Annotated in this window: 48 protein-coding genes and 1 tRNA gene (1 of these 49 cut by a window edge); 32 read left to right on the forward strand and 17 right to left on the reverse strand. The window is 60.9% G+C overall.

All coding sequences use genetic code 11. The features are described from left to right. Positions 1-87 carry the 5' portion of a glycoside hydrolase family 97 protein gene (locus CRI93_RS05895; protein ID WP_217992506.1) on the reverse strand. 1,953 nt of this gene lie to the left of the window's left edge, so the window shows 87 of its 2,040 coding nt (coding positions 1-87); it begins with the start codon at positions 85-87; the stop codon falls past the left edge of the window. Between the two features lie 341 nt (positions 88-428). On the opposite strand from CRI93_RS05895, the gene ric reads away from it, so the two are divergent. Next, a complete protein-coding gene (ric, locus tag CRI93_RS05900; RefSeq protein ID WP_098061699.1) occupies positions 429-1,145 on the forward strand; it encodes an iron-sulfur cluster repair di-iron protein in 717 nt (238 codons plus the stop codon). 35 nt (positions 1,146-1,180) lie between these two features. On the opposite strand, the gene CRI93_RS05905 is transcribed toward ric, so the two are convergent. Then, positions 1,181-1,615, reverse strand: a complete 435-nt coding sequence (locus CRI93_RS05905; protein ID WP_176521728.1) for an RrF2 family transcriptional regulator — start codon at positions 1,613-1,615, stop codon at positions 1,181-1,183. A 264-nt stretch (positions 1,616-1,879) separates the two neighbouring features. On the opposite strand from CRI93_RS05905, the gene CRI93_RS05910 reads away from it, so the two are divergent. Beyond that, the gene (locus CRI93_RS05910; RefSeq protein ID WP_217992507.1) at positions 1,880-2,380 is read left to right on the forward strand and encodes an HPP family protein; all 501 of its coding nucleotides are present in this window, start codon (positions 1,880-1,882) and stop codon (positions 2,378-2,380) included. Positions 2,381-2,440: 60 nt separating this feature from the next. On the opposite strand, the gene CRI93_RS05915 is transcribed toward CRI93_RS05910, so the two are convergent. The 6 genes from CRI93_RS05915 to CRI93_RS05940 form a co-directional block, all read right to left on the reverse strand. Further along, the gene (locus tag CRI93_RS05915) at positions 2,441-3,604 is read right to left on the reverse strand and encodes a hypothetical protein (RefSeq protein WP_141491585.1); all 1,164 of its coding nucleotides are present in this window, start codon (positions 3,602-3,604) and stop codon (positions 2,441-2,443) included. 6 nt (positions 3,605-3,610) lie between these two features. Next, positions 3,611-4,051 (reverse strand): hypothetical protein, encoded by a 441-nt coding sequence (locus tag CRI93_RS05920; RefSeq protein ID WP_098061702.1) that lies wholly within the window; start codon positions 4,049-4,051, stop codon positions 3,611-3,613. Positions 4,052-4,117: 66 nt separating this feature from the next. Next, complete coding sequence (gene fdxA / locus CRI93_RS05925) at positions 4,118-4,462, reverse strand: ferredoxin FdxA (protein WP_098061703.1); 345 nt, start codon at positions 4,460-4,462, stop codon at positions 4,118-4,120. 61 nt (positions 4,463-4,523) lie between these two features. Further along, complete coding sequence (locus tag CRI93_RS05930; RefSeq protein ID WP_098061704.1) at positions 4,524-4,928, reverse strand: group III truncated hemoglobin; 405 nt, start codon at positions 4,926-4,928, stop codon at positions 4,524-4,526. A gap of 36 nt (positions 4,929-4,964) precedes the next feature. Beyond that, complete coding sequence (locus CRI93_RS05935; protein WP_098061705.1) at positions 4,965-5,276, reverse strand: metal-sulfur cluster assembly factor; 312 nt, start codon at positions 5,274-5,276, stop codon at positions 4,965-4,967. A 113-nt stretch (positions 5,277-5,389) separates the two neighbouring features. Continuing rightward, positions 5,390-5,578: a DUF2249 domain-containing protein gene (locus CRI93_RS05940; RefSeq protein WP_098061706.1), complete on the reverse strand. Its 189-nt coding sequence runs from the start codon at positions 5,576-5,578 to the stop codon at positions 5,390-5,392. Positions 5,579-5,795: 217 nt separating this feature from the next. On the opposite strand from CRI93_RS05940, the gene CRI93_RS05945 reads away from it, so the two are divergent. Then, complete coding sequence (locus CRI93_RS05945) at positions 5,796-6,128, forward strand: hypothetical protein (protein ID WP_098061707.1); 333 nt, start codon at positions 5,796-5,798, stop codon at positions 6,126-6,128. A 129-nt stretch (positions 6,129-6,257) separates the two neighbouring features. On the opposite strand, the gene dpdE is transcribed toward CRI93_RS05945, so the two are convergent. The 3 genes from dpdE to queC all read right to left on the reverse strand — a co-directional run bounded on the left by dpdE (position 6,258) and on the right by queC (position 11,819). Further along, positions 6,258-9,668, reverse strand: coding sequence for a protein DpdE (gene dpdE / locus CRI93_RS05950; RefSeq protein WP_098061708.1), 3,411 nt, complete (start codon positions 9,666-9,668; stop codon positions 6,258-6,260). Positions 9,669-10,273: 605 nt separating this feature from the next. Continuing rightward, on the reverse strand, positions 10,274-11,044 hold the full coding sequence (locus CRI93_RS05955) for a 7-carboxy-7-deazaguanine synthase QueE (protein WP_141491586.1): 771 nt from the start codon (positions 11,042-11,044) through the stop codon (positions 10,274-10,276). Positions 11,045-11,123: 79 nt separating this feature from the next. After that, a complete protein-coding gene (gene queC / locus CRI93_RS05960) occupies positions 11,124-11,819 on the reverse strand; it encodes a 7-cyano-7-deazaguanine synthase QueC (protein WP_098061710.1) in 696 nt (231 codons plus the stop codon). Between the two features lie 204 nt (positions 11,820-12,023). On the opposite strand from queC, the gene CRI93_RS05965 reads away from it, so the two are divergent. The 5 genes from CRI93_RS05965 (at position 12,024) to CRI93_RS05985 (ending at position 16,552) form a co-directional block, all read left to right on the forward strand. Further along, a tRNA-Ser gene (locus CRI93_RS05965) sits at positions 12,024-12,112 on the forward strand. A gap of 372 nt (positions 12,113-12,484) precedes the next feature. Then, positions 12,485-13,825 (forward strand): TolC family protein, encoded by a 1,341-nt coding sequence (locus CRI93_RS05970; protein WP_176521729.1) that lies wholly within the window; start codon positions 12,485-12,487, stop codon positions 13,823-13,825. Positions 13,826-13,867: 42 nt separating this feature from the next. Further along, a complete protein-coding gene (locus CRI93_RS05975) occupies positions 13,868-15,190 on the forward strand; it encodes an efflux RND transporter periplasmic adaptor subunit (RefSeq protein WP_098061712.1) in 1,323 nt (440 codons plus the stop codon). Between the two features lie 48 nt (positions 15,191-15,238). After that, the gene (locus CRI93_RS05980) at positions 15,239-16,003 is read left to right on the forward strand and encodes an ABC transporter ATP-binding protein (RefSeq protein ID WP_098061713.1); all 765 of its coding nucleotides are present in this window, start codon (positions 15,239-15,241) and stop codon (positions 16,001-16,003) included. A 45-nt stretch (positions 16,004-16,048) separates the two neighbouring features. Next, entirely contained in the window at positions 16,049-16,552 is a 504-nt protein-coding gene (locus tag CRI93_RS05985; RefSeq protein ID WP_098061714.1) for a hypothetical protein, read from the forward strand. A gap of 11 nt (positions 16,553-16,563) precedes the next feature. Here the strand turns inward: CRI93_RS05985 and CRI93_RS05990 are convergent, their stop codons facing one another. Beyond that, positions 16,564-18,999, reverse strand: a complete 2,436-nt coding sequence (locus CRI93_RS05990; RefSeq protein WP_245850354.1) for a TonB-dependent receptor — start codon at positions 18,997-18,999, stop codon at positions 16,564-16,566. 326 nt (positions 19,000-19,325) lie between these two features. On the opposite strand from CRI93_RS05990, the gene CRI93_RS05995 reads away from it, so the two are divergent. Continuing rightward, the gene (locus CRI93_RS05995) at positions 19,326-21,359 is read left to right on the forward strand and encodes a S9 family peptidase (protein WP_176521730.1); all 2,034 of its coding nucleotides are present in this window, start codon (positions 19,326-19,328) and stop codon (positions 21,357-21,359) included. A 536-nt stretch (positions 21,360-21,895) separates the two neighbouring features. On the opposite strand, the gene CRI93_RS06000 is transcribed toward CRI93_RS05995, so the two are convergent. Then, positions 21,896-22,528, reverse strand: coding sequence for a hypothetical protein (locus CRI93_RS06000; RefSeq protein WP_141491587.1), 633 nt, complete (start codon positions 22,526-22,528; stop codon positions 21,896-21,898). A gap of 729 nt (positions 22,529-23,257) precedes the next feature. Here CRI93_RS06000 and CRI93_RS06005 point away from each other — a divergent pair. The 4 genes from CRI93_RS06005 (at position 23,258) to CRI93_RS06020 (ending at position 29,709) form a co-directional block, all read left to right on the forward strand. Further along, a complete protein-coding gene (locus CRI93_RS06005; protein ID WP_141491588.1) occupies positions 23,258-24,349 on the forward strand; it encodes an NHL repeat-containing protein in 1,092 nt (363 codons plus the stop codon). Between the two features lie 516 nt (positions 24,350-24,865). Then, positions 24,866-27,409: an excinuclease ABC subunit UvrB gene (uvrB, locus tag CRI93_RS06010; protein WP_176521736.1), complete on the forward strand. Its 2,544-nt coding sequence runs from the start codon at positions 24,866-24,868 to the stop codon at positions 27,407-27,409. Between the two features lie 273 nt (positions 27,410-27,682). Next, on the forward strand, positions 27,683-27,952 hold the full coding sequence (gene tnpA / locus CRI93_RS15675; protein ID WP_098061719.1) for an IS200/IS605 family transposase: 270 nt from the start codon (positions 27,683-27,685) through the stop codon (positions 27,950-27,952). Between the two features lie 557 nt (positions 27,953-28,509). Continuing rightward, complete coding sequence (locus tag CRI93_RS06020; RefSeq protein ID WP_098061720.1) at positions 28,510-29,709, forward strand: MFS transporter; 1,200 nt, start codon at positions 28,510-28,512, stop codon at positions 29,707-29,709. Between the two features lie 17 nt (positions 29,710-29,726). On the opposite strand, the gene lhgO is transcribed toward CRI93_RS06020, so the two are convergent. Further along, positions 29,727-30,965, reverse strand: coding sequence for an L-2-hydroxyglutarate oxidase (gene lhgO / locus CRI93_RS06025; protein WP_098061721.1), 1,239 nt, complete (start codon positions 30,963-30,965; stop codon positions 29,727-29,729). Positions 30,966-31,124: 159 nt separating this feature from the next. Between lhgO and CRI93_RS06030 the strand changes: the two genes are divergently transcribed. The 11 genes from CRI93_RS06030 (at position 31,125) to CRI93_RS06080 (ending at position 45,162) form a co-directional block, all read left to right on the forward strand. Then, positions 31,125-32,852 carry a S8 family peptidase gene (locus CRI93_RS06030; protein WP_098061722.1) on the forward strand — a complete coding sequence of 576 codons (1,728 nt, stop codon included), beginning with the start codon at positions 31,125-31,127 and terminating at the stop codon, positions 32,850-32,852. A gap of 111 nt (positions 32,853-32,963) precedes the next feature. Continuing rightward, complete coding sequence (locus CRI93_RS06035; protein WP_098061723.1) at positions 32,964-33,296, forward strand: ArsR/SmtB family transcription factor; 333 nt, start codon at positions 32,964-32,966, stop codon at positions 33,294-33,296. Positions 33,297-33,308: 12 nt separating this feature from the next. Further along, positions 33,309-33,524, forward strand: a complete 216-nt coding sequence (locus CRI93_RS06040; RefSeq protein WP_098061724.1) for a hypothetical protein — start codon at positions 33,309-33,311, stop codon at positions 33,522-33,524. A 3-nt stretch (positions 33,525-33,527) separates the two neighbouring features. Next, a complete protein-coding gene (locus tag CRI93_RS06045; RefSeq protein WP_098061725.1) occupies positions 33,528-36,275 on the forward strand; it encodes a sensor histidine kinase in 2,748 nt (915 codons plus the stop codon). 13 nt (positions 36,276-36,288) lie between these two features. After that, on the forward strand, positions 36,289-36,657 hold the full coding sequence (locus CRI93_RS06050; RefSeq protein WP_098061726.1) for a response regulator transcription factor: 369 nt from the start codon (positions 36,289-36,291) through the stop codon (positions 36,655-36,657). 173 nt (positions 36,658-36,830) lie between these two features. After that, complete coding sequence (locus CRI93_RS06055; RefSeq protein WP_098061727.1) at positions 36,831-37,826, forward strand: histidine kinase; 996 nt, start codon at positions 36,831-36,833, stop codon at positions 37,824-37,826. A gap of 233 nt (positions 37,827-38,059) precedes the next feature. After that, positions 38,060-40,066 (forward strand): acetate--CoA ligase, encoded by a 2,007-nt coding sequence (acs, locus tag CRI93_RS06060; RefSeq protein ID WP_098061728.1) that lies wholly within the window; start codon positions 38,060-38,062, stop codon positions 40,064-40,066. 341 nt (positions 40,067-40,407) lie between these two features. Next, entirely contained in the window at positions 40,408-41,634 is a 1,227-nt protein-coding gene (locus CRI93_RS06065) for a hypothetical protein (RefSeq protein WP_141491590.1), read from the forward strand. A gap of 98 nt (positions 41,635-41,732) precedes the next feature. Beyond that, on the forward strand, positions 41,733-42,035 hold the full coding sequence (locus CRI93_RS06070; protein ID WP_098061730.1) for a DUF4212 domain-containing protein: 303 nt from the start codon (positions 41,733-41,735) through the stop codon (positions 42,033-42,035). A 49-nt stretch (positions 42,036-42,084) separates the two neighbouring features. Continuing rightward, positions 42,085-43,821, forward strand: a complete 1,737-nt coding sequence (locus tag CRI93_RS06075) for a sodium:solute symporter family protein (RefSeq protein ID WP_098061731.1) — start codon at positions 42,085-42,087, stop codon at positions 43,819-43,821. A gap of 105 nt (positions 43,822-43,926) precedes the next feature. Next, entirely contained in the window at positions 43,927-45,162 is a 1,236-nt protein-coding gene (locus CRI93_RS06080; RefSeq protein ID WP_098061732.1) for a serine hydrolase, read from the forward strand. Here CRI93_RS06080 and CRI93_RS06085 read toward each other — a convergent pair. The 3 genes from CRI93_RS06085 to CRI93_RS06095 all read right to left on the reverse strand — a co-directional run bounded on the left by CRI93_RS06085 (position 45,149) and on the right by CRI93_RS06095 (position 49,398). After that, positions 45,149-47,182 carry a penicillin acylase family protein gene (locus CRI93_RS06085; RefSeq protein WP_098061733.1) on the reverse strand — a complete coding sequence of 678 codons (2,034 nt, stop codon included), beginning with the start codon at positions 47,180-47,182 and terminating at the stop codon, positions 45,149-45,151. The genes CRI93_RS06080 and CRI93_RS06085 overlap by 14 nt on opposite strands. Positions 47,183-47,204: 22 nt before the next feature. Then, positions 47,205-48,917, reverse strand: a complete 1,713-nt coding sequence (locus tag CRI93_RS06090) for a DNA polymerase/3'-5' exonuclease PolX (RefSeq protein WP_098061734.1) — start codon at positions 48,915-48,917, stop codon at positions 47,205-47,207. A 100-nt stretch (positions 48,918-49,017) separates the two neighbouring features. Next, complete coding sequence (locus CRI93_RS06095; protein WP_098061735.1) at positions 49,018-49,398, reverse strand: hypothetical protein; 381 nt, start codon at positions 49,396-49,398, stop codon at positions 49,018-49,020. A gap of 230 nt (positions 49,399-49,628) precedes the next feature. Between CRI93_RS06095 and CRI93_RS06100 the strand changes: the two genes are divergently transcribed. The 8 genes from CRI93_RS06100 (at position 49,629) to CRI93_RS06135 (ending at position 57,008) form a co-directional block, all read left to right on the forward strand. Continuing rightward, on the forward strand, positions 49,629-51,284 hold the full coding sequence (locus CRI93_RS06100) for a S41 family peptidase (protein WP_098061736.1): 1,656 nt from the start codon (positions 49,629-49,631) through the stop codon (positions 51,282-51,284). A gap of 489 nt (positions 51,285-51,773) precedes the next feature. Continuing rightward, a complete protein-coding gene (locus CRI93_RS06105; protein WP_098061777.1) occupies positions 51,774-52,499 on the forward strand; it encodes a MotA/TolQ/ExbB proton channel family protein in 726 nt (241 codons plus the stop codon). A gap of 177 nt (positions 52,500-52,676) precedes the next feature. After that, on the forward strand, positions 52,677-52,955 hold the full coding sequence (locus CRI93_RS06110) for a hypothetical protein (protein WP_098061737.1): 279 nt from the start codon (positions 52,677-52,679) through the stop codon (positions 52,953-52,955). Between the two features lie 78 nt (positions 52,956-53,033). Beyond that, complete coding sequence (locus tag CRI93_RS06115; RefSeq protein ID WP_098061738.1) at positions 53,034-53,630, forward strand: ExbD/TolR family protein; 597 nt, start codon at positions 53,034-53,036, stop codon at positions 53,628-53,630. 120 nt (positions 53,631-53,750) lie between these two features. Continuing rightward, positions 53,751-54,206 carry an ExbD/TolR family protein gene (locus CRI93_RS06120; protein ID WP_098061739.1) on the forward strand — a complete coding sequence of 152 codons (456 nt, stop codon included), beginning with the start codon at positions 53,751-53,753 and terminating at the stop codon, positions 54,204-54,206. A 160-nt stretch (positions 54,207-54,366) separates the two neighbouring features. Continuing rightward, a complete protein-coding gene (locus CRI93_RS06125; protein ID WP_098061740.1) occupies positions 54,367-55,389 on the forward strand; it encodes an isocitrate/isopropylmalate dehydrogenase family protein in 1,023 nt (340 codons plus the stop codon). Between the two features lie 52 nt (positions 55,390-55,441). Continuing rightward, positions 55,442-55,867, forward strand: a complete 426-nt coding sequence (locus CRI93_RS06130; protein WP_098061741.1) for a DUF4293 family protein — start codon at positions 55,442-55,444, stop codon at positions 55,865-55,867. A gap of 211 nt (positions 55,868-56,078) precedes the next feature. Then, a complete protein-coding gene (locus CRI93_RS06135; protein ID WP_098061742.1) occupies positions 56,079-57,008 on the forward strand; it encodes a DMT family transporter in 930 nt (309 codons plus the stop codon). Positions 57,009-57,671: the final 663 nt, after the last annotated feature.

Here is a 57,671-nt window from a genome sequence, read left to right on the forward strand (position 1 = left end):
CTGCACGGTGTTAATAGCACTGGGGGATGCGACAGCCGGACGCTCCGAAGCAGGGGCATCGTCAGCAGGTTGGGCAGCAGCAGGCATGGCGCACAGTAGTACCGTGGAAGCGAACAGCAGGGCGCACAGTAGCGGGCGAGGCAGCATAGATAACAGTTCGATAGCAAACAGAAGCGAGCAATCTGCCCAGTAGCAGACCACCCTCCGAAATGCAACGCACGCGGAAGGGGTTTCGCAAAATAAAGACGGTGCAGATGGGGGCGGTCGCCTGAAAGACATGAGTCAGCAGGTAGATGGTATCATACCCAAGATCATGTGAATCTGTCTCTATTTAAAACTTATGACTATTAAATACTGAACTGTAGAATCCAACAGGATGTATGGAGGAATGAAGTTGCCCATTGCATCCCCCTGACACTCTATTTGACATGGATACGATATCTCCAGACACGCTGGTGGCCGACCTGGTATCGGCGCAGCCGCGCTACGCACGCATCTTCGAAGAGTTGGGCATTGACTATTGCTGTGGGGGCGAGCGTCCACTGCGCAAGGCCTGCGCCGAGCAGGGATTGGAGCCGAAGACGGTGGTGCGGATGCTCAGTGCGCATTCTGCTGCCCAGAGCGCGCCTGATGCGGATGCCGCGCCAAAAACGGACTGGACGCGCGCTTCGCTTAGTGATCTGATTACGCACATTGAAAAGACGCATCACGCGTACCTGCGAGGTGAGCTGCCGCGCCTGGATGAGCTTCTCACCAAAGTGACACATGTGCACGGCGCCGACCTGCCATGGCTGCGCCGCGCCAAACAGGTGTTCGATACGATGGCATCGGATCTATACGCGCACATGGAGAAGGAGGAAACCGTGGTGTTTCCGTTCATCCGGCGGTTGGAGGACGGTGAGGCTACGGCTCCACCAGTTGGAATGGATTCCGATCCGATGGCGCTCATGGAGCATGAGCACGACGAGGCGGGCAATGCCCTCAAGGAATTGCAGGCGCTCTCGAACGACTTTTCAATGCCCCGTGGAGCATGCGGCACGCTCCGCGCTACGATTAACGGGCTACAGCTTTTGCAGAAAGATATGTTTCAGCATGTACACAAGGAAAACAACATCCTTTTTCGTCGTGCACGGGTGTTGCAGTAGAGTGGGCGCTTGCCCAAAATACAAGGCATCGCAACCTATGTGACGGTAAGGCGCACATTATAATCCTGGATGCGCGTGGCCATTGCGGCAAGCGATGTGTTGCGGAATAGCGTAGCCAGCTGGTCACGCTGATCGACCCACTGGTCGTGGAGCGGGCACGGGTCGGCATTGCCACAGCCGGGCAGGCCCAGTACGCATTCGGTGAACAGTGCCTCGTCGTCAATTGCCACCACAATTTCGTAGAGATTGATAGCGGCGGGGTCACGGGTAAGAGCTACGCCGCCGCTGGGGCCGCGATGCGAGGTGAGGAGTCCGGATTTGTTAAGCTGCTGAAAGATTTTGGTGAGGTACGGAAACGAAATATCCAGCGCGTCGCTGATCGTGCCAATCGAGACGTATCCGTCTTCATCAAGCGAGGCCAGGTACAAGGTGGCTCGCATTCCGTATTCGCAACTCTTGGAAAGCAGCATGTATCGTAGACGGGTTAGTAGATCGGCCGAGTGCTATTTCGGACAAGCAGGAGCGAAAATAACGAGGGCTGCCTACGTGCGTTCCTGCAATTGGGCAGTGGCCAGCGCGACCTCGGGGTACGTGGCGGCCGCTAAGATGCGCTGCGATGATGTGCTATGTCGGCTGGAAAGGTATTTTGCACAGACTCCACACACGTGGAGCCGTCGTTCCCGTACGTCGTACAGAAACAGGCCGCATTTCGCTCTCTCTACTATTTCGCCCCCTTGAAGAGTCAAACTCGCCGTATTCTTCGCATCAGTCTGGATGCCGCTATGCACGTGGCCTTGCTGGGCAGCATCGTGTGGATGACCGGACATCCGTTTATCTTTCCAAGCCTGGGTCCTACGGCGTTCGCGTTGGCCCTTCATCCGCACGAGCATACGGCATGGCCAGTCATTGGCGGGCATTTCTGGGGCATTGTATCGGGGCTTACGGTGTACACGTGTGTCGCTTCGGGGCTGGCAGTCACGGGCGAATATGCGCCGTTTTCGGAGGCTGGGCTGTGGCTGGCGCTGAGCGGGTCCCTCTCGGTTGCGTTGACCGCGATTGCTATGTTAGCCACTCGGAGCGCGCATGCCCCGGCCTGTGCTACAACGTTGATCATCTCGCTCGGACTCCTTCCAACGCTCACCGAAGGCGCAATTATTTTGATGTCGGTGACACTGCTCTACGGGGTACACACCGCGTTCTTTGCCTGGTTTGAGCGGACGCGGTTCGTTACTTAAGCAGGATGCCGAGCTATCGCCTCGGTGCGTAGCAGTCTCTGATAGGCAGATGACGGTGCTTCATCGCGGTGCCAATGAGCGCCCGCCGTCCAGGTCGAGTGATTCTTTTGGCGGGGCGTCGGGAGGCGAGGGGGGAGCTTGGATGATGCTGTATGCAGTTGCTCCCAGAAAAAGCAGGATAGCGGCAGCGTTGCTCCATCCGCCAATCAGGCGCAGTGTGGCATAGGGCCACAGATCGCCGACTATACGCGCTACCAGAGAAAGGTGCAGCAGTGCTACAGGGCCGTAGAAGAGCGGTCGATACGGAATGTCGATATCCAGCACCGAAGGAAAGATCACGGGGGCATGCGCAAAGATCATGCTGAACACGAAGCCGACAAACACGGTGTGGAGCATGGCATCATAAAGAAGGCCAGCGGTCGGCCATCCGTAGGTCAGCATCAGCCCGCCGCCCACAAGGAGCCATCCGTATCCCATCAGCAAACACACGGCCATAAATCGGGGCAGCCCCGCATGTGTGACGGTGTGACGTGCTATGTCGTACGCGATCAGCCATCCGCCGAGTGCGACGAGTCCTGCACCGAGGATACGAGCGCCCGTATCCAGTGAAACCAGTGAACAGGCCAGCCCGAGGCCCAGCACAACGATGCAGGTCATGAATCCGTACCGCACGTAGGACGCATGCTGCATCATGCGGCTCAGCTCCAGGCGCTCGCCGGCAATGGTGAGCACTAAAAACCCCAACCACCAGGGCGTCAGATACGGGATGGGCCACCCGGTCAGCCAGAGCCCATTGCCCACAGCCCAGGCAACCGCCCCGGCAGCCATGACAACGGCAAAAGGAGCCGCCTGGATAGACAGCACAACGCCAAAGATTATGACAAGCCCAGCGCTGCCAAGAGTAATGAGAAGTGGTCCGCCGGGAGGGGCAATCCCCAATAACGCTGCGAATGCCCCCAGGCCAACCAGTGCAGGCACGGCGTACGTCCACCTGCGGTTTAGTGCAACAGCGCGCTCCAGGCTGATGAGGGTGCCGAGAAAGCCGCACACCATGAGCGGACCGTGAACGCTCGGATTAGGCGCAATTGCCGCAAGGCCGTTCCACCCAAGGCGCAGCAGACCGGTCCATAGGCCGGCCATCAGCACCATGCCTCCCAGTGCAATGAGAGCTATGCGCATGCGGCGAGACGCGACTGCCCCGGAGGGGAAAAGTTGGTTTGGCATGTCGGATCAGGAGATGTACGCGCCAAGAAGCCATCCGGCCGTCCCTAAGGCGCTCAGTTTTATCGCCTCAAGAGCAATGTAGCCCAGATGAAACCAGGTGTTGGCTTCGTCAATGGTGCCCTCAACGATAGCTGCAGCTTGAGAAAGAAGCTCGGGGAGGAGCCACACCGTTTGAAGCAGCAGAATGACTCCAATGCCTCCCAGCACCCAGCGCAATGCGCCCTCAGGCCAAGCAACTATGCAGAGTGCACCGGCCAGAGCCGCCAGCCCAAGTTCGGTCCAGTTGAGCGCCGCAAACACGTGGCGGCCCACATCAAGGCCGATTTCGCGGGTTACGCTTGGAGCGGTAAACTTGACAGGGGCTTCCAGGAGTGAAATCCCCGCTACCAGTCCCAGCCATACAAAACAGATTGCTTGTAAGAGGCGAAGTGCAAATGTCTCATCCATGATACGTAGAAAATCAATTGGGAGAGTCCGTGGAATCCAGGCAGTACATGCCGTAGCCAGATGAGGCTACACATCCCACGTTAGGATGTCTTCTTCGGATTTCTCTCGTGTCTCCCATTCCGCGGCATCGTCGGCAGGCTCGTGCTTGGTCACGATATTGTAGCCCATCTCGCGCCACTGATTGGCCAGGTACTCATTCCATTGCAGGTAGTGCGCCCATTCTTGCGGCACCTCATCGTCCGGGTAGATTGCCTCGGTCGGACACACCGGCACGCAGGCGTTGCAGTCGATGCATTCATCCGGCTGAATCGCCAAAAAATTGGGGCCTTCGTAGAAGCAATCGACCGGACACACCTCCACGCAGTCGGTGTATTTGCAGTTGATACAGGGTTCAGTAACAACGTAAGCCATAAAAATACAGGGGGATGTGAAGCGATGTGGCAAGCGGCAGCGTAGATCGCAGAGGTACATGTTAACCAAAGCGCTCGGCTACGTCTTCATCGCGGAGCACACCCAGCTTCGATTGAAAGATCGTGGCAATGTGGCGGGCGCGGCTTTTCATCTGTTCGGCATTGGGCCCGGCAAACCGTTCATCTATGATGGATTCAAAGCGGTCGAGCCATCGCGTAAAGTGGTCGGCGTTTAGGCCGTTGAGGGCGGCATGCGCATGAAATGGACGTCCGCGGTAGGTACCGGTTTGAAAGACGACTGAACACCAAAAATCCACCAGTTTAGGCACATGCGCCTGCATATCGACATCGTCAAAGAACGCGCCAATGGACGGATCTTCGGCAATATCGTGGTAGAATGCCTGCACGACCGTGCGTACGTCTTCGCGGGTGGTTAAGTCGGAGTGGGATTCCGAGGCGTTTTCCATGGCACAGCGGGTATCTTAGCGAGAAACGGTAGTGTGTCAGGCATGCGGAGCGCGGAAGCGGTCGGGGCGCACATCGGGGTGCATCATTGCAGGCGACCACGCCGGATTCCACACAATGTCTACATGCACCCGATCGATGCCCCCGATAGGCGTGAGTACCTCGCGCATGGACTTCTTGATGTGGTGGCTAAGTGGGCACGCTGGTGTCGTCATCGACATGGTCACTGTCACATCGCCATCGTCGTAATCGAGACCGTAGATCAACCCCAGATCAACAATGTTGATGCCGAGTTCGGGATCGTTCACCCGGCGCAGCAGATCTGCAATTTGGGCATGTAGAGTAGCCATCGCATCTTGCAATTATGTTTGAGCACCGTAGCAGAGCATGCGCTAACTGATCGTTAAGATTCGACCTTCTCAATCTTGACCCGCCACTCCGTAGGGCCCTCTTCGAGATACGTCTACTCGAACTGGCCCGCGCGCTCGCCCTGAAACTCGTACTTAAGCGGACGCGGATTGTGGTCGTTGATCAGGATGAAGTGCTCGCCGGGCTCCAGCTCGTCGAATGTGCGAAAGATCGTAGGATGCTTCTCGCGGGGCGGAATCGGGCGTACATCCAGCGTGCGTGCGTCGTCGGTTGGGGGCGGCATAGAGCAATTGGCTTGGATACGAGAGGTTGATGCGCCTCTCTTTACCTAAAGCCTCTCCCAACGATTCTTTATTTAAGACACGAAATGCTTAATTAGTGTTTTATTTAAAACCTGATTGTATTAATTCGGCCACGGTCCATCTACAAGCACGCAGACCCAAGTTGCGGAGTACGGCATGCGCACGCTGGCACCAGATGCGAGACTTCGATATACACGTATGGTTCGAGGCCGACACCGCCTCGTTCGCTCCCGTCACCCCCGCCGGAGGCGTCCGCGCTGGGGGCGCAACAGGGCTACGCATCATGAAACGGGATGCCACTTTGGATTTGATGGCACCACCGAGCCGCTGTTCGATGAGGACGCACGCTCGATCACTACCTCGGTGAACGTGACAGCGGCGCTTGGTGTGGTGTGCGGCGTAGACGTGTGGGGACAGGTGCTCGCCCATCGGCTCGTGTTTCGCAATGCGGTCGGAACGCGACGCAGTACCGGACTGAGCGATCTGCTCCTTGAAGTGGAACAGAGTCTGCATCCCCAGCCGCTGTGGTGAGCGGGATCCGGCGGCGGTTCAATGCAGCGTGTTCTACATTTGTGCAAGTGGAAGGACCAACGTGCGGGAGATCCCTCGACGGCACTCGGGATGACAGAATGTGAGGAGTGAGTGCCAAATGGAGTTGGCTCATTCTGCTTCCTCCTCAATCGGGATGGGCTGCCCGGAGAGCACGATTGCACCTACGCTGTCAAGCCGCACGGCGGGCGCGTCAATGCTGGCGTGCAGCAGGTCGGCGTGCTCAGGCGTGAGGGTGTGGTTGGCGTCAAGGCGGGTGTGAGCCTGGCGCTGATGGGTATGCAGCGACTCGGCGTCAAGCAGCGCGTTGCGAGCCGCATCGCGGGCGTCGTTGCAGCGCGTGGCCCAGCGTTTGGGCGGCACAAAATCGTCGAGTACGGGCAGGCGGTCGCCTTTAATGTTCGTATCGGCCCCGCCGTCTTGCTGACGCTCGGGCTCGGCTTCGAGCAGGCTGCGCACGCCTTCGTTGTCGACCACCTGGCCGCGCGCATCGGTGCATACGGTGATGAACTGCGGCGGAAAGACGCCATCGGCGCGGCGTTGCAGGGCGGCCTGGGCGGCGGTATCGTCGGCTTCGGCGAACGAGTCGGTGTCGGCTTCCACCACAAACTCGAAGCGGAAGTAGAGCGCATCCTCCTGGTCCAGCAGGTTCCACTGGCGGCTGGTGCGCCAGATGGCGTAGGCACGGCCCCGGTCATCCCACTCGAAGTAATTGACGAGCGCGTCCAGGAACGGATGCCCAATCCGAAACAGGTTGGCGGATCGGTCGGGGCGCTGCTGGCTGGCCACGGCCACCGAGCGGTGGTACGTGGTGGGCTTGTCGGACTTCGGGAGGAAGCGGTTCAGGATGGTGTCGAAGGGAATCAACGTTTTGCCGTTGAAGTCGGGCTGGTAGCGCATCATGTCGTCGGGGTAGCCGCGCTTGGAGCGGTGGAAGCGCAGCGCCTTGGTGATCCACGGGTCCATGTCGCGGTAGAGGGCGCGGCTGTCGGATTCGAGGTCGTGCAGCGTCTCCAGGTAGGCCGACGCGCCTGCGTGCAGCGCTTCAGGCTGCTCGAACAGCGCCTGGTGCTGCTGCGCCGTGCGGGTGGACTCGGCCTGCGTACGGAGCGCCTCGATGCGATCCGCCAGCGCGTCGGTGCCGTGGGTAAGCAGCGCCTGGAGCACCTCGGGGCGGGCAGACTCGGCCCAGGACTGCACGGGAGCGAGCGAGGCGTCGAACACGCCGAATCCGTCGCGCAGCAGGTGGTACCACGCCTCAAAGAGCGAGCCGTCGACGTCGGGTCCGAGGTAGACGTGCGTGTGCAGCGGACGCCCATCGCGCCCGATGCGGTCGAGCCGTCCGATGCGCTGCTCGATGGCGACCGGATCCCACGGCAGGTCGTAGTGCACAAGGTGGTCGGCATGCTGCAGATCGGCACGGTCCAGCGCCGACGGGTCGCACACGAGGATACGGCAGGCGTCCTCTTCCACGAGCCGATCGATCGCATCGGCGGCCAGGTCGGGCTCGGTGGTGGTGTGATGCAGCGCAACGGCAGCGTGGCCAAACTGCTCGGTCAGCACCTCGTGCAGATGCGTGGCGACCGACGGATACTTCGTGTACACCACGAACGTCTCGGGCAGCTCATCGTCGGGGTCGATCTTTTGATCGAGAAAGGCCCGGAGCCAGTCGGCATGCGACAGGTCCATCGCGTCGACCTCGGCGCGGGCGGCTGTTTCGATCTGCTTCAAGAGGTCGTCCTCGCTGTCGAAGCGTGGCACGCTGGATAGCCGATCCATCTCGGCGGCGGTCAGGTCGTTCGAGAGGCGTGCAGCGGCTGTGCCTTCGCGCCGGTAGGCCGCCACATCGGCAACAAGGGGCAGGTGGCTGCTGGCGGTTTCTGCCAGGATACGCAGTACCGATGCGTAATCGTTGGCCTCAGCATCGTTGCTGGCGGCATCAGCGGCCTGGGTGCGCCAGGTGGCGAGCAGCTCGTGCACGTTTTCCTCGCGCAGATCCATGCCGAACTCGGCGTAGCCCGGTGCGCTGCGTGGCGTGTCGACTGAATCCACGTCGGCGCGCTGCACATGCAGCATGCGCGGGTGCCAGCGGTACGTGTCGGTCAGGCGGATACGTAGGGCGTTGGCGGCGTCGGAGCGTGCGTCCTCATCACCGTTGGCGGCGGCCTCTTGGAGGGCATTCATGGCACGCCGAAGGTCGGCCTCGGATTCGGGAACGGCCTCGCGGAGGTCCGAAAGAATGGCGGTGTAGACATCGGCCTGGGCTTCCCCCTGAACAATCTGTTCCTGAAGCATTTGCAGGGCAGATCCGATGGCCTGGCGCTGTTCGTGCTTCTGATGCAGAGATTCGCGGTCGCCACGAGGGTAGGCGTCGCCGTCGAGCAGGTGCAGGGGCGGATGCAGGTCCGCAGGATCGGTGATGGCGGGAGCGTCGGCGAGCAGGAGCAGGCGTGGGGCCTGATGCGTGCGGGTGGCCATGGCCTCGAACGCGTCGTGGTCGGCATCGAGGCGGTGCGCCTTGTCGACAATGAGGAGGTCGGCCTCGGGGGCGTTCGAGAGGGCGTGCAGCGCGATGAGCGTGACGGTGCCGGGGAGTGCGTCGGTATCGAACTGGTCGCTAAGCGTACGCTTCCACCGGGCGTGCCGGTCGCGCGGGGCGGCGATGCATACGGTGGCGTCGTCGGCGTCGATGAGCGTCTGTCGTACAAGGATGCCCGTCTGTACAACCGCGCCGAGCCCCGGCTCGTAGGTGAGCAGGTAGCGCGGGGTGGGATCTTCGAGGATACGCTGCGCCACATCCACCTGATGCGCGTACAGATTGATGCTGGCCGAGAGGAGTCCGGAGGCGTTGTGTGCGGCGCTGCGCTGGCGCAGGAGGGCGCGCACGAAGGGTTCGCGCTGGTTGCGGAAGAAGACGGTTTCGTGGCCCTTCTGCTTGAGCGTTTCGGTGGGATCGGCGACGGGGCGCGACCACCGCACGAAGAGATGCTCTTTGCCGGGATCTTTGACTTCCTGGTCGGGCAGCTCGATCATGTGGTCGCCATCGCCGAGGCGGCGCACGCGGCCCATGTGCCAGCGCTCGGCCTCGGGATCGAAGACGTAGCAGCGCGTCTGATTGGCCAGGCGCACCACGCGCAGGTCATGGGCGGGAACGGAGCGCGTTTCGCGGTGGGCAATGGTGTCGAAGTATTCGACAGTAGCGGTGCCGTTGTCGAGCGCCACGCACTTGCCAATGCCGAGTCCGTTGCCCGCAATCACGAAGTCGTGCGGGCTGATGTCGGCATCGGGGAGCGGCTCGGCACCGGGCGGATGCTCGGGATCGCCCAGGTGTTGCGCCAGGGCCTGGAGTTGCGGGTAGTCGGGCAGCGATTCGCCGGCGGCCCACTGCTCTACGGTTGGTGGCAGCGTACCAGTGAGGCGGGCGAGGTCCTCCCACGAGTAGCCCAACTGTTCGCGGCGCGCGGTGAGCCACCAGTGAAGCAGGAGCACCATCTGTTGATCGTCGGTTGCCGGGGTTGCCATAGGGCGGGTGTAAAGCGCGTGGGAGAGAGCATGAGGGCTTCCGTGAACAGAAGACCACGGCACGTAACGAGGCGCACGGGCGCAGGTGCCGACGCGGCGTTCGATTCGGCTGTGAAGTGTGGGGGAGAGAGGATGGAGCGGTGGAGGATAGAGGATGGAGAGATAACGGACCAGCGGTTATCCTCATACCAAATCTGGTGGCAGGATTGCGGTGAAGACATACGCAGTTGTAGCTCACACATGTCATCTCGTCGCGGGGCTCTGCCCCGTGACGTGGCCATTCAGGGGCTCCGCCCCGTTCTTTACGTTGGAAGTAGATGGTTTTCGTTCACCCGTTCACCCCTCAATAGCGATTCAACGCTACGTGCTGGAGGAAATATGCCCGTAGCCGGAGAACCTGCACCGAATGCTATCGGTGCTGGGAGCGCCGCCTGGCGCGGACGTCTCCGGCGGGACGGGCGTAGGCGAGCGGGGTACCTTGTGCCGAATGCTTTCGATACCGTTGACCCCAGGACAGATTTTTATCAGGAGAGTTGTCACTCAACGTCTGTTCACTACCCATCCTTCGATACGACCGTACACCAACGAAGCGTGCGGAGCTGGGATCACTCCACGTCGAGCACTTTGTGGGTCTGGGTGCTGACGCTCCATTCCGGGTGTTGGGCGGCCAGGGCGACGGCCTCTTTCTGCGCCTCCTGGAGGCGCGGGCCATCTTCGGGCTGCACGTAGAGGCACCGCCGCGTTTCGCCCGCGATGGTGTGCCGGGTGCCGCGCCGCGCGAACCGCTCGTAATGGGCGGGGCGGTAGTCGGGCACAACCAGCTTCAGTTCGTCGAAGCGCTCCAGGGTGAGGTGTTCTTCAGGCAGTTTCGGGCTGCACGTGATCCAGTCCGGCGCCGAGATCTCGTCGTTTTCTGGACCTGCAAACGCCTCTGCCAGCGCGACGGTGCCGTTCGTTTCGATGGCCACAGTGTATCCGGCGGCGTGCATCGCCTCAATGAGAGCAGCGTCGGCCTGCAAGAACGGCTCGCCGCCGGTCAGCACACAGAAGTCGATGGGGCCCCCGAGGTCGCGCATCTGCTGGGTGAGTTCGACAGCGGTGTAGGAGGTGCTGCCTTCTTTGGTGAAGTCCGTGTCGCACCAACGGGGGCAGTCGGCGCCGGTGCGCTGGGCATCGCGCTCACGATCGGCCTCGTACCCGCTCCACATGTTGCATCCGACCAGCCGCACAAACACCGCCGGACGCCCGGCCCAGAAGCCTTCGCCCTGCACTGTGGGAAAGACGTTCTTGACGCGGTAGGTGGACTCGGTTTCAGGAGAAGAAACGCGTGTGGCGTCGGGCAAGGCGACGGGACGAGTATCTGCGAGGGTATCCATATTTCTATTCTCCATCCTCCATCTTCTATTTCGCTAACTTTCTCTCCGAAACGCATCGCCTTAGCATTCGGCAGACCCGCTACACCCAGCCCTTTTCTTTTGCCTCCTCGTACCCCTTGGCGCGCAGTTTAGAGGCGGGGTTGTCGAGCTGGCCGTAGCCCCACTCGTTGAGCTGGCTGCGGTCGCCGTTGTAATCGGTGTGGCTCATGACGCGCACGGTTTCCAGCACATCACAGCCCGCCACGGTGCCAAGGTCGGCGGCCAGTTTCCAGGTTTCGGCCTTCGTGCGGTCCATCAGCGGCGTGTAGATCTGCAGGTCCGCGTCCATCGCCAGCGAGAGGCTGGTCTGCATCGCACTGATGAAGGTGCGACGGCAGTCGGGGTAGCCGGAGTAGTCGGTCTGGCACATCCCGCCCACAAGCTGCGTGATGCCCCGGTTGTACGCATAGCTGGCAGCGGTGCTCAGGAAAAGCGCATTGCGCCCCGGCACAAAGCTGGCGGGCAGGTCCTCGTTCCGAGCGTGCGGCGCGTTCATGTCCTTTCCGTGCTCTGTGAGCGCGGAGCCTTCCAGTGCGCCAGTCAGGTCGATGCAGTCGTACGGCACGCCCGCCTTGTCAGCAATCTTCCGGGCCTGCTCGACCTCCACGGCGTGTTTTTGTCCGTAGGTGAAGCCCAGCGCCTGCACCTGATCAAAGCGCTGGAGCGCCCAGAACAGGCAGGTGGTCGAGTCCTGACCTCCGGAGAACAGAACGAGGGCGGCGGAATCGGTAGGCATAGCGGGTAGAGGCGGGTTGATGCATAAGCAGAGATGCGTATGCCGGGCGCTGGGTGTGGGTTCGGGCGGTGCGTCACGCTCATGAAAACTCGCCCAACGATTGGGCTGGATCTTGCCTTAGGGCGGCGTGTTTGGTAAAATAGATGCATATTATACTTCGCATGTGCACCGTTCGTCGCAGTTACGGATTGCACGTTTCTACACGGAGGGGTGGCAGAGCCTGGTTGAATGCACTGGTCTTGAAAACCAGCAGGCCCTCGCGGGTCTCGGGGGTTCGAATCCCTCCCCCTCCGCTTCTTTTTGCATATCTTGATTTCCATATCCTGCTTCGTCCAGCGGATTGGCTCAGCAGAGAGTTCCAATCCTATGCTCCTCTGGTATTGTCTCGATAATGAGGCAGGTGTCGCTTTTCCTCTGCAGGGTTGGTCGCGTTCTCCTGAGCACACTCAACGCGAACTTGGTGCAGCCCAGGCGTCCGCTCATAACCTGGGCTGTAACATTGCAGCGCGCCGGGTCGTAGAGCGGGTGCATGAGGGCAAGTCGCGCTGCGTGTTGCAAGAACGCGCCGCAATAGCGCGCTGCGCAATACCGAAGTCCTCTGTTGTTTGCTCTTGTTCATCCTAATTGCCGACTCTATGCGCCGGTTGCTGCTCCCTTTCTGTATCTTGATCCTGCTTGTACACCTTACGCCCGTAGGGGCGCAGGCACAATCAGACGAAACCATCACGTTCGACGAAGCCGTCACCATTGCGCTCGACCAGAACACCGATCTGCAGCGCGCCATCAACGATGTGCAGCGCCAAGACGCCACGATCCGGCAGCGGCAGTTCGACTTTGGGCCGAACCTGAACCTCTCCACCAGCACCACGCGCCAGTTCGGGCGCAGCTTTAGCCAGGAAGAGGGGGCGATTGTGAACCAGACCACGGATATCTTCCGGGTCAACGCCAACTCCAGCATTACGGTGTTCGACGGGTTCAACAACATCGCATCGCTGCGGGAGGCCAACCGGCAGGGCGAGGCCAGCGAGCTGAATCTGGAGCGCACGCGCCAAGATGTCGTGTTTACCGTGATGGAGCAGTACATCGCGCTGTCGCAGAGCAAGCAAGAGGTTGAGGTGCGCCGGGGTGAGGTCGAGTTTCAGGAGCAGCAGCTGGAGCAGATCCAGGAGTTTGTAGATGCGGGGGCACGGCCCACCTCCGACCTGTTCCAGGCCGAGGCCGATCTGGCGCAGGCCGAGCAGCAGCTCTTGCAGGCCCAGCGCGAGGTGGAGGTCAACAACACGCGTCTCATCCAAACGCTGCAGCTTGATCCGTTTGGGACCTACACCTTTGAGGCGCCCGACGTTGATCCGGCAGCGCTTGAGATGCGCGAGTACGCGATCTCGGAGATGCTCGACAACGCCTTCGACCGTCGTGTGGATCTGCGGGCGCAAGAGGCCAACGTGCGGGCCTCGGAAGCGGGCGTTCGCATCGCACAGTCCAACTACTGGCCGTCGCTCTCGGTGAACATGGGCTACGGCTCCAACTGGTCGAGCACGGTAGGTGCCCTGCCGGGCAACACCGATCCCTCGTTCTTCGATGTGCTCGACTCGCGCCGGGGCGGCAACATTGGGTTCTCGCTGTCTTTCCCGATCTTTGACCGCTTGCAGCGCCGCACGCAAACCGCCCAGGCCCGTGCTAATGTGCGCGAAGCCGAGTACGCCCTGCAAGATCGGCGCCAGACGGTGGCTTTGCAGGTGCGCCAGGCCATTCTCGACTACCGCAACGCCCAGAAGCAGTTGGAGGCCGCCGAGTCGCGGTTGGAGTCGGCCCGCCGTCTGCGCAACGCAGCGCAAGAGCGCTATAACCTGGGCAGTGCCTCTATCGTCGAGCTGTCGCAGGCCACGCGCGACTTTACCGATGCGGCCAGCGCCAAAGTACAGGCCGAGTTCGACGTCGCCTTCCAGCAAAAGCGGATTGCCTACCAGATGGGCACGCTTAGCCCCGATGCCCCGCTCGCTGAGTAGCGCCACACCCTCTTTTCTTTTCCTTAACATCTGTTCTATACAATGCGTCGCACATTATACATTGCTGGCGGAGTCCTCATCGTGCTTATCATTCTTGGCACCGCAGGGCGGTTTATGGGCTGGTTTGGAGCCGAAGGCGAAGGCGTAGCGGTCCAAGCGGAAGCCGCAGAAGCCCGCACCATTACGCAAGTGGTTACGGCCTTCGGGCGTGCCCAGCCCGAGGTGGAGGTCACCATCAGCCCTGACGTGTCGGGCGAGATTGTGGAACTGAACGTGCGCGAGGGCGCCGACGTGCAGGAGGGCGACGTGCTCTTGCGCCTCCGCCCCGATACCTATGAGGCCCAGTTGGAGCGCACTCGGGCCGAACTGAACCGGGCCCAGGCTACCCTGTCTGAGCGCGAGGCTGACTCCTTGCAAACACGCCTGGAGTTTGAACGCCAGCAGCGCCTTTTTGAGCGCGAGGTTATTCCCGAAAGCGAATACCAGGCTGCCGAATCCGCCTATAAACAGGCTGTAGCCCGGCTGCAGGCGGCGCGCTTTCAGGTGCAGAGCGCCATGGCCAGCCTCCGAGACGCGCGCGAACAGCTCCAGAAAACGACCATCTACGCGCCCATGAGCGGCACCGTGAGCAAGCTGGATGTAGAGCTTGGCGAGCGCGTGGTAGGAACGTCGCAGATGGCCGGAACCGAGATGATGCGCATTGCGCGGCTGGAGCAGATGGAGATGGAGGTCGACATCAACGAGAACGACGTGGTGAACGTGAGTCTGGGCGATACCGCACGCGTTGAGGTGGATGCGTACCCCGATCGCTCCTTCCGGGGCACCGTCACCGAAATTGCGAACTCCGCTCGCGTAAGCGGCGAGGGCACGCAGGAGCAGGTCACCAACTTCCCGGTCAAGATTCGGCTGCTCGACGCGCACAACGAAAATGCAGGCACCGTGATGACCGGACCCGAGGGCGGCATTGCCAGTGCCGAAGACGGCACGCCCACCGAACCGGCCCCCGTCATCCGTCCGGGCATGAGCGGCGCTGTCGACATCTCTACGCATACGGTGTCCGATGCGGTGTCAGTGCCCATTCAGGCCGTCACGGTGCGTAACCTGAACGAGGAGAGCGATGCCGATCGCCGCAGCGAGGAGGCTATGCGCCGCGTCGTGTTTATTGCCGATGGCGACACCGCTCGCGTACGCCAGGTGGACACCGGCATTGCCGACGATGCCTTCATCGAGGTGCGCGCGGGGCTGGAGCCGGGCGAGCGTGTGGTTACCGGGCCGTACAGTGCGGTCAGTCGCGAGCTTGAAGGGGGCACGGCCATCACGATCGAGGAGCGTCCCGGACCCGGCGTACGCACGGCCTCGCGATAGCTGCAGCCGGTCGCCTCCCCCTGTACTTCTAACGTTTGGATTCCGCATATGACCGCTTCTGTAGACCCTACTACCGCCCCGGCTTCCGCATCTACGGCCACCGGACCGCTCATCCAGATTGCGGGCCTCAAGAAGCGCTACGTAATGGGTAGCGAGGAGGTATGGGCGCTCGACGGCATTGACCTGACGATTGAAGAGGGCGAGTACGTAGCCATCATGGGGCCGTCGGGATCGGGGAAATCCACCTTCATGAACATGCTCGGCTGCCTCGACACCCCTACCAGTGGCACGTACCTGCTGAATGACAGCGACGTAAGCACGTACTCTGACGATGAACTGGCCGAGATCCGCAACCGCGAAATCGGCTTTATCTTCCAGACCTTCAACCTGCTGCCGCGCGTCGACTGCTTGCGTAACGTGGAGCTGCCGCTCATCTACGCCGGCATGAAGCAGTCCGAGCGCCGCGAACGGGCTGCCGAGGCACTTCGCAAAGTAGGCCTGGGCGACCGTATGGACCATAAGCCGAACGAACTCTCGGGCGGGCAGCGCCAGCGCGTGGCTACGGCCCGTGCGCTCGTGAACACCCCGTCCATCATCCTCGCCGACGAGCCCACCGGCAACCTCGACACCGAAACGGGCAACGAGATCATGCGTCTCTTTGAGCAGCTTCACCGCCAGGGCAACACGCTCCTGGTTGTCACGCACGAGGAAGACATCGCCCAGCACGCGCGCCGCATTCTGCGCCTCCGCGATGGCAAGCTGGAGCACGACACGCTTGTAGAGCATCCCACACTTGAGCACGAAACGCTGTAGCAGCCCCACAGCTGTTTTATTTGGGATACACCAAAGCATCCCTTTATGACCGATATTCTGATGTGGGCCTCCATAGCCATGGTTTTGTTTGTAGGCCTGTCTGCCGGAGGCGACGCCCGTGCCCGCTCCGCCGATTCGTTGCAAGTTGCGGTGCACGCAGCCTCGGATCAGGCCGTGGACGGGTGGACGATGCTCGTTCCCGATGCCCTGCCTGCGGGCAGCCCCAACGACACGCTCTGGATCAGCCCCGAAACCGTGGCCCTGACCCCGGCAGCGTGGAAGCGCCTTACGTTCCGCATGGAAAACCAGCGCCCTGTCCTGACCGTGGTGCCCGGTCCCAACGAGCAAGGCGCGCTGCGCACGCTCCTGCGCGATGCGCCGGGTGCGCACCTGGTCGTGCGGCTGAACGGTGGCGTGCAGTACGCCACGCCCGTGCTTTCTATTGAAGGCACCACGCGCAGCCTCAAACTCATGGACCTTGCGCCCGAAGAAGCCGCCCAACTGGCGCGTGAATGGCAGCAGGCACACCAGTCAGCAGCACGTCCGTAGTCGGTAGCGGCTTAGTAGCGGCCGCCGCCGCGCTCGGGACCGTCATTGTCGCCCGAGCCAAAGGTGTACTGAAAGCTTAGCGTGACCTCTCGGCGTCCCCACTCGAAGTTCGACTGCTGGTAGATGTCGTTGTCGCGGTACCAGATGCCCACGTTTGTGTTGTTAAACAGGTCATCCACGCGCAGCGTAAGGCTGCCGTTGCCCGAGAAGAGCGACTGCTGCAGTGCCACCTCGGTGCTCGAAAATGCGTCGATGCGGCCCTCGGGTGGAATGTCGCGCGCCGGACGGTAGAACTGGTTGAGTTCGGCCTGCAGCCCATCGCGCAGTTCGGTGCGCAGATTAGCGCGGCCCGAGAACAAGATCGCATCCTGGCTGCGGTCGGTCGTTAAGTTTGAACCGTCGGTTACGGCGCGGTACACGTTGCTGCTCAGCGTGCCCTCCACACCGGCGTAGTTGAACGTAGCCACAAACTCGGCGCCGTACGAGGTGCTCGATGACAGGTTTTCAGCCCGCCGCACAATGACAGTACGTCCGCTGTCGGTTGTCTCCTCGCGGGTTACGTCCTCGATCTCGTTTACGGTGTGGCGCACGTATGGCGTGGCCGTAAGCGATCCAAAGCCCCACCGTTGCGTGCCCGTCAGCTCAAACGAGTGGATGTATTCGGGGTCGAGGCCGGGGTTGCCCTCGTTGCGGAACGTGGGATTCTCGTTATCGTCGAGCGGATTGATGTCCCACAGGTTGGGACGGTCGACCCGTTTGCTGTACGAAATACGCGCTTGCCGCCGTTCATTCGGGCTGTACGACAGGAAGACACTCGGGTAGAAGCTCACGTACGACTGATCGGTGCGCTCATTCTGGCTGCTGAGGTTAAAGTCGGTGTTCACGGTTTCGGCGCGTAGGCCCGTCTCCAGCTCAAAGTCGCCAAAGCCCCGGCGCAAAATGCCGTACCCGGCATGGATGATCTCGTCGAAGACGAAGGTCGTCTCGGTGCCGTCGTACGTCTGGTCGCTGTCGAGGCGGCGCAGCGTGCCCTGATAGCCGGTTTCCATCTCCATCTCAAGCGCACCCAGCGGACGCGTATAATCGACTTCGAGCGTGCCCTCTTGCTCGTCTTCGTTAACGACATCGAGTTCCTGGCCGCGCGGCGTGTCGAGGCGATTGCCGTTTTCAATATCGTAGATGGTGTACGTGCCATCCTCGGTCTCGAAGTCGCGGTCGTAACGGATCTGACTGCGCAGCGTATGGTCGTCGGTAAAGTTGTGGTTGAACGTCAGGCGTCCGTTGACGCTCTCATCAGAGGAGCTGTTGTCGAGTACACGGACGTAGCGATCGGTGCGGTCATCTGACGTGAAGCTACCTGTGTACTCGCCGTAGCGGCTCTCCCCATCTTCGATGTCGCGGCGCAGGCTGAGCGTGGTTTCCAGATCGAGCGAGGTGGCCTCGGTAAAGCGATAGCCCATCTGCGTGTTGAGCGACTGCGAGCGGTCGAGTTCGCGCTCGGTTCCCACCTGGTCAATCCAGCGGTTGGGGGCGTCGTCGTTGAGCTGCTCCACGAGGCGAGAGTCGGTATCCTCCTCGCGGTCGCGGCGGATGGAGTAGTTGGCCAGGAAGTTGAAGCCGCCGCCCTGGTAGCCTACGTTGCCCGATGCATTGCCGCCATAGTCGTTGTTCACATCGCGTCCGCCGCTAAGCAGCGCCCCGCCGTTCCAGCCGGTATTCAGGTTGCGGTCGAGCACAATGTTGATGATGCCCGCCATGCCCTCGGGCTCGTAGCGCGCTGATGGATTCGGGATGACCTCCACGCGCTGCACGGCATCGGCAGGAATGCTCTGCAGGTAGCCCACGAGGCTTTCGCCCTCCAGCGACGCCGGCTCGCCGTTAATCTGGAGCGTTACGCTCTCGTTGCCGCGCAGGCTGATGCTGCCGTCAATGTCGATTTGAATGGAGGGCAGCGTGCCCAGCACGGTGCGCGCCGATCCGCCTGCGCTTACCGCCCGGTCGGCGGTGTTGTAGGTGGTCCGGTCGGTCTCGATCTCGGCTGCCGGACGCTGCGCCGTAACTTCGACCTCGCCGACCTGCCTGGTTTCAGGGTTCAGGCCAATCGTGCCTACATCATTGGGCGGGGTCTGCGCCGTTACCTCTTCGAGGCGCCGATTGTCGTATCCCACAAAACTAATGCGTAGCGTATAGGGCCCGGTATCGGGCGTTTCGATAGTGAACGCGCCCTCCGCATCGGTGGCCGCGCCGGTAACCATGGTCGAGTCGGAGGCGGTTTCCTGCCACACTGCGACAGTAGCTCCTGCCAGGGGCGTATCCGTTTCGGCATCCAGGATGCGCCCGGTAAGAGCAGGCGACTGCGCTTGCGCCGCTGCAGGCATACGTAGCCCTGCAAGCAGGATTAGGCAGGCGGCTCCTGCAAGAAGTAAGGAGTGCGTGTAGCGTAGCATACAAGGGGGAGGCGTCGGTTCGATAATAACAAATCGGTGATGGCGAAGCGGGATGCATGCGTGCGTGTACATGCATTGTGCTGCATAAAAGGTGGCCTGAATATAATAAGATGCACATACGTGTCACGGATGCACCATGCCTAACGGGATAGTAACAGTCCGCCGTGTAACGACGACCGCCTGCAGTGTGGAACGGGGGCTTACACGAGCGATAGGATTCCTTATGCGGTCCGTTCGTAAGCGCTTTGCAAGCGTAAGCGACCCCGCAACATGTGCTATGATACGCCACCCTCTATTCACGAATCGAAACGCCCATGATACCGACAATGACACGACATGCATCCCGCCTGCTGCTGATGCTGGTGGCGGTGGGGCTGTGGAGCCTCCCGATGCCGAGTGCAGCTCAGGGGCTTACGCCCATGCAAGAAGCGATGCTGCAATCGGTAAGCAACACGACCGTGGATGCGGAAGGCGACTTCATCGCCTTCACGCGTACCCAGCCGGTAGACCCGCGTGAAGAGAATGCCTCCCCGGCAAGTCACCTGTTTGCGCTTGATACCGACACCGGCGAGGAGGAAGCGCTCTACACCGAGGGCTCGGTCGGCAACATTACGTTTCGGCCCGAGCACGGCACGCTCACCTTCTTGACTGCTCGCGACGGCGATAACGGCCGCGCGCTCTACGAAATGGATCCAGAGACAGGCGAGATGACCCAGCTCTACGCCTTCGACCGCTCTATGATTTCGTACGCATGGGCGCCCGATGGCGACCGCATCGTGTTCTCCTCGCCTGAAGAACTCGACATCTCCGAAGCGGAGCTGCCTTACGAACCGAATCTGTACGAAGAGAACCGTCCGAACCGCCTGGCCTACACGGTCGACGTGACGGCGGAGGCCGAGGCCCAGCGGCTCAACGTAGAAGGCACGGTCTATCTGATGAACTGGAGCCCGAGCGGCGACCGCCTTGCGATAACCGTAGCGCCCTCGCCCGAGGTGGATGACTTCTACATGGCGCAGAGTGTCGTGATTGTTGATGCCGGGTCGGGCAACGTAACGGCTGACATTGACAACGAAGGTAAAATCGGACAGATCGAGTGGAGTCCGAGCGGCGATCGCCTGGCCCTGCGCGCGGGGCACGACCTGCACGATCCGACCGACGGACGCATTATGGTTGTGGGCGCAGCAGACAGTGCCACGCCCGAAAATATCTTCCCCGAGTTTGAGGGTAAGTTTGAGCAGATTGCGTGGACGGGCGACGACACCATTCACTTTCTGGCCAGTGAGAGCGTCGAAACCTCGTTTGGCACCATCGCGCCCAACGGCACCAACTTTACGCGCCGCGTGGAGCTGGGCGGTCCCATCATGACGAGCTTTGCGCCCACGGCCAATGGCGAAGTGGCCTTCACCGCGCACACGCCGTCGCATCCCCCCGAAGTGTACTGGCTCGGTACCGATGCCGACACGCCCGAGCGCATGACGACCTCGAACCCCGAGCTTGCCGACATCGAGATGGGCGAGCAGCGCGTGGTCAGCTACACCGCTGCCGACGGCCAGTTCACTATTGACGGCTTGCTCATTCTGCCCGTTGACTACGAGGCGGGCACGCAGGTACCGGTCATTACCGTGGTGCATGGCGGACCCGAAGCGCACTACAGTAACGGCTGGCTCACGCGCTACTCCGATCCCGGACAGATGGGCGCGGCGCAGGGCTTTGCGGTGTTCTACCCGAACTACCGTGGCAGCACGGGGCGCGGCATCGACTTTACGTACAGCAGTCAGGGCGACCTGGCCGGACGCGAGTTTGACGACATCGTAGACGGTGTCGACTTCCTGATCGACGAAGGCATTGCTGATCCCGACCGCGTGGGCGTGACCGGCGGCTCGTACGGCGGCTACGCTACGGCGTGGATGAGCACGTACTACACCGAGCGCTTTGCTGCTGGCGTGATGAACGTGGGCATCAGCAACAACATCTCGAAATGGGGCACGAGCGACATTCCCGAAGAGCTGTTCCTGGTGCATGCCCGCAGCCGCATCTGGAATAGCTGGATGGATATGCTGAAGCGCAGCCCGGTCTATCATGCGGGGCAGGCCAACACGCCGCTGCTCATTGCCCACGGCGAGGAAGACACGCGCGTACATCCGGCGCAGTCGATGGAGCTGTACCGTCACATCAAAGTGCGCCGCCCCGACGTGCCGCTGCGCATGGTGACGTACCCGAACGAGGGCCACGGCTACGGGCGCTCCACCGCGCAGCTCGACTACACCCTGCGCATGATGCGCTGGTTTGATACCTACCTGAACGGCAGTGCCACCACGCCGCTTCCAGAGGGTGCTGTGTCGGTTGAGGACGCAGAGTAAGCCGCTCAACCGCGGGCAAATGAGCATTCGCTTTTTGGTAGCAGTTCAATGCTAAGCGATAGAAGGAATGGGCCTGTAGCCGGAGAGCCTGCACCGAATGCTATCGGTGCTGGGAGCGCCCCCGGCGCGGACGTCTCCGGCGGAGGCGAACGGGGGACCGTTCGCCTCAGGAAAGGTTTTTATCAGGGGAGCCATCACTTAGCGTCTACCCACTATCGCTCTTTGATTCTCAGCCCCACCGCGTGCCTCCGTGCATGCGGTGGGGCTTTTGTAGTTGGGGGCTCATTTTTGCACGGAAGGCGCAGTGTCGGTCGAGGACGCGGAGTAAGCCGCTCAATTGCAGTCAAAGGAGCTTTAACCCTTTGGGTGACAGCCCCACCGTGTGCGCTCTGCATGCGGTGGGGTTTTGTGGTTGGGGATGCGAAGGGGTTTTTATCCACTCTGAGCACTGGATCGCAACTGATTGAGTAAGCTCCTTGTACATCTCGGATGTTACAGAGCCAACAGGAAACCACAAACCTGCTCTCTCGGCGACATCAATCCTGCACATCCAGATAGCGCCGCGTCGTTTCAGACTTTACCCATGTGCCGTTATGCTTCGTCCAGTACTGCACCTCACGTGTGGTCACCGGGATACGCGCCTCGGCAACGTCATCCAGTCCGAATCCATGCCGCTCATACCCCTCAATGAACTGGGTGTTGGTCTGGGGCTCCAGCGCATAGACTGTAACCAAAACCATCATCTCGGTTGCGCTTACCCGGTTGACATCTTCGATCGTGAGCAGCTCCGGGCGCGGCACATGCTCGCGGCGCGCACCGAACCAGCGGACCATTGGGTGAGGGCCTGAGCGCTGTTCAAACGTGTGTACGTGTTTGATGCGTTCAAAAACGGCAACGAGTCGCTCGGACCCGGTCTCACGCCAGACGGATGCAGGGCTTTCGTACTGGACCAGCGTGTAGCGCTCGCGCGGTGTGCTAAACGCCGCCACGAAGTTCTGCGCATCGACGTAGGAAGTTACCTCGTCTGGAATCTCTGTGCTCGACTGGGTTTCTCCCTGTGCAAAAGCCGCGTTCAAGATGGGTGTTATGAAAAGTCCGAGCGCTACGACTACGAATATAGCGTTCCATGCGCGGCTTTGCATCTTCTCGCTTGAGTGGAAGTGTCTCATGGGTTTGTGGTTTTGTTAGCTATTGATCGTTTGCGCTATATACAGGCGAAGCGCATCGGTCTTTCATAAGAATGTAAAAAAAAGTGACGGTCATGACTATTGATTGAAATTTACTGGATTGGAAATTACAGTATTGATCAAAGTTCAACATTCCAACAGGTTGTTAAAGCATCTATCTATGCGTTATCTGATTGCTATAGTTACTTGTGCCCTTTTGCCAATACTTACACCTGATTCAGCAGAGGCCCAATGCTATGATTGTGATTCTTTTGGTTGTTACTCAACTTCCCAAGGAGCAACGGGATGCGAAGAGTATGACAGTGGACTGTGCTGGGTAGAGACAGGTGACTGTGGGAGCGGAGGCAGTGCCCCTCCGATAATTCGAGTTGATGTAAATCCACATAACACCAGTTACGAAATCAAGAACATCTTAGTGAGAAGTTTTCATTTCGCAGCCTTGCTGCCATTGACGAAGAATCGTCCGCTGCAGTCCCAATCTGAGTGTGGGCAGCGCGTTGTCAAACACGAAGAAAATACTGTCCCGCGAAATGCGTCGAACGTATTAACATCTTCCGTATTGATGCCAGAAGGTAGACAGTAGTCAGGTCGGTATGCAAGCAACAATGAGCAAGAGAGTACGGCTTAGGGTCCCCCGAACCGATGAGGTATCTATCGTATCTGCTACTCTTATTTCTGGTGGCGCGTAGTGCTGTGCTCGGGTCTGTAAATGTGTCGTTTTCTAACTCCCCTGAGGAGTGGACAGCCACGCTTGATCTACGTATCGGTGAAAGGAATGATGGCGCCGATGCTTTGCTAACTACAGTCAGCGATCTGGCTGTTGGCGAAAACGGAACTATTTATGTCGTTCAACCACGCGAGTCACGTGTCCGGGTTTTTGATGCCGAGGGGGAACTTCAAGACACATGGGGAAGATCAGGTGAGGGACCGGGGGAGTTTCGAAACGCGAAAGATATCGGCTGGACTGAAGAAGCAGTGTGGGTAACAGATGTGCAACGCGTTCATCTTTTCGGTCTGGACGGAACGCCAACCCAGACGATCACTCTTCTGGCTGACATTCAGAAGGATGGACCAGGGCGGCTTGTCTCGCGTGCCCTTTTGCCTGGAAATGCCGTTCTTGCACAGAGGTTGCTGCCCAGTCGTGTCATTGCGGAGGGAGCGTACACAACGAGTGGTCTTTTTCGTATACTGCCTGCGACTGAACAAGCAGAGAAAATCGCCGATCTCTCTGTCGAAAACCGTGTGCTGGAATTAAGCAATGGGGGGCGCCTTTATGGAGAACAGCCGCTGAGCGACCACGCACTCTGGACGCTATCGCAAGATAGGGAGGACCTCATCATCATTGAGCGTGCAGTTTCCGAATTGGCAGATGAGCAAGACATCACGATTCGTCTTTACGCGTTTTCGCAGAATAGACAGCGCACACTCACGCTCCCGTATGACCCTCGTCCAGTAAGTGACAATCTCGTCAATCAACTCATTGACGAGTATATGGAGAAGCTTGCAGATGTACCGATCGAGAATGTTGAGCGCCAGCTTCGTGATCAGCTCTATCTGCCTGAACATCAGCCCCCCGTCTATGATGTAGTTGCGGGCCCACAAGATACGATCTGGCTTCGTCGCGGAATCGGGCAGGGTGAGCCTGCTCAGTGGCTGATTATCAACCACGACGGCGACCACATAGCGAGCATAACGCTTCCGGGTGCTGTGAAGCCATTGCATATCACTGACACGATGCTCTGGGCTGCAGCCACGGACGATCAGGGCGTCTCATATGTAGAGCGGTACCGAATTGAGCGATAGAAATACGTCTTCCGATGTAGCGCGCTGCAAATGTAGCAAACCCGTCGGGCACCGGCAGGGCGTGAATCTCTGCGCCGGTGTATTCGGTTTGTACAGGCTGTAGCTGCTTGCACTCTATTGCTGTATTGCCGTATGCCCACGCCCAACGACGACGCGCCCTCGCATCCCTCCCTGCCCGACCTCCCGCCGGATGCCCCCTCGGCGCCGCTTCAAGATGTCAACAACCAGTTCGACCTCGTCTCTGAGTTCACCCCGATGGGCGACCAGCCCCAGGCAATCGACGAACTCAACGACGGCCTGAAGCGGGGCGATCGTCATCAGACGCTGCTTGGCGGCACGGGTACGGGGAAAAGCCTTGGGTATGACGATCCTGTGTACGTGACTCTGCACGACAGTGGAGAACGCGTGCCCCGTGTTGAATCCATTGGGGCCTTCGTAGATGCTCAGATCGAAAAGCGTGGCGTTACGCACTATCATGCCCCCTCCAAGACCGAGGAGGTGGTGCTGCCGGAAGACGTGTGTTCAACGCTCGCATTCGATCCTGATACTGGGGAGGTTGCCCATCACCCTGTGCGAGCAGCCATTCGTCACGAAGCACCCGACACTATGTATTGCGTAACCACATCGTGTGGGCGCACCGCGACCATGACTGGCGACCATAACTTGTGGGTGCTGCGCAATGGCGAGTTACAGCTTATTGAGACTGCGGAGGCGCGCGCCACCGATCTGCTTCCAATACCGGAGCGCCTTCCCACAGGGATCCAAGGATCGCGCATGGGTGTGGGACGGAGCAAAGCCGAGAACCCTGTCGGTCGAACCCCCTCTGTCTATATTTCGCTTCGCTCCATCAGTCGCCCTACGGGCTCGTGTCGACATCTCCCCCTTGGCCAAGGGGGAGAGCCTCCAAGGAAAGAACAAGTTGCCGATAGCAAAACTGGCGCACCTGCAGTAACTGCAGAAGCATATCGAACAGCGGTCGATTCTGCGCGTGGCGATGGTGCTCCGTATCCCTCAAATATTGTTCGCTGGACCCCCATCGCCTCTGTCGAAGCCGTAGATTATGACCATCCGTACGTGTATGATCTGAGCGTCCCGGGGCCTGAGACCTTTTTGGCAGGCCAGGGAGGTATGTTCGTACACAACACTTTCACCATCGCAAACGTCATCGAGGAGGCGAACCGTCCGACGCTCGTGATGAGCCACAACAAGACACTCGCGGCGCAGCTCTATGGCGAGCTCAAGCAGTTCTTCCCCAACAACGCCGTCGAGTACTTTATCTCGTACTACGACTACTATCAGCCCGAGTCGTACATCGTCCCCAGCGACACGTATATCGAGAAAGACGTGGCCATCAACGACCGCATTGAGCGGCTGCGGCTGCGGGCCACGAGCGAACTGATTTCGGGACGCAGCGATGTGATCGTGGTCGCGAGCGTGTCGTGCATCTACGGACTCGGCTCGCCCGATGAGTTCCGCAAGGAGATCATCCAGCTGGCGCCGGGCATGGAGGTGGAGCGCGACGTGCTGCTGCGCCGCTTTGTGGATCTCTTCTACAGCCGTAACGACATCGAATTTCAGCCGGGCACCTTCCGCGTCCGCGGCGATGTGGTGGATATCTTCCCCGCCTACTTCGAGGACCGCGCCTTCCGCATCGAGTTCTGGGGGGATGAGATTGATCGTATCAGTCTGATTGATCCGACCGACGGGACCGAGGTCAATACGCTGGACGAGCATCTGACCTTGTATCCTGCGCAGATTTTTGTGACGCCCGAAGACCGTCTCGCATCCGCCATTGATAGCATTAAGGAGGAGCTGCGCTGGCGGTTGGCGGTGCTGCGCGAAGAGGGCAAGATGGTGGAGGCGCAGCGCCTGGAGCAGCGCACCATGTTCGACCTGGAGATGATGCAGGAGGTGGGCTACTGCTCCGGCATCGAGAACTACAGCCGCCACCTCACCGACAGGAAGCCGGGCGAGCGTCCGTACTGCCTGCTCGACTACTTCCCCGACGATTTCTTGCTGGTGATGGACGAGAGCCACGTCACGATTCCGCAGGTGCGTGCCATGTACAATGGCGACCGCGCCCGCAAGCTGAAGCTGGTGGAGCACGGCTTTCGGCTGCCCTCGGCGCTGGATAACCGTCCGCTCACGTTCGAGGAGTTTGAGGAGATGCACGATCAAGTCATCTACATGAGCGCCACGCCGAGCGACTACGAACTGGAGCAGAGTGGCGGCGCGTTTGTGGATCAGGTGGTGCGCCCCACGGGCATCCCCGACCCCGAAATCGACATTCGTCCGACGGATACGCAGATCGACGACCTGCTCGAAGAGATTCGCAAGCGCAGCGAGAAGAACGAGCGCGTGCTGGTGACGACCCTCACGAAGCGCATGACCGAGGACCTGGCCGACTACCTCGACAGCAACGGCGTGCGTGTGCGATGGATGCACTCAGACCTCGATGCGCTGGAACGGGTCGACATCATTCGGGGGCTGCGCCTGGGCGAGTACGATGTGCTTGTGGGCGTGAACCTCTTGCGCGAGGGGCTTGACCTGCCCGAAGTTAGCCTCGTGGCCATTCTGGATGCGGATAAGGAGGGCTTTCTGCGCAGCGAAACCTCGCTGATTCAGACGGCCGGGCGCGCAGCGCGCAACGTGGACGGCCAGGTGATTCTCTACGCCGATGAGATCACCGGTTCGATGCAGCGCATGATTGACGAAACCGAGCGCCGCCGCGAGATCCAGCTCGCCTATAACGAAGAGCACGACATCACGCCCGAGCCCATCAAGAAGTCGGTCGACGAGATCCACCGCGGTACGGCCATCGCCGATGAGAAGAATCGCGACGACCGCGAGCCCTCGAATCGCAAGCACTACGGCAGTCCCGAACAGCTTACAAGCACGGTCTCGGACCCGGTCGTGAAGTACCTGACCGACGATCAGAAGGAGGACCTCATTGAGCAGATGAAGACCGAGATGGAAGAGGCCGCTGAGAATCTCGACTTCGAGCGTGCTGCTGAACTCCGCGATAGCATTCAGGAACTGGAGGCGCAGTTGGAGGAGTGACTCTCTCTGCCGGGGACGTGCGCTGCGCTTCCAGTCCCGCTCGGGTCTATCCCTCTCGTCGCATAGCAGCACAGGCATGTCCCTTCGGGCACTGCTGCCCTGCTAACTTAGCCCAGATACTGCCCGGGACGTCCGCTCCGCTCCCAGTCCCGGGCTACAAGTCGCTAAACGCGTACAGAACGTCCCGTGCAAGATAAAAGGACGACACGTTATATTTGAGGAGGACGGCATGTCTGTAAGACACCAAAGTTGTATCTTAACAGACGCTATTCCATGCCTTACACGCGGCTTCGGTACCACTTGATTACGGCCACTCACGGGCGCTTGCCCATCATCACGCCAAACGTAGAAGCCGTGCTATATCCTGCGCTGGAAGAGGCTGCTCTAAACGCAAAGGGGCGCGTTTTACAACTTGGAGGCGTAGCAGACCACGTACACATCGTTGTTGCGCTTCAGCCTACCATGGCAGTGTCCGACTTTATGCGTGTCGTGAAGACACATAGCAGTCGAAGAGTACGCGTAGAGCAGGAGAAATCGTTTTGATGGCAGGCTGGATATGCCGCGTTTACCGCGAGTCCACACCAGATGCAGGCGTTGATCCGATACGTTGCCTGCCAGAAGCAGCATCATGCCATGGATACGATTCGTGCCGAGTACGAACTGTAACTCGCCGCTGTACGTACCGGAGACGTCCTTCCGACCGCTGTCGGAATACCAGCCCCGATAGCGTTCGGTGCACGTTCTCCGGCTACTGGAAACCCTGCTGAACTGAAGCCCCAGTAGCATGGACGCGAACGTCCCATGCGGTTTGTTCCCTCCACCGGAGACGTCCGCCGCGCTTCCAGTCTCCGGCTACTGTGCCCCACCCGAGAGCCCCTGGTAGCGCGGGACGGGAACGTCCCGCGCGGTTTGCTGCATGCGTCGCATCCCGTAAACTGAAACACCGCCGTAACACCAACGCTGCATCTACACGCGGGGGCAGCCGTTGGGGGAGGTGGCCAATTTGTCTCACAAGATGCCCGCTGCTCGTGGCTTCCTCCTCGTCCTCCGCATCCCTGTTTGGCGTTCACCCCGGTGTTATTGCACTGGGCGTCGCGCGCATGGCGGATGCGCTGGGCAACTCGTTTCTCATCATTGTGCTGCCGCTGTACGTGGCCAGCGAGTCAGTGAGCGGAGGCGCATTGGGGCTGCCGTCGTCGGTCATTTCAGGCGTCGTACTGGCGCTCTTCGGCATCGTAAGTAGCCTCACACAGCCGCTGGCAGGGCACTTCTCAGATCGCCTCGGACGCCGCCGCGCCTTCGTGCTCATTGGGCTGGGCATCTTCTGCGTTGCCAACTTCTCATTTTCGCTGGTGTCGTCGTATCCAATGCTCTTCCTGATTCGGGCGGTGCAGGGCTTTGCGGCAGCGTTTACGATTACCGCGAGTGTGGCGCTGGTCAGTGAGTTGAGCGTGGGTGGCGGACGCGGGCAGAACATGGGCATCTACAACTCCTTTCGGCTGGTGGGATTCGGAGGCGGGCCGCTCCTGGCCGGGGTTGTTCTGGAGCACGGGCCGTATACCCTACCGGGCGGGATTGCGCTCGACGGATTCACGGCCTGCTTTTACATTGCGGCGGGGGCTGCGCTTGTGAGCACGCTGATGGTGGTGGCCATGGTCGACGATCCCGAGACCACCAAACCCACCAACCGCTCTTTTGCGATTCCCGTACGCGGACACGAGCAGGCGCTCGACCCGGTGTTTTCGCTTGGCCTGGCCACCTTCATGATGACCAGTTGCATCGCCCTCATGTCCTCGATTGAGCCCGAGGTCAACACCCGCCTGGATCAGGGACCTGTGCTCTTTGCGATTCAGTTCGCCACATTTATCGGCGCGCTGGCGGTGGTGCAGCCGCTCGTAGGCCGTGCCAGCGATACGTACGGGCGCCGCACGTTTATCCTGATCGGACTGGCGGCGCTGGCCCCAACCACGCTCGCGCAGGGCCTGGTCACGACCCCTGCGCAGATGATTGGCGCACGGCTTCTGCAAGGCATCAGCGGGGCGCTCATCTTTGCCCCGGCCCTGGCGCTGGCGGGCGACCTCGCCAACGAAGGCGAGGCTGCATCTACGCTTTCGGTGCTCACCGTCGCGTTTGGACTCGGCATCTCGTTCGGACAGATTACCGCGGGCATCCTCGTGCAATACGGGTTCGTGATGCCTTTCGCCGTCGGCGCGCTTCTCGCACTCATGGGGGTAGTACTTGTCTACACACAGGTGCACGACCCCGCGTCAACAGCCGATGTGGTACCGCACGCACCCTGATGCCCCCCTGCTACGGGCTACTGTACATCCACCGGCTGTTGCTGCAGTCCCACTCGTTCGATGCGCGGTGTAAGGTACGTATCCATGATGTGGGTGCCGATCTGAAGCGACGCTGTGGCCGCGGGCGAGGCCGCATTGATGACGTTCACCACGCGGTCGGTAGCGCGGATCAAGAAGTCATCGACCAGCGTGCCGTCGCGGCGCACCGCCTGAGCGCGTACACCTGAAGGGGAGGGCACGAGGTCGTCGGACGTTACCTCGGGGATGAGGTGCTGCGCAGCCCGCACGTACGTTTCTTTGCTAAGTGACTGCACCATCTCGTAGAGTCCCTTGCGCCAGTGTTTGGCGCTGAGCTTTACGAAGCCCGGATACGTGAGCGTCTCCCACAGCTCGGGCCAGTTGACATCCGTGAAGGTGTAGCCCTCGCGGGCAAATGCTAGCACCGCGCTCGGGCCGCACTCCACGTGGCCCTCAATCATCCGCGTAAAGTGCACCCCCAAGAACGGAAAGTCGGGGTTGGGCACCGGGTAGATCAGGTTGTTGCAGAGATGCTGGCGCTCGGGCACGAGCTCGTAGTACTCGCCCCGAAACGGCACAATCTGGGCCTGCGGGTCCTGCCCACTCATCTGCGCAATCTTGTCGGCATAGAGTCCGGCACAGTTCACGACGAGCCGTCCCCGCACCGATCCGGCGGTGGTGTGACAGACCACACCGTCCGCGGTCACGTCGAGCGCCTGCACCGCTGCGCCGGTGTAGACGTCATAGCCATGCTCCTGCACCACGTGCGCCATCGCCTGCGCCATGCCAATGTAATCCACGATGCCCGAACTGGGCACATGCAGCGCCGCCACGCCCCGCGTGTGGGGCTCCAACTCACGCAGCCGCTCTGGCCCGATGCGCGTGCACGCAATCTGGTTCTTGCGCCCTTTCTCGCGGATACGCTCCAGTTCGGGCACCTCCGCGTCGGTGGCAGCCACAATCACCTTCCCGCAGACATCGTAATCCACGCCGTACTGCTCACAGAAATCTACAAGCTGCTTGCGGCCCTTACGGCAGTTTTCGGCTTTCAGCGACCCCGGCGTGTAGAAGATGCCCGAGTGGATGACGCCCGAGTTGCGCCCGGTCTGGTGCGAGGCTACAGCATCCTCCTTCTCCACAATGGCGCACCGCACACCCGGATGCGTCTGGTGGAGCTGGTAGGCCGTGGCCAACCCGACGATCCCGCCGCCAATGATCACAACGTCGTACGTATCCATAGAAACTGGGAGTTCGAGAGCAGTGTGTTGCAACGGATGAGAAACGCTTCGTCCATCTGCTTCCACGCCTGATGAAAGGGCGTGTTCGAGCTTGAACCACCCTGTTGCATCGCGGGTAGCATCACTGTTCGACCGTCTGTACTTCTATATCTCCTGCCCATGCTAACCCGCTTCTGGCGCGCTGCCGCCGTGCTTCTGCTCGTCGTTGTGCTTGGGGGATGCGCAAGCACCGCCCCGTCCGAGCCCGATGCCGCAACTTCCGAACCCGCCGCCGATATCGCTCCCCCACCTCGCTTAGCGGTGCCCGTGCCCACGCCCGACACCTTCGCCGTTACGCCCGAGCGTCCGCCCTATGCCTGGTTTCATATGGATGCCGAAGCCAACGGCCATCCCGGACTCAGCACCCATCGCGTGCACACCACGCTCCTGGCCAACCGGGCGCCGCAGCAAACGGTCACCGTTGCCATCATCGACTCGGGCGTTGACATGGAGCACGACGAACTGGCGCCCCAGCGATGGGAAAATGAGGACGAAACGCCTGAGAACGATGTGGATGACGATGCCAACAAATACGTAGACGATGCCTACGGATGGAGCTTTCTGGGCAACCCCAGCGGCGAGAACGTGAATCACGACACCTACGAGGTGACGCGGCTGTACCGCACCTATCGCACCTGGGTGGCAAGCACCGACACCACGCGGCTCTCCCCTGCCGGGCGCGACTCGCTCGACTACTTCTACACGCTGCGCAACGATTTTGAGGAGGAGCGCGACGAGGCCAAGCAGCAACTCTCAAACGTGCGCAACGCCCACAACACCGTGCAGAACGTGCTGCGCTTCCTGCGCAACGAACTCAACGTCGACGAGGTCACCCCTGCCGATGTCGCGCGCCTGGAAAAGCGCGAGGATCCGCGTCTCCAGCAGGCCTACGACATCCTGACGTTCTTCTACGATCAGGACCTGACGCCGAGCGATATCGAACAGTTTTACGACCAGGTAAGCGCGCAGGTCGAGTACGGATACAATCCCGACTTTGAGCCGCGCTCTGTTGTGGGGGATACGTACAGCGACTTCACCGAGCAGGGCTACGGCAACTCCGATGTGCACGGCCCCGATCCAGGACACGGCACCCATGTGGCCGGAATCATCGGCGCCGCTCGCGACACCACGCTCCGCATTGACGGCGTGGCCCCTGCTGTGCGTCTCATGCCAGTGCGTGCCGTGCCCGATGGTGACGAGCGGGACAAAGACGTCGCCAACGCCATTCGCTATGCGGCGAACAACGGAGCCGACATCATCAATATGAGCTTCGGTAAGGGCTACTCGCCCCAGAAAGAAATTGTCGACGATGCGGTGCGCTACGCGGATTCGCTGGGGGTGCTCATGGTGCACGCCGCAGGCAACAGCGCCCAAGATATTGACACCGAGGACAACTTCCCCACCGCGCATTACAACGACGGCGGGCGCGCCACGCACTGGATTGAGGTGGGCGCGTCGGGATGGGACGTTGAGAACGAGTTGGTCGCCTCCTTCTCCAACTACGGCGCTGAGCGTGTCGATGTGTTTGCCCCGGGCGTAGACATCTACTCCAGCACCACCGGCAACGAATACCGCTTCAACAGCGGCACCAGCATGGCTGCGCCGATGGTCTCGGGCGTTGCCGCGCTGCTGATGGCATACTACCCCGAGCTCTCGGCGCAGGAAGTGCGCGAGATCATTCTGGAGTCGGCGGTATCCTATGCCGACGAGCAGGTCACGCGTCCGATGACCGATCAGGAGGCCGAGGCCACGCAGGTTCGCTTCGGCACACTCTCATCTACAGGCAGCATTGTGAACGCGTACGAAGCCGTGCGGATGGCTGAAGAGCGCCTGCAGGCACGCGAGTAACCGGCGCATCCCCCCAAACGCATATGGGGATGTTGCATGGTGTGAACGAAACGTAAAGTGAAGCCTTCCGTATGGAGGCTCCCGCGAGTTGTTTGACAGTCTTCGCCGCGCATGTCCGATTCCACGAACCCTCCGCTGGTCCCTGACACACAGATCAAGCGTGTGGCCCGGCGCCTCAAAATTATGGGCGACCCCGTGCGTCTCCAGCTCCTAAATCTGCTTCGCGTGCACGGGGAGCTCAACGTGCAGGAACTGGTCGATGCCTCGGGGCAGCGGCAAGCGAATGTGAGCAAGCATCTGGGCATCCTCATGCGCGAGGGCCTCGTATCCCGCCGCAAGGAGGGCGTGAAGGCGTTCTACACGCTCGACGACCCCAGCCTGCCGGGCATCTGCGTGCTCGTAACGAATCAACTCAGTACCGACGAAGACCCCATGCCGTCGTAGCCCCGTGTGCCTATGGATACGCTGGAAGTCCAACGACGGCTGGTGGCCCTCTTTGTGGTTGGGTGTCTGATGCTGGGGTATCCGCTGCTTACGGTGTACAGCGTGCCGCAGACCATAGGCGGCATCCCGGTGCTCTACGTTGTCATCTTTGTGATTTGGGCCGTGCTCATTGGGGCCAGTGCAGCGATCCTGCACCGCGCTACGGGGGGCGACTCGGGGGGCGCTTAGCCAATGAGCACTACGCTTCTCCTGCTGGTGGCCACGGCGTACCTGAGCATCCTCTTTGCCGTGGCCTACTATGGCGACGAGCGAGCCGAACACGGGCGCAGTCTCGTGAACAACCCCTACATCTACGCCCTCTCGCTGGCGGTGTACTGCACGGCGTGGACGTTCTACGGAAGCGTAGGCTATGCTGCCACTACCGGCATCAACTTCCTGCCGATCTACATCGGGCCTACGCTCATTGCCATCTTGTGGTGGGGCCTGATGCGCAAGATCGTCCGCATTAGCGCGCACCAGCGCATCACCTCCATTGCGGACTTCATCGGGGCCCGCTACGGCAAAAGCGCTCTGCTGGCGGGCGTGGCTACGGTTGTGGCAGTCATTGGCGTGGTGCCCTACATTGCAGTACAGCTCAAAGCCATCTCGACCAGCTTCGGTGCGCTCACCACGCCGCTGGACAGCACGGCTGCGACAGAGATTCCCATCTGGCGTGATACGGCGCTCTACGCCGCGCTCGTACTGGCCGCATTCACCATTCTCTTTGGCACGCGCCACCTCGACGTGACCGAGCGCCATGAAGGGCTGGTCGTTGCCATTGCCTTCGAGTCGGTCGTGAAGCTGGCCGCCTTTCTGGCCGTGGGGCTGTTTGTCACGTTCGGGCTGTACGACGGACTCGGCGACCTCTTTCAGCACGGCGCGGCTGTGCCCTCCATCGAGGCGCTCTACACCGTTGATGCCTCGGCGGGCGCCTTTGCCGATTGGATGTGGCTCACTGGCCTGTCGATGCTCGCGGTCTTGTTTCTGCCGCGGCAGTTTCAGGTCACCGTCGTCGAGAACGTAAATGAGGCGCATCTGCGCAAAGCGGCCTGGCTCTTCCCGCTCTACCTGCTGCTCATCAACCTCTTTGTGCTGCCCATTGCCGTGGCCGGGCTGCTGCATCATGGCGATGCCACCCACGCCGACATGTTCGTGCTGCTTGTGCCATTTGGCGAGGGCCAGACTGCGCTCACGCTTTTCGCCTTCATTGGCGGACTCTCAGCCGCCACCAGTATGGTCATTGTGGCCACGACAGCGCTAAGCACTATGATCTGCAACGACCTGGTGGTGCCGCTGCTCCTGCGCATCCCGCAACTAAACCTGGCGCAGCGGTCGCGGCTTACCGGCGTTATTCTGGGGATTCGGCGCGTGGCCATTGTCGTGGTGCTGCTGTTTGGCTATCTGTATCTGCGCGGTCTGGGGGATGCGCCGTCGCTCGTGTCTATCGGGCTGATCTCGTTTGCTGCGGTGGCGCAGTTTGCTCCGGCGATGCTGGGCGGCATCTTCTGGAAGCGCGGCACCCGCACCGGGGCGCTCCTTGGGCTTGTGGCGGGCGTCGCCATCTGGGGCTACACGCTCCCGCTTCCGCTCCTGGCCGATTCCGGATGGCTGCCGGCGTCGTTTATTACCGAGGGCCCGTTCGGCATCGGGGCGCTGCGCCCGTACGCGCTTCTGGGAATGAGCGAGCTCAACCCGGTGCCCCACACGCTCTTCTGGACGATGCTGGCGAACGGCGGACTGTACGTGGCGGGCTCCCTGGCCACGCGGCCCAGCATCATGGAGCAGAGTCAGGCCAGTCGCTTCGTCGATGTCTTTCGCCACGCGGGGCCGCAGGGTGCCGCGCCGTGGACGGGCTCTGCCCCGGTGGCCGACTTGCGCGCGCTACTGCGTCGCTTTTTGGGGTGGCGCGCGGCCGACCGTGCGTTGCAGCGCTACCGTACGCGCCACGACCTGAAGGCCCTGCCCGAGCGCGCCGACGAGGAGTTGGTTGATTACGTCGAGACGCTGCTTGCTGGGGCCATTGGGGCGGCCAGTGCCAAAGCCGTCATCGGGTCGGTGGCCCAGGCCAAGCCGCTGCACATTGGCGAGGTGATGGACATCCTCGACGAGACGCAGCAGGTCATGGCGTACAGCCGCGAACTGGAGCGCAAGAAGGCCGAGCTGGAAGCCGCGACCGAAGAGCTCCGCGCCGCCAATCAGAAGCTGAAAGAGGTCGATCACCTCAAAGACGAATTCGTCTCGACGGTATCGCACGAACTGCGCACGCCGCTTACCGCCATCCGGGCGATCTCAGAGATCATGCATCAGACGACCGACCTTTCGCCCGAGCAGCAGCGGTCGTTTGCCACCACGATCATGCGCGAAACCGAACGCCTTACGCGTCTCGTAAACCAGGTGCTCGACCTGGAGCGCCTCGACGCCACGCCTGTGCTCGACCGTGCCCTCGTAGACCTGCGCGACGTGGTGCGCAACGCCCTCAGCGCGGTGCGTCCGCAGTTTGAGCAGCAGGCCATCGCGCTCAACGTCACGCTTCCCAACCGCCCGTGCCCGGCGCGCATCGACCGCGACCGCATGACGCAGGTGCTGCTGAACCTGCTCTCGAACGCCGCCAAGTACAGCACCGATGCCGATCCACACGTGGCGGTGCGCATGGCCTGCACCAACGACACGCACGCCGTATCCGTAGCCGATAACGGACCCGGCATCCCTGAAGACCAGCAAGAAGCCATCTTCGAGAAGTTTCGGCAGGCGCGCAACCGCGTGGGTCCGCAAGCGGGGAGCGGACTGGGCCTCGCCATTGCTCGCCAGATTGTGCATCGGCACGAGGGCACGCTCACCGTGGAGAGCACGCCCGGCGAGGGCGCCACCTTCACCGTGCAGGTGCCTGCGCATCCCCCTGAACCCGTACCGGCTACAGACCCTGAAGCCTCTGTTTCCTAACGACCTGTGCGCTATGCCTCATGTGCTTATTGTGGAAGACGAGCCAAGCATTGTAACGCCGCTCAAGTTTCTGATGGAGCAGGAAGGCTGCTCGGTGCAGATTGTGTCGGATGGTGCGGCGGTGATGCCAGCCATTGCAGCGCAGCGCCCCGACCTCATTCTGCTCGATGTGATGTTGCCCTCGCGCAACGGGTACGATCTGTGCCACGCCATCCGCGAGCGGCCCGAGGGGAACGACATCGCCATCATCATGCTTACGGTAAAAGGCCGCGAGGTAGACATCGAGAAAGGCTACGCGATGGGCGCCGACGCCTACATCACCAAGCCCTTCGCCGTGGCCGATGTGGTAGCAACCGCCCGCCGCTACCTGCCCGATGCGTAGCCTGTACCCAGACGGCCCCTGATTCACATCAAATCATAACCGCTGCAGCGAACGGTCCTCCGTTCGCCCGTTCCAACGACGCGATGGGCCATGCACCGTTGAAGAGAAGGGCTCGATTTCGTTGTCCTGATACACGGTCTTCTGTTGTACCTAATCTGGTTGGATTCGCCGCTATGACGCCCTGGCAGTATGCTTTGCTGAATACGATGACCGGTCCCGCGTTGGTGTGTACCCCTAACGCCACCGTGCAGGCCTGGAACGACGAAGCCGCGCAGATGCTGATGCCCGATGTTCGCGACGCCGACGCTGTCCAGGAGCAGCTCCATGGCACGCTGCTCACGCAGTGGATCGATGCCGATGCCTGGCAGCAGCTGCAAGAGGCGGCCTCGACCGAGGCCCCCACGGTCATCGTGCAGCTGGGCGATGCACCGCGCCGTATGCAGGCCACGCGCATTGCGCCCCAGGGCACGCCCCACTGGCTGGTGCGCAATACAACCCCGCCCGCGCCGCGCCCCGACCCGAGTCATGACCTGCTGCGACGCCTCATCGAGTCGATGCGGACGCCGCTGGCCAGCATCCGCGCTGCAGTTGAAACCATGCAACAGTATCCGCAGATGGGGGCGGATGCAGCCGCTCAGTTTACGGATGTAATTGCAGGCCAGGGCATTCGCCTCACCGAACTGATCGACGATGCCAGCACGGCCTACACTGCCATGTATCGCACGCGCCGCGCACTGGAGCCGATGGGCGGGGCCGCATTGCTCACATGGACGCAGACTGCTGTGCAGGAGGGTACCGACGTGCCTGTATCCACCTCTCAATCTCCCAGTGCGCTTACCGTGCACCTGGACCCGGCGATGCTCAGGCAGGGCTTCGCATTCGTGAGCGATCGCTTTGTGCATGCCACACGCTGCACCGCGCTCACCATCTGTGTACAGCGCTCCGATTCGGTGGCGTTGCTCGACCTGTGCGCCGCCGATGGACAGACCGTGACCGAAGCGCGTGTGGAGCGGTGGAAAGACGCCACTATTCCGTGGGGCACTACTATGATGCAGCTTACCCTGCATGCGCTGCTCGACCAGCACGACGCACAACTCTGGGTCGAGCAGACCGAGACGGGAGGATCAGCCCTCCGATTTGCGTTCCCGGTCGTCCCGGCCAACGAGTAATCTGCCAGCGTGAGGCGGGGGGAAGCCCCACAGACAGAAGCGCCATCGCCTCTCCGAAAAAACCACATCATCTCTTGACACCGTCTCCTCTATTGATTACGTTTCGGTAAACAATTAACAAAAGCGCTTCCAATACACCAACCAGCGGCGGGTGTTGGGGCCAATACTCGGTCTTTAATTCCCGAGTAGTAATAAATCGAGATGCTTCCTTAACAGACAGCCAAGACTCGACTATGAGCGACGAATCCTCTCAGGTAACAGCGGCTTATTCCGGGCGCGACGACATGTATCCGCCGCCTGACGACTTCCGAGCCCGTGCGCATGTCGGGTCGGAGGCGGAGTACGAGGCCATGTATCAGCGATCCATCGAGGATCCTGAGGGCTTCTGGGGCGAGCATGCCAGCCGTATCGACTGGTTTGAGCCGTACGATACGGTAAAAGACGTGTCGTACGAGCCCGGCAACGTGCACATTCAGTGGTACGAGGGCGGCGTTACCAATGCCTGCTACAACGCCATCGACCGGCATGTGGAAAACGGAAAGGCGGATCAGACGGCCATCATCTTCGAGCCGAACGATCCGAACACCGAGGAGCCGGAGCACATCACCTACAGCGATCTGCAGGAGCGCGTGGCGAAGTTCGCCAACATCCTGAAATCGCATGGTGTGGAGAAGGGCGACCGCGTCACGATCTACCTGCCTATGATTCCGGAGGCGGCCTATGCCATGCTGGCCTGCGCCCGAATTGGCGCGCCGCACTCGGTGGTGTTTGCCGGGTTCTCGCCCGATGCCCTGGCCGACCGCATCCAGGACTGTGAATCCCACTACCTGATTACCGCCGATGAGGGCAAGCGCGGCACGAAGCGCGTGCCCCTGAAAGATAATGCCGACAAAGCGCTGGAGCAGTGCCCCGACGTCACCCACACACTGGTCGTGCAGAACACGGGCGGCGATATCGACTGGGACGACGACCGCGACGTGTGGTATCACGAAGCGCTTGAAACCGTCGATGCCGACTGCCCCTGCGAGCCGATGGACGCGGAGGATCCGCTGTTCATTCTCTACACCTCGGGCTCAACCGGTAAGCCGAAGGGCGTGCTCCACACGACCGGAGGCTACCTTGTGTACACCAGCATGACGCATGAATACGTCTTCGATCTGCACGACGACGATGTCTTCTGGTGCACTGCCGACGTGGGCTGGATTACCGGGCACAGCTACATGGTGTACGGTCCGCTCATCAACGGCGGCACGCAGGTATTCTTCGAAGGCACGCCCACCTATCCCGATGCCTCGCGCCTGTGGAAGGTAGTCGACAAGCACGACGTGAGCATCTTCTACACCGCGCCGACCGCAATTCGCGCACTCATGCGGCAGGGCAAAGAGTTTGTCGAATCGACCGACCGCTCGTCGCTGCGCCTGCTGGGCACGGTGGGCGAGCCGATCAATCCGGAGGCCTGGCGCTGGTACTACAATGTGGTGGGCAACGGCGAATGCCCGATCATCGACACGTGGTGGCAGACCGAGACGGGCGGCATTATGCTGACCGGACTGCCCGGCGCAGTGCCGCAGAAGCCGGGATCGGCTGCGAAGCCCTTTTTCGGGATTGAACCGGAAGTGCTCGATGGCGCAGGAAACGAGCTTGAAGGCGCCTGCGAAGGTATTTTGGTCATCAACGACTCCTGGCCGGGGCAGATGCGCACGGTGTATCGCAACCATGAGCGCTTCCAGAACACGTACTTCTCGCAGTACGCGGGCAAGTACTACACTGGCGATGGCTGCCGCCGCGACGAAGACGGCTACTACTGGATTACGGGCCGCGTGGATGACGTGCTCAACGTAAGCGGCCACCGCATTGGCACCGCCGAACTCGAAAGCGCGCTCGTAGCGCACGACAGTGTGGCCGAAGCCGCTGTGGTGGGCTATCCGCACGAGGTGAAAGGCCAGGGCATCTACGCGTACGTCACGCTGATTAAGACGGTCGACCCCTCGAATGAACTGCGCGATGAGCTGGTGCAGTACGTGCGCGATCAGATTGGGCCGATTGCGACGCCCGATCATATCCAGTTCTCGGCCTCGCTGCCGAAGACGCGTTCGGGCAAGATCATGCGCCGCATCATCCGCAAAGTCGCCTCACAAGAGTTCGACGACCTGGGCGATACCAGCACGCTGGCTGACCCCGAGGTGGTTGAGGAGCTCATTGAGAAGCGCAAAAGCGTGGACGTGAGCGGCGCGAGCTGACGGCAATCGCTGCATTGTTTAGGGGATGCGCAGGAGACTGCTCAGCGCGACAATCTGCGCATCCCCCTGAAGTTGTACCCTGCACCCCACAACCACCGAACGCCCAGCCTGGGGATGGAGCCCGTGGGCTGAGCGCTCGAACAATCAACCATCGACGCCCTGGGGATGGAGCCCCGATACCGGCGTCAACAGAACGCAGAACAAGCCGACGGCACGTGTGCGCAACACAGCGCACAGATGCATGGGCGAATAGATGGAGCTATTGCCCACGCCATCGTGCACGCGCGGCTCGATTCTGCGGCATGTGCTCGAATGACCCGATGATCTGACTCACCTGTGCCATGGACCACATACATACATCCCGAACGTCTGCTCTATGGAGCAGTTTCTACGCGCTTTTATTTCTTGCCAGTGGCTTGATACTGGCTCCCACAGCAGCCTCCGCTCAGTCGTTCGATGTGGGCGGATTCGTGAAAGCCGAATACCTGTACGACTCACGCCAGGTCGTTTCGGCGCGTGAGGGCGAGTTTCACCTCTACCCGGCCCCCGACTCCGACGCCACCGACGTGAGCAACCTGGGGGCGTTTGCCTTCTTCTCGCGGCTTGGACTCACCATCGGCGACCTGCCGGACGCACTTGACGGCGAGGTGTCGGGCTACGTTGAGGCTGACTTCTTCGGCGCGTCCAATGCCAATGTAAGCACGTTCCGGCTGCGCCGCGCCTTTGCCAAAATGACGTGGGACGACCGCGAGGTGCTGTTCGGACAAGAGTGGTCGCCGCTCTTCACACTGGCGGCCTTCCCGCGCACCGTAGCAACGACCACGGGCGCACCGTTTCAGCCGTTTGCGCGCCAGCCGCAGATTCGATTTACCTACAAGCCAGGCCGTGTGCACTTCATTGGGGCAACCGCCTGGCAGCGCGATGCCTTCAGCGATATTGCGTTTCAGGGCGTGTCGGGCATTGAGCAACAGCAGCAGTCAGGCCTTCCGGCGCTGCATGCGCATGCGCAGTACCACGGCGAAAACGTGATGGTAGGCGCTGGGGCCTACTTCAAAGCGTTGCGACCCATTGTTACCGAAGATCGCTTTACCACGGGCGCCGGACAAGCCTATGCCACCATTACCTCTGATGCAGCGACCATCCGCGCCAAAGCCACCTACGGCGCCAGCCTATCCGACCATCTCATGACAGGCGGCTACGTCTACAACGAGTTTGATAACGACTTCTATCCGCTCGATCTCCTGTCAACATGGATCGACATTGACGGCACGGGCACGCTGGCGCCGGGGCTGTTTGTGGGCTACCTCACCAACGAAGGCAGCAGCGACGAGGTGGGCACGCTCAGTGCCGTGTCACCTGCAGCACGCAGTGCCAACATTGACTATGTGTGGCGCGTGTCGCCCCGGCTCTCGCTGAACTACGAGGCGCTGCGCTTTGCCTTCGAACTGGAGATGACCTCCGCCCGCTACGCCAGCCGCTTCGATGAAAACTACGCCCCCAACCCTGCAGACGGCGACGACCCTGTTACCAATGTGCGGGGCAATTTCTCGGTGTTTCTCTCCTTCTGATGGGACCTGTTCCCATCTGCAACGCTGCTACGCTCCCCCATGGGAGCCCGGTACCTCCGTACTGCACGTACCCTCCTTCACGCAACCTACAGACCGTCATGGCTGACTCGACTCCTGAGATCGATCGCGAAACCTACTGGCGCACGCTCATGCGGCGCACGCTCATTCTGCTGGTCGTCTGGTTTATCACCGGCTTTGTATTAAGCATATTCCTGGCGGAAACGCTTAACGCTATTAACTTTGGCGGCATTCCATTTGGCTTCTGGATGGCCCAACAGGGAAGCATCTTTGTCTTCGTGAGCCTGGTGCTCATCTACGCTATAGCCACCGGCCAGCTGGATAAACAGGCTGGCGTCGAAGAAGACGGTGACGCGACATCAGCGCCTGGAGCCGCGCACTAACTGGACCCACTGCCTTTGCTTCCCTTGCTGAATAACTCCCTTTATACCGATGAGCATTCTTGGTTGGACAACATTTTGGGTCATTGCGACCTTCTCACTATACATTGGCATTGCCATCTGGAGCCGTGTAACCAGCACCAAAGGCTTCTACGTGGCCGGACAGGGCGTGCCCACCGTGGCCAACGGCATGGCGGTTGGAGCCGACTGGATGAGCGCTGCCAGCTTCATCTCGATGGCGGGGTTGGTCTCGTTTATGGGATTCGACGGCTCGGTCTACCTCATGGGGTGGACGGGCGGCTACGTGCTGCTGGCGATCCTACTGGCGCCGTTCCTGCGTAAGTTTGGCGAATACACGGTGCCCGACTTCGTAGGCAAACGCTACTACTCGAACTACGCCCGCGTCATTGCAGCCATCGCAGCCATCTTCGTTTCGTTCACCTACGTAGCAGGGCAGATGCGCGGCGTCGGCGTCGTCTTTAGCCGGTTCCTGGGCGAGTTGGTCGAGCCGCTGGCTGCCGGACTCGGCGTAGAGGTGATCACCATTGGCGTAATCATTGGAATGGCCATTGTGGCCACATACGCCGTGCTGGGCGGCATGAAAGGCATCACCTACACGCAGGTGGCACAGTATTGCGTGCTCATTGTGGCGTACACCATTCCTGCCGTTGCCATCGGCTATTCGATGACCGGCAGCCCCATTCCGCAAGTTGCCATGGGCGAGGTGCTGCCCGCCCTCGATGGCCTACAGCAAGAGCTGGGACTCGACATGTACAGCGGCCCTTTCGCCAACTTATCGATGCTTAATGTCTTCGCCATCACCTTCGTGCTGATGGTGGGCACAGCGGGCCTGCCCCACGTGATTGTGCGCTTCTACACGGTGAAAACCGTAAAAAGTGCTCGCTGGTCGGCACTGTGGGCGATTGTGTTCATCGCGATTCTGTACACGGTGGCTCCGGCGGTTGCCATGTTCTCGCGCTACGAGATTTTGCAGTCGTTCTCGGACCTTGGCGCCATGGGCATGCTCGAAAGTCCGCGTACCAGTTGGGTGCAAACCTGGGCTGCCACCGGACTCATCGAGACGGGGCAGTGGAGCGAGGGCATGTCGGCCAATGCGCTACTCAGCACCATCGACCGCGACATTATTGTGCTGGCGACGCCCGAAATCGCCAACCTGTCGCCGTGGGTGGTGGGACTGGTTGCAGCAGGCGGGCTCGCAGCGGCACTCTCCACGGCCTCGGGCCTCATGCTCGTTATTAGCTCCTCACTCGCACACGATGTCTATGGTGAGATCATTAACCCCGATGCCTCGGAGCAGAAGCGCCTCAAAGTGGGACGCGGTATCATCTTCGTCGCGATTATTGGAGCGGGCTTGCTCGGCATCTATCCGCTGGGCTTTGTTGCCGAGGTGGTGGCCTTTGCCTTTGGATTGGCCGCGGCCAGCTTCTTCCCCGTACTTGTGCTTGGCATTTTCTGGAAGCGATGCAACAAAGAAGGCGCCATCGCGGGTATCGTAACGGGGCTCAGCTTCACGTTCATCATGATCATTCTGATGCGGGCGCATGTGGCGCTGGCCGAGTTTGGCATCACCGAGCCCGTCTTTGACTCGTTCCTGGGCATCAACGCACAGGGCATTGGGCTGATCGGGATGATTCTGAACTTCATTGTGACGTACCTCGTCACGATGTCGACGCCCCCGCCTCCGCAAGAGGTGCAGGACCTGGTCGAGCAGATCCGCTATCCGCGTACGCTCACCAAAGACGAGCTGAGCGAAGCGGCATCGAGCTAACGCATCGGCCTAACATACGGCACAGGCGGCGCAGGAGGAAGGGAGCCTCTTGCGCCGTTTTTCGTGTAACCAACCTATTCTTTTATCTTACAGCAGTCTGTTTATATGTCGCGCTCTCGCCTCGGATGCGGTACGCATCTGCTCATTGCCTTTGGGCTGTTCGTGGTTGCCGTGGGCATCATTGCCTACCAAAACCGCGACACCGTTTCGATGATGTGGGCAAACGTGACGGCCATGAACGAGGGCATGGATCTGACCGAGGAGCTTCGCTATCCCGAAGATGTACTCGACTACATGGAGGCGCATCCCGAAACCGTTTCGCTGGTGGCCTACACCGTTGGGGCGGAAGCCGAGGGCATTCATCTGGACGCAGAGACGGCGCGCCCGCTTGTTAATCTGCCCAGCCTTGCTGTGCTGTCGGCGTACGCAAAAGCCGCCGCAGCGGGGCAGGTGGATACCACGGCACGGGTGCCGGTGGCGGAGGTGAGTAGCCGCTCGCTACCGGGCGTGAATGCGCAGCCCCACGAGCGTACGCTCAACCGCTGGAGCGAGACCAACCGCATTGATGCGGACAGCACCGTGGCCGTGGCCGACATCGCGTGGGCCGTGGCGCGCCTGAACGACGACCCGGCGCTCGACTGGCTCATCGACCGGCTGGGGCGTGCAGCCATTCGGGCCGAGACGGAAGCGCTGGGCTGGCCCGCTGGATCTGCTCCTATGCCGAAGAGCGGCCTGTATCTGGAGTGGGCAAACGCCGCCTCGGCCCTGCATAGCGATGCCGACCGCGCGCCGTCTATTGAGCAGAGCGCCATCTACGCGGCGGCCGAGCGCTATGCCTCCGATTCGACGTACGCCCGCGAGATTCGGCAGACGTTCCAGTCGCGCGGCACCAACCTGACGCTGCGCGACCAGCGGCGCATGGCGCAAGAAACGCTACCCCAGGCAACGGCGACCGAGGTGGCAGCGGCTATGGTGCAGATGGCTGAAGCCGCCCCCGAATCGTCTTACGCAACGGCCTATGCCCTGCTCGACCGCTCCACAGGCCTCGACTCACTGAACACCCATGTGCAGCGCGTAGCCTCAAAAGGTGGGGCCATGCCGGGCGTCATCAGCTTTGCCGGGCTGGCGCACTATGCCGACGACCGCGCACCGCGCGTGGTGGTGCTTAGCATGGAAGAGATTCCACTGGCGGTGTTCTACCACCTTCTGCAGTCGGGCCTCGACCAGGGACTGGCACTACGCCTGCTGAGCGATGACGCGTTCTTCGAAGAGACGCGCACCCGTATCCAGGCGTCCAACAACGCGGACCCTACCGATTCTACCGGAGCTATGGCGCAGTAAGGCGAACCTGCACAGAAGGCGACGGCACCGGCTGATAGGCATTGATGCGGGCATCGGGGCTCTCAACGAGGCGGTCGGCCAGCGTACGTGTGAGGTTGGTCGTGCGGTAGTACGGCGGCTGCGTCCCAGCGCGTGTCCAATACAGATGATAGCCGGCTGCGGGCGGAGCCGCCCCAGGATTGGGGCCCGGCGCCAGCGTGCTGATGTGTCCGCGCCCGGGAATGGAGGCAATTGGCGCATTGTGAGCCGCCGGTGCGTAGGCCGCCGACAGATGCCCTGTGGCGGTGCCCCAGAGCGGTGCCTGAAACCGATGCGGCTGCACAGCCTCCCAGCGCCACTGCTGCACGTCAGGGCCATGTTGCTCACGAAGACGGGCCACCGCTCGCTCGAATCCGCGTCGATACCGCACCGATGCAAAATACGCGGTCGTATCCAGTTGTACCGGTGAGATGCGCGCTGCCTGCATCTCGTGCCACCACGCCTGAAAAATCGACGCGCCAATGCTGGAAGGTGCAAACACCCCATCCCAGTTGCGGATGAACGGAGCTACCGCCCGGCTCAGCGAGTCAGTCGGCGGATGCATGGCCAGCGCCGTCTGCAGCGGGGCTACCGTCTGCTGCGCCCAGGTGCTCGTATCGTCGACCGCCCAGGCATGAACCGAGCGCCCGGCATCGGCATAAGCCGAAAAGCGGTCGGCCCAGGCCCGCCGCCACGGCGAGGCACTCAGCACCACGCCCACCGAGTCGCCCTCCGCATCCCGAATCGCCTGGGTCGCGCCTGCTGTTGTAAGATCCGTGTCGTGGCGCAGCACCAGCGGGTCGTGGTGCGGCAACGATGCGGGCCCCGGAAACCGGCGATGTTGGGCGGGGACCTCATTCCAGTGCGGTAGTGTCAGCATCCACGTTGAGCGGGCCTGCGTGCTGTCTGCGTGCGTGCTGTCTGCGCGGGGAGGATCTACTTGTGTGCTGTCCGATCGGATGCTATCTGGCGGTGCTAACGATTTGTTGGGGGAAAGAGCAGGCGGTACCTCCGGCCCCACAATGCGTCCGCTTCCCGTAAAAGCCGTATGCAAGAGCAGCTCGTGGCCGTCTCGTTGGCGAAGGCGCTCGGTCGCCCGGTGTATCGTATCGGGCGCGGCAAGGGGCTGCCAGGATGCCCGCCCGCGAGGCAGCATCACCTGACTGGCGGTGCGCGTGTGGTGCGCAAGCGTCCAGCGCGTGCCGGGAACGGTCGTCATCCAGGCGGTATCGGCGGCGGTGGTATGCCAAACCGGTGCTACAAGCGCGTCGGGGGTGGAGCCGCGTGGCCAGCGGGCCCCCAGGTAAGGCGCACCCGACTCTGCGGGCGTGAGCGCCCACGCCATCGCATCCGACCAGCCGTGCAAACCCAGCCAGGCGCGCAGCTCCTCGTCGACTGTGCGCAGGCTGTCGGCGGACTGGTGGACGGCGGGGGCGGCAGAGTCTGGCAACGCAGGCACATCCGTGGCCATCCAGGTGAGCAAATGCTCTACGGCCAGCGTATGCCAGGGCGCCCACGGTTTGGGGGGCGTATCGAGCGCCGCAAAAGACGACTGCTGGCGCACATACTCGGTGGCAAAGGCCGCATTGACGCCCGAGGCGTAAGCTGCCAACCACTCGCGGTCGGCGCGCGGCAATTGGGCGATGTACGTTTGCGCAGCACGGGCCCAGCCCATCTGGCGGGCATGGCGATCAAACGAGACGGCTGAGTCCGGGAGCCAGCGGGAGAGGCGCCCGCGTGCGGTTTGGCGCCAGAGGACCATCGTCCAGGCGTGCCGCAGTCCGTGGGCCAGCCCCAACGCACGGGCGGCCTCGACCTCGGCATCCGCCTGAATATGGATAAGCGGCGAGTCAGGATCCCATGCAACGGTCGACGGGGCGCTACGTCCGGCTACTGCAATTTCGGAGGGCGGAGCGGTGGGCGGTGCGACCTGACTCCACCACAGCAGTCCCAATGCAACTCCAAATACGCCAATAAGTCCCGCAAGAACAAAACGATACACAGAAAAAAGTCAGTTGGACTGATTACGCAGCATGGGCCACTGAAGAGCGGGTGGTTAGCCATGCTGTAAAGGCCTCCAGCGGCTTTGCGTTCAGGCAGTGCTCAGCGGTGAGGCCACCCTTGCGCGCTGCCGCCACGCCCCAGCGCACATTGTCGAGCTCATCGGTCGCATGCGCATCCGGATTGATGGAGATGAGTACGCCCTGCTCAATCGCATAGCGTACGTGGGTCCAGTCCAGGTCAAGGCGGTACGGATTGGCGTTCAACTCGATCGCTACGTTGTGCTCAGCGCACGCGTCGATGACCGCGCGGTGGTTGATCGGATAGCCCTCGCGCACCAGCAGCAGGCGTCCAGTGGGATGCCCAAGCACGGTTGTTGCCGGATGCGACACCGCCCGAATGATGCGCTCGGTGGCTTCGGCCTCGGTCATGGTGAAGCCGGAATGCACGCTGGCCACCACCAGGTCGAACGCGGCGAGCAAGTCGTCTTCATAGTCGAGCGAGCCGTCTTTCAGGATGTCGCTTTCGATGCCTTTGAAGATGCGGAAGCTTGCGTCCTGCTCGGCATACTCGGCATTGAGCGCATCGATGGCCTCGAACTGAGCGCGGACCTCGTCGGGCGTGAGTCCGCTGGCTACGGTGAGCGACTGACTATGGTCGCAGATGCCGATGTACGAAAGTCCGCGCTCGCGGGCGGCCTCGGCCATTGAGCGGAGCGAGTGCGCGCCATCGCTGGCCGTGGTGTGGTTGTGGATGGTGCCGCGCAGATCTTCGACCGTGATGAGCGCCTCAGACGCCGAAAGCGTGTCGAGCGCGTCGGTCCATACGGCTTCGCGCAATTCGGACGGATGCGAAGGCGCGTTGGTGTCTGCAAAAAGCGTGTTCTCGTCGGCCACTTCAGGGACGGGGCCGTACGTGTCGTTGAACGCCTCACGGTAGTCCGCGCTGCCCGTGTGATGCCAGACGGCGGTGCCGAAAACGTTGTCCGATACGGTGTAGATCACCACCGGGAAGCCGTCGGGCAGTGCGGCGTCGACCGTGTTGGTTACGTAGGGCGGATGCGCATCGCGGGCGGCTTCGACATCGTCGTATCCAGCATCAGCAAGGGCATCGACAACATCGGGCGTATCCGCTGTCGTCACCAGCGTAAGCTGCTTGAGCGTGGGCACCTGCCGCCGAAACGCGCCCACAAGGGCGACCGGGGCGTTGGTCGATTCGGCCAGCACGTCGCGGAGCGTGTGGGCTGGAGCGTAGACGTCGGCGTAGCGCCGCTGGGCATCGTAGCGCCGCAGCTTGCGGAGGTTCTCCAGAATGTTGGACTCGGTTTTTGCTCCGAATCCGCTAATAGTCTGGATCTGGTTCGACGTAGCAGCCGCCTCCAGATCGTCGAGCGAGGTGATGTCGAGTTCATCCCACAGGGTACGCACGCGCTTCGTGCCCAGCCCGTTGATGCGGAGGACGTCGAGCAGTCCGGGCGGCACCGCGTTGAGCAGGTCGTCGCGCAGGTCGAACGAGCCGCGTGCGAAGAGATCGCCAATCTGCGCCGCGAGCCCCTCGCCAATGCCGTCGATCTCCTGCAGCGCCTCGTCGTCAACATACGCCTGCAGCGACTCCTCCAGGTCGCGGATGGTACGGGCGGCTCCGCTGAAGGCCCGCGCCCGAAACGGGTTGCCCCCTGTCAATTCAATGAGTTGGGCGGTTTCGTTGAGCACCGCGGCCACTTTCTTGTTGGTCATACGCAGAGCGTGCAGAATCAAAAACAGAAACGGAAGGCAAGCACGCTATCGAAGACGAAGGCCAGCACGGCATTGTTGCGTAATGGGGGATACGCACGATCTATTGCGGCGAAACGGGCATCGCCACAAACGAGACAAACAGCTGCGCTGCCAGTCCCACCACGAGAAACGCAGGGTCGCCTGCCAGCAGCAGGTAGACGCCGCCAATGAGGGCCATGCTTTCGGCAAGGGCCCACCCTACGATGGGACTGCCCCCTGTGGCGCGCCGCTGGGCACGCACAATCCACACGCCCACAGCCAGGGCCGCAAAGAGGACCGTGAGTGCTACAGGAGCATACGGCAGTTCAGCAACGAGATCGGGAGCCAGTCCCGTACCACCGGCTAAAAACCAGGCCATGGCTCCAAACATCGTAGTACCAGCCAGTAGCGCCAGGCGAATGATAGAAAGCGAAGCGGCAGAGGCAGCAAAGAATATAGGCATAAGGTAACAGAATTATACTGTGGGGAGGGATAGACGAATGCGTCCGCACGGAATTCGGAAGCATTGTGGATACCAGGTGTGCCGAGCAAGACGGCTCCACAGACCGAATCTCATAAAGACATGCGCATCATGCCGCCCAAATCGGACATGGAGCATGCGACGGATCCCTTGCCTACAGCGCCGGTACGCGCGGTTGCTTCAATGTTCATCTTTTTGCGCCGATTATCTACATGCTTCGGGTTGTTCGCACACTGCTCATTGCGCTGGTTTTGGTCGGAATTGGGGTCGTAGCCGGGCAGGCGCTGGAGCGTGTGTACGGATGGGGCGAGCCGCCAGCGGCCTACGCAATGCTTGCCGAGGCAGTGCGCACGGTGGAAGCGGAATACGTTGACGAGGTGCCCTCACAGATGCTGAGCGAGTCGGCGCTCCGCAGCTTGCTGAGCGGTCTCGATCCGCACTCCACATACATCAGTGCCGATCGGATGAAACGGGTGCAGGAGTCATTCGAGGCGGAGTTTGAGGGCATTGGCGTGACGTATGAGCGCATTCGGGCTGCATCGGCCCCAGATACTGCAGTGGTCGTGTTCGTTATTCCGGGCGGACCCAGCGACGAAGCAGGGCTACGTTCGGGCGATCGGCTGGTGCGCACCGACAGCACCTCGCTCGTTGGGCTGCCCGACCGACGCATCCAGTCGTTACTGAAGGGGCCGCGCGGCACCACAGTGAACATTACCGTGCGGCGTCCGGGAACCGCTTCGCCCATTACACACGAGGTATCCCGCGACCGCATCCCCCTGAACACGGTCGATGCGGCGTACATGCTGGATGCGACAACGGGATACATCAAACTGAACCGGTTTGCTCGTACAACGCACCGCGAGGTGCGCGATGCGCTCATGCAGCTTAAGGACGACGGCATGCGCCGCTTGGTATTCGACATGCGCAACAACGCCGGTGGACTGATGCGTATGGCCGAGCGTGTTGCCGATGAGTTTCTGCACGACGACCAGTTGGTCGTTGCGGCCCGTGGGCGTGACGGGGCCGTGCTCGATGAGTACCGAACGGAGCGGGCCGGGCTGTTTGAGGAGGGCCCCATGATGGTGCTGGTCAACGGACGCTCGGCATCGGCCAGCGAAATTGTAGCAGGGGCGCTGCACGACCACAGCCGGGCCCTGGTCGTTGGGCAGCGCACATATGGCAAGGGACTGGTGCAGCGCCAATACGAGTTGCAAGACGGAAGTGGGCTGCGTCTTACCATTGCCCGGTTTTACACGCCCAGCGGACGCGCCATTCAGCGTCCGTACGAAACCGGGGCGGCCGTAACGCGCCCGGCGGCCTACACCGACAGCACAGATGCAGACCCATCAGCGAACCGCAGGGGGGGCGGCTCAGGCGGGATTATGCCCGACCGCGTCATTGAGCGCGATTCGCTCTACCAGGCGGCACAACGTCTCATCCAACACCCCCCAATGCGTACCGCGATGCGGGACTGGATTGACCGCAACATTCGTTCGCTCCATGATGCCTGGGCAGGACGGCCTGAAGCGTTTCTCGAGACATATGAGCTGCCTGCAGACGTGATAGACCGTCTGGGTGGTACCCGTGCAGGCGCTGCTGAGCGGAGTTCGGCCGAACTGGCCTTACGCGAGACCGAGCCGCCGGGCACGTACGACAGAAGCAGCCAAGACAAGTACATACAATTGACTAATACGGATCGCGGAACAATTCTGTTACAGAACGCGCTCACAAGTATGGTTGCGCGCCGTCTTTTTGGCATGGCCGAATGGATCCGCGTCCAGAACAAGGTTGACCCCACCGTGCAGGCCACGAATCATCTGTGGCCCCACGCTACCACCCGAGCGCAGACCTATGCCAACCGACGTTGATCCTGCATCTGTATGGAGGGCAGGGGTCAACATCAGATGAAGAGAGTATCCGTTCTCACACAGGACGCTTGCAATCTTCACCCATGCATCCGTTTTTATAAGATGTTAGGATGTTTTGATGCAGGATGCACAACAGCGCACACGCTGCATTTGGTGATGAGGAGTTTCTTCGACAGCTTGGGAGAGCCTCCCGCACCAATCCAGCGGTGCGCAATAAAATTCTGCTCCACGCAGCCACACACAACCGGATGCTCACGTCGGTGCTCTTGCAAGGCGGCTTACAGCCATTTGCCTCGCATTAGCACCCCGGCTCATGCGGCCCGTACAACATACATGCACACGGCGATGCAGATGCATCGTTGCTTGGCACGCGACGGCGGTGTTTGCACAAGCAAGCCCAACCGGCGTGCTCCTGCCGCACCGTCATACGTTTTCGCACGAACCTGATCCCACTGAGGAACTGCCCCTATGGTCCATTTTAATGCGTTGATGCTCAAATTCGCTCTCCTACAACAGGACAGCGGCGGAACCATAAACATGCTGGTTGAGCGCTTTAACGAAGGCGGCAACTGGATGTGGCCGGTGCTGATCTGCCTGATTGTTGGATTAGCGATTGCTTTTGAGCGCATCATCTCTCTGAACCTTGCGGACATCAACACGCAAAGCTTCCTGCACGACGTGAAAAAAGCGCTCGACGAGGGCGGTGTGTCGGCAGCCGAAGACGTGTGTGCTGAAACCCGTGGTCCGGTCGCCTCGGTCTTTCAGGCGGGGTTGCTTCGTGCCGACGAGGGCATCGAAGCGGTCGAAAAAGCAGTCGTTTCGTACGGCTCCATCGAAATGAGCTTCCTGGAGCGCGGTCTCGTCTGGCTCTCGCTCTTCATTAGCGTGGCGCCCATGCTTGGCTTCCTGGGCACCGTGGTTGGTATGATCGAAGCCTTCGATGCTATTGAAACTGCAGGCGACATTTCGCCACGCCTGGTTGCGGGGGGAATTAAGATTGCCCTGCTCACGACCGCCTTCGGTCTGATTGTCGGTGTGATCCTCCAGTTCTTCTACAACTACGCGGTATCGAAAATCGACCGCATTGTGGCCGAAATGGAGGATGCATCCATTGAACTGATCGATTCGCTGGTGCTGCTGGAAGCCGGCGAGTCGGTCCTCGGCGACGACGAGCTCCTCGAAGAGGACTTCAGTGACGAAAAAGACGCGGCGTAGCGTACGCGTGTCGCTGGTAGCCTCGCATTCCTGTGGCAAGCCATGTGATGGCTCTGCAGCCGCTCGGGCAGGTCTTCTTCGACCTGCTCCGGGCTCTGCGGAGCAAGCATGTGCTCGCTTGCCTGCAGGCTGCCACCTTCTTGTTGTATTTCTTGCTCACACAACGCGTCTATACACATGGGTAATAACGCCATCCTCTTTTGGAGCATTATCGTCGCATTGGGCCTGTCGGGCCTTAGCCTGGTTGCTATGGGGCTCTTCAGTCTGCGTAACGTATCGTACGGCAAAGTGCGCCCCGTAACCGTGGTGCTGGTCGTGGCTCCGATGCTGCTGCTTAGCGTGCTTGGCTTCACCATGCAAACCTGGGCCGAAGCCGGTGTGCTCACCGTCGTCATCATGTTCATTGTAAGCCTGCTGGGGCTACTGGGAAGCGGTGTGCGATCGCTCTTCCTCTAAAAGAAGCTTACAACTGCTCCGCGAGTGCCTCGCACAGGCGCTTGTTCCCTCCTGTTGTCCCTCTGATTTCCTGTTGCTATGGCTGGATTGCTTGATAAACGTCGGTCGAAGCGCGAAGACGCGGAAACGCCGACCTCGTCGATGGCCGACATCGCGTTTTTGCTGCTCATCTTTTTCCTGGTGACTACCACAATCAACGTGGATACCGGAATCGGGATGACGCTGCCACCCCAACTTGAACAAGAAGAGCCGCCGCCTGTGCAGGAGCGCAACTTGCTGCGTGTCCTCGTAAATGCCTCAGGCGAAGTGCTCATCGACGACAACATGTCGTCGGTCAATCAGATTCGCGAAGAGGTCAAAACGCATGTACTCAACTACGGGGAGAACGCTGACTACTCCGATTCGCCCAGTGACGCGGTCATCTCGTTGAAGACCGATGCGCAAACGCCGTATCGGATCTACATCGACGTGCTCGATGAAATCCAGATGGCCTATCGCGAGATCTACAACAGCATTGCGCGTTCGGGCAACCTGCCTTCGGGCGAATCTGTCCTCGACGAGACCTACGAAAGTTACGAGGCCTACCGCGAGTCGCTGGAGCCCGAGGACGATGACCTTGTGCGTGAGAGCTTCCCGCGGAATATTTCCATTGCCGAGCCTGATAGCGGAAACTGACGCTGCAGCGCTGTCGCCTGCGCCCCCGGAGCGGTATAGCAGCCTTGCTGTGCTCGCACGGCTCCTGATGACCTCCGGGGTGCCACGCCCTCCTTTGCACCACACCTGCTTGCTTCTCCTATGGCTTCCGAACGCTTTCAAAAACGGTCGTCCGATACCTCGCCCGGTATCACCACGGCCTCGCTGCCCGACATCATCTTCATGCTCTTGATCTTCTTCATGGTGACGACCGTCCTTCGCGAGACGGAGATCCAGGTGCGTACCGAGTTGCCCGACGCTGAGGCGCTCACCAAGATCGATCAGAAGCGACTGATCTCAAACGTCTATATTGGCCCCGTCATTCGTGGCCCGCGCGAAGGCGAAACAGCGGTCCAGATCGACGATGCGCTCATCGAAGAGTCCTCGGCGATCCGCACGATCATGTACAACCAGCTGCAAGAGGAACCCCGACTGATTGTGTCGCTGCGCGTAGACCGCGAGTCGGAGATGCAAGTTGTCAATGAAGTCCAGCAAGAGCTTCGTGAGGCGGGGACCCTGCGTATCAACTATTCGTCTAATCCTGCTGTTGACCAGTGAGGCGGCTGCTCGGTATCGAATCATCAGAAAAGCTCTGCTACGTGGCTGGCAGGGCTTTTTCTTTGGCGGGTCGTTTCACATGCGGCGCACAGCACTTATGCGTTCCCCGTTCGTCCTCGTTTCCACCCGTTCCGTTCATCGATTGCAATAGCGTTCTACTATGGCTCATCACGTAACTCTTCTTCCTGGCGACGGCATTGGCCCCGAGGTTACATCGGCCACGCTGCGTGTTCTGGAAGCTACCGGCGTCGAATTTGAGTGGGATACCCACAAGATCATTGGCACCTCGGCCGTTGAGGAAGAACGCCCTGAACTGCCCGACGATGTGCCCGCCTCCATTCGCGAGCGCGGGGTGGCGTTGAAAGGGCCCATCACCACGCCGGTAGGCGAGGGGTTTACCAGCGTAAACGTACAGCTGCGCCAGCGCCTGGACCTGTACGCGAATGTGCGCCCGTGCGTGAGTCTGCCCGGTATCGATTCGCCGTTTGAGGACATTGACCTTATCATCTTCCGCGAAAACACCGAGGGGCTCTACGCCGGAATCGAAACGTACGACGCCCGTCTCGAAATTGCGGATTCGACGGCTCGCGTTACACGCCGGGGCTCGGAGCGCATTGTTGACTTCTGCTTTGACTATGCCCAGAAAAATGGACGCGATACCGTCACGCTCGCGCACAAAGCCAATATCCTGAAAGAGTCATCGGGGCTGTTCCTGAAAGTGGGACGCGAGATCGCCGAGCGCTATCCCGACGTCAACTTCAACGACCGCATCATCGACAACATGTGCATGCAGCTCGTGATGTATCCGCAGCAGTACGACTGCATTGTAAGCACCAACCTGTTTGGCGACATCTTGAGCGATCTGGCCGCCGGTCTCGTGGGTGGACTCGGCGTAACGGCAGGCGCTAACTTTGGCGACGACTACGCCGTCTTTGAGGCAGTGCATGGCAGCGCGCCCGACATTGCGGGCCAGGGCAAAGCCAACCCCACTGCGCTCATTCGTAGCGCGGTGATGATGCTCGACCATCTCAACGAAACGAAAGCAGCCCAGGCCGTCAACACGGCCCTGCGCGACGTATACGCTGCCGGTGAGGTCCTCACGGCAGATGTGGGCGGCTCCAGCTCTACAACTGAATTTGCCGAGCATCTGGCCGCGCGTGTCGAAGAAGAAATGGCGGCGTAAGCATCGGGCTCTGCATCTACCAAGAAAGCCTTCAGCAACGACCAACAAGGCGATGATTCAACGTATCCAAACTGTGTACCTGACGCTGGGCGCGCTTGTGCTGAGCGGTGTCCTGTTCCTCGAATCGCTGTGGGGAAGCGAAGCGGCAGCGACCTACGGATGGTTTTTGCCTGTTATCATCGGACTGGGGGCGGTGACGGCTGTTACCGCCATCGGAGCCATCTTCCTGTACACCGATCGCGAGACGCAGCGCACGGTGGTTGTGGGCACGCAGCTCATGACGATCCTGTGGGCGATTACGCTCTACGGCAGCTTCTTCATGACGAACGAGCTGCAAGTGTACGACGCCACCGGCTTGAATCTCGATATGCTGATGCTCGTGGCTGGGCCGCTCGTGGCATACATTCTCTTCTGGCTGGCCCGGCGCGGCATCGAGCACGATATCGAGCTCGTCGCTTCGATGGACCGCCTTCGCTAAGAGCCTGTTTGGGTTTTGGTTTGAAGGTGAGAGCGAGCGCCGTTGGAGCGAAACGAGGACCACGATAGAGGTTCGTAGCCGGGGCTACGGGCCGATATCGGGGGCTCGTTGCAGCCCAGCGGAGCCGCTCACAGCGCCCCGACCGTAGGGAGGAAGTACTCCTGGGGTGCCCAAAGTAAGAAATCAAAACAGGCTCTAAACGCTCCCTCGTATGTCTGATTCGCTGCCCCCACGCGTGACCCTTGCGCTCACGGTGGGGGTTCTTAGTTTTGCCTTCGCCCCAATTCTTGTCCGGTGGGCCAGCGAGGCGCCTGGGCTCACCATTGCCGTGTGGCGCACCAGCACCGCGGCCCTCGTGATGCTTCCGGGCCTGGCCTACGTGTATGACGAGGTGCGCGCGTTCGGGTGGTGCGACTGGGGACTCATCATCGCCTCGGGCACAGCGCTCGGAGCGCACTTCATTGCGTGGATCGAAGCGCTCTACTACACCTCCGTAGCCAGCGCCTCCGTGCTCGCTACCACAAGTCCGGTCTTTGTGGCCGTGCTGGGCTACCTGATCCTCAAAGACCGGCTCGCGTGGCCCGTAGTGAGCGGCATCGTCGTGGCTGTGGGCGGAGCCGCCCTCATGGGACTGACGGATGCCGGAGCCGTGGCCTTTGGGGCTGAGGCGTGGTGGGGCAACACCCTCGCGCTCTCGGCAGCGCTGCTTGTGAGCATCTACCTGCTCATCGGGCGTGCGATTCGGCAGCGCGTGTCGTGGCTGGCCTACCTGATTCCACTCTACAGCGTGGCCGCTCTCGTTACGCTTGTTGCTGCTGCGGGACAAGGCGTACCGCTGACGGGGTTTGATCCGGTGGTGTATGCCTGCGGCATCGGACTGGCGCTGGGTCCGCAGGTGCTGGGCCACAGCGCATTTAACTTTGCGTTGCAGCGGGTGCCTGCGGCGCTTATCGGGATGCTCGCGCTTTTAGAGCCGGTCGGCGCCTCGATTCTCGCCTATTTTCTGTTTGGGGAGGCCCCAGGTCTGTGGTCAGCCGCGGGGATGGTTGTGGTGCTGGGAGCAGTTGCCTTCGTGGTGCTGTATCGAAGCCGTACGGCCACTCCTAAACCAGATGACACATCACTTCAAAAATCACCGTAGTGAGCGCGTCCGCTGCACCTGGCAGGGGCAAAAGGAACGCACCTCTTCGACATGTCCGTACAGTGATGCTGCGCAAGCGCGAAGGAGTCCAGCGCGACGAATTTGCAGCCGAGTGGATACACAGTGCATCCCTTCGACTCTGATTTGACACGATCAACAGCATCGGGGGAACTGGCACGCTTGATCGTGTTGTTGAGACGCGCTGTCTTGCGCTTCATTCTGGCATTGGACGAGAATCTTGGAGAAGACTGGCTGCTGCATCATCCACACATGTATCGGAAGTTGTATACAGATGTGGCTGAAAGAGGGAACACCTGTGTATTGTGGGAGGGCATTGCGCCGTGTAGATTGCCTGTGGTTTGTTTCCCGAGGGCGTGTTGAAGGCTGTCTCAATGAGGGGGGCAATCACATGCATGCACACCAAATGTTAAGTTTGTATGACCATCGGGGGGGGGCGGTTTTACAATGGCTGCGCCGCCTTGTATGCTACCAGTGCATGTATTTCAAATCATCGGCTCTTCATGTCGTGGGTCGTTCCCCGTTTCGTTGTATACATCTGCGTTCCCATGCCCTTTTCCATACCGGTGTGTCTGTCACGTTTCTCGCATCATGCTCGTCGCTTGTGGTACGGTTGCTTGCGCTACGGTCGCTTGCGTTGTGCAG

Origin of the sequence: Longimonas halophila, from assembly GCF_002554705.1 — a bacterium.
Taxonomy (GTDB): domain Bacteria; phylum Bacteroidota; class Rhodothermia; order Rhodothermales; family Salinibacteraceae; genus Longimonas; species Longimonas halophila.

Coding starts and splice junctions, on each gene's coding strand:
- ric (WP_098061699.1), top strand. CDS start 429: ATGGATACGATATCTCCAGACACGCTGGTGGCCGACCTGGTATCGGCG.
- CRI93_RS05905 (WP_176521728.1), bottom strand. CDS start 1,615: ATGCTGCTTTCCAAGAGTTGCGAATACGGAATGCGAGCCACCTTGTAC.
- CRI93_RS05915 (WP_141491585.1), bottom strand. CDS start 3,604: ATGCCAAACCAACTTTTCCCCTCCGGGGCAGTCGCGTCTCGCCGCATG.
- CRI93_RS05920 (WP_098061702.1), bottom strand. CDS start 4,051: ATGGATGAGACATTTGCACTTCGCCTCTTACAAGCAATCTGTTTTGTA.
- fdxA (WP_098061703.1), bottom strand. CDS start 4,462: ATGGCTTACGTTGTTACTGAACCCTGTATCAACTGCAAATACACCGAC.
- CRI93_RS05930 (WP_098061704.1), bottom strand. CDS start 4,928: ATGGAAAACGCCTCGGAATCCCACTCCGACTTAACCACCCGCGAAGAC.
- CRI93_RS05935 (WP_098061705.1), bottom strand. CDS start 5,276: ATGGCTACTCTACATGCCCAAATTGCAGATCTGCTGCGCCGGGTGAAC.
- CRI93_RS05940 (WP_098061706.1), bottom strand. CDS start 5,578: ATGCCGCCCCCAACCGACGACGCACGCACGCTGGATGTACGCCCGATT.
- CRI93_RS05945 (WP_098061707.1), top strand. CDS start 5,796: ATGGTTCGAGGCCGACACCGCCTCGTTCGCTCCCGTCACCCCCGCCGG.
- dpdE (WP_098061708.1), bottom strand. CDS start 9,668: ATGGCAACCCCGGCAACCGACGATCAACAGATGGTGCTCCTGCTTCAC.
- CRI93_RS05955 (WP_141491586.1), bottom strand. CDS start 11,044: ATGGATACCCTCGCAGATACTCGTCCCGTCGCCTTGCCCGACGCCACA.
- queC (WP_098061710.1), bottom strand. CDS start 11,819: ATGCCTACCGATTCCGCCGCCCTCGTTCTGTTCTCCGGAGGTCAGGAC.
- CRI93_RS05975 (WP_098061712.1), top strand. CDS start 13,868: ATGCGTCGCACATTATACATTGCTGGCGGAGTCCTCATCGTGCTTATC.
- CRI93_RS05980 (WP_098061713.1), top strand. CDS start 15,239: ATGACCGCTTCTGTAGACCCTACTACCGCCCCGGCTTCCGCATCTACG.
- CRI93_RS05985 (WP_098061714.1), top strand. CDS start 16,049: ATGACCGATATTCTGATGTGGGCCTCCATAGCCATGGTTTTGTTTGTA.
- CRI93_RS05990 (WP_245850354.1), bottom strand. CDS start 18,999: ATGCTACGCTACACGCACTCCTTACTTCTTGCAGGAGCCGCCTGCCTA.
- CRI93_RS05995 (WP_176521730.1), top strand. CDS start 19,326: ATGACACGACATGCATCCCGCCTGCTGCTGATGCTGGTGGCGGTGGGG.
- CRI93_RS06000 (WP_141491587.1), bottom strand. CDS start 22,528: ATGAGACACTTCCACTCAAGCGAGAAGATGCAAAGCCGCGCATGGAAC.
- tnpA (WP_098061719.1), top strand. CDS start 27,683: ATGCCTTACACGCGGCTTCGGTACCACTTGATTACGGCCACTCACGGG.
- CRI93_RS06020 (WP_098061720.1), top strand. CDS start 28,510: ATGGCGGATGCGCTGGGCAACTCGTTTCTCATCATTGTGCTGCCGCTG.
- lhgO (WP_098061721.1), bottom strand. CDS start 30,965: ATGGATACGTACGACGTTGTGATCATTGGCGGCGGGATCGTCGGGTTG.
- CRI93_RS06030 (WP_098061722.1), top strand. CDS start 31,125: ATGCTAACCCGCTTCTGGCGCGCTGCCGCCGTGCTTCTGCTCGTCGTT.
- CRI93_RS06035 (WP_098061723.1), top strand. CDS start 32,964: ATGTCCGATTCCACGAACCCTCCGCTGGTCCCTGACACACAGATCAAG.
- CRI93_RS06040 (WP_098061724.1), top strand. CDS start 33,309: ATGGATACGCTGGAAGTCCAACGACGGCTGGTGGCCCTCTTTGTGGTT.
- CRI93_RS06045 (WP_098061725.1), top strand. CDS start 33,528: ATGAGCACTACGCTTCTCCTGCTGGTGGCCACGGCGTACCTGAGCATC.
- CRI93_RS06050 (WP_098061726.1), top strand. CDS start 36,289: ATGCCTCATGTGCTTATTGTGGAAGACGAGCCAAGCATTGTAACGCCG.
- CRI93_RS06055 (WP_098061727.1), top strand. CDS start 36,831: ATGACGCCCTGGCAGTATGCTTTGCTGAATACGATGACCGGTCCCGCG.
- acs (WP_098061728.1), top strand. CDS start 38,060: ATGAGCGACGAATCCTCTCAGGTAACAGCGGCTTATTCCGGGCGCGAC.
- CRI93_RS06065 (WP_141491590.1), top strand. CDS start 40,408: ATGGACCACATACATACATCCCGAACGTCTGCTCTATGGAGCAGTTTC.
- CRI93_RS06070 (WP_098061730.1), top strand. CDS start 41,733: ATGGCTGACTCGACTCCTGAGATCGATCGCGAAACCTACTGGCGCACG.
- CRI93_RS06075 (WP_098061731.1), top strand. CDS start 42,085: ATGAGCATTCTTGGTTGGACAACATTTTGGGTCATTGCGACCTTCTCA.
- CRI93_RS06080 (WP_098061732.1), top strand. CDS start 43,927: ATGTCGCGCTCTCGCCTCGGATGCGGTACGCATCTGCTCATTGCCTTT.
- CRI93_RS06090 (WP_098061734.1), bottom strand. CDS start 48,917: ATGACCAACAAGAAAGTGGCCGCGGTGCTCAACGAAACCGCCCAACTC.
- CRI93_RS06095 (WP_098061735.1), bottom strand. CDS start 49,398: ATGCCTATATTCTTTGCTGCCTCTGCCGCTTCGCTTTCTATCATTCGC.
- CRI93_RS06100 (WP_098061736.1), top strand. CDS start 49,629: ATGCTTCGGGTTGTTCGCACACTGCTCATTGCGCTGGTTTTGGTCGGA.
- CRI93_RS06105 (WP_098061777.1), top strand. CDS start 51,774: ATGCTCAAATTCGCTCTCCTACAACAGGACAGCGGCGGAACCATAAAC.
- CRI93_RS06110 (WP_098061737.1), top strand. CDS start 52,677: ATGGGTAATAACGCCATCCTCTTTTGGAGCATTATCGTCGCATTGGGC.
- CRI93_RS06115 (WP_098061738.1), top strand. CDS start 53,034: ATGGCTGGATTGCTTGATAAACGTCGGTCGAAGCGCGAAGACGCGGAA.
- CRI93_RS06120 (WP_098061739.1), top strand. CDS start 53,751: ATGGCTTCCGAACGCTTTCAAAAACGGTCGTCCGATACCTCGCCCGGT.
- CRI93_RS06125 (WP_098061740.1), top strand. CDS start 54,367: ATGGCTCATCACGTAACTCTTCTTCCTGGCGACGGCATTGGCCCCGAG.
- CRI93_RS06130 (WP_098061741.1), top strand. CDS start 55,442: ATGATTCAACGTATCCAAACTGTGTACCTGACGCTGGGCGCGCTTGTG.
- CRI93_RS06135 (WP_098061742.1), top strand. CDS start 56,079: ATGTCTGATTCGCTGCCCCCACGCGTGACCCTTGCGCTCACGGTGGGG.